The 57,671-nt window shown below is 44.7% G+C and carries 55 protein-coding genes and 1 tRNA gene (2 of these 56 running past the window's edge); 15 read left to right on the top strand and 41 right to left on the bottom strand.

Annotation, left to right across the window (positions count from 1 at the left end):
• The 10 genes from adh to gltB form a co-directional block, all read right to left on the bottom strand.
• A protein-coding gene (adh, locus tag KNQ08_RS06125; RefSeq protein ID WP_055968451.1) for an aldehyde dehydrogenase crosses the window boundary here: on the bottom strand, positions 1 to 1,381 show its 5' portion. Its footprint begins 140 nt before the window's first position; only the first 1,381 of its 1,521 coding nucleotides appear in the window; it begins with the start codon at positions 1,379 to 1,381; its stop codon lies beyond the left edge, outside the window.
• Between the two features lie 196 nt (positions 1,382 to 1,577).
• Positions 1,578 to 2,102 carry a TraR/DksA C4-type zinc finger protein gene (locus tag KNQ08_RS06130; RefSeq protein ID WP_023468557.1) on the bottom strand — a complete coding sequence of 175 codons (525 nt, stop codon included), beginning with the start codon at positions 2,100 to 2,102 and terminating at the stop codon, positions 1,578 to 1,580.
• 68 nt (positions 2,103 to 2,170) lie between these two features.
• Positions 2,171 to 2,968, bottom strand: coding sequence for a hypothetical protein (locus KNQ08_RS06135; RefSeq protein ID WP_214728301.1), 798 nt, complete (start codon positions 2,966 to 2,968; stop codon positions 2,171 to 2,173).
• A 238-nt stretch (positions 2,969 to 3,206) separates the two neighbouring features.
• Complete coding sequence (locus KNQ08_RS06140) at positions 3,207 to 4,349, bottom strand: mannitol-1-phosphate 5-dehydrogenase (RefSeq protein WP_214805110.1); 1,143 nt, start codon at positions 4,347 to 4,349, stop codon at positions 3,207 to 3,209.
• Between the two features lie 2 nt (positions 4,350 to 4,351).
• Positions 4,352 to 4,789: a PTS mannitol transporter subunit IIA gene (locus tag KNQ08_RS06145; protein WP_231884652.1), complete on the bottom strand. Its 438-nt coding sequence runs from the start codon at positions 4,787 to 4,789 to the stop codon at positions 4,352 to 4,354.
• Positions 4,790 to 4,823: 34 nt separating this feature from the next.
• Positions 4,824 to 6,254, bottom strand: coding sequence for a PTS mannitol transporter subunit IIBC (locus KNQ08_RS06150; RefSeq protein WP_050678286.1), 1,431 nt, complete (start codon positions 6,252 to 6,254; stop codon positions 4,824 to 4,826).
• Positions 6,255 to 6,446: 192 nt separating this feature from the next.
• Positions 6,447 to 8,459, bottom strand: coding sequence for a BglG family transcription antiterminator (locus KNQ08_RS06155; RefSeq protein ID WP_064299707.1), 2,013 nt, complete (start codon positions 8,457 to 8,459; stop codon positions 6,447 to 6,449).
• A complete protein-coding gene (locus KNQ08_RS06160) occupies positions 8,452 to 8,745 on the bottom strand; it encodes a PTS sugar transporter subunit IIB (RefSeq protein WP_023468563.1) in 294 nt (97 codons plus the stop codon). The genes KNQ08_RS06155 and KNQ08_RS06160 overlap by 8 nt, the downstream gene beginning before the upstream one ends.
• A gap of 158 nt (positions 8,746 to 8,903) precedes the next feature.
• A complete protein-coding gene (locus tag KNQ08_RS06165) occupies positions 8,904 to 10,370 on the bottom strand; it encodes a glutamate synthase subunit beta (RefSeq protein WP_149427551.1) in 1,467 nt (488 codons plus the stop codon).
• Complete coding sequence (gene gltB / locus KNQ08_RS06170) at positions 10,367 to 14,839, bottom strand: glutamate synthase large subunit (protein ID WP_214805111.1); 4,473 nt, start codon at positions 14,837 to 14,839, stop codon at positions 10,367 to 10,369. Before gltB ends, KNQ08_RS06165 begins: the two co-directional genes overlap by 4 nt.
• A gap of 294 nt (positions 14,840 to 15,133) precedes the next feature.
• On the opposite strand from gltB, the gene KNQ08_RS06175 reads away from it, so the two are divergent.
• Complete coding sequence (locus tag KNQ08_RS06175; RefSeq protein WP_058705360.1) at positions 15,134 to 15,976, top strand: transporter substrate-binding domain-containing protein; 843 nt, start codon at positions 15,134 to 15,136, stop codon at positions 15,974 to 15,976.
• 2 nt (positions 15,977 to 15,978) lie between these two features.
• A complete protein-coding gene (locus KNQ08_RS06180) occupies positions 15,979 to 16,656 on the top strand; it encodes an amino acid ABC transporter permease (RefSeq protein ID WP_064299703.1) in 678 nt (225 codons plus the stop codon).
• 81 nt (positions 16,657 to 16,737) lie between these two features.
• Here the strand turns inward: KNQ08_RS06180 and KNQ08_RS06185 are convergent, their stop codons facing one another.
• A complete protein-coding gene (locus KNQ08_RS06185; protein WP_423784442.1) occupies positions 16,738 to 18,579 on the bottom strand; it encodes a putative bifunctional diguanylate cyclase/phosphodiesterase in 1,842 nt (613 codons plus the stop codon).
• A gap of 145 nt (positions 18,580 to 18,724) precedes the next feature.
• Between KNQ08_RS06185 and KNQ08_RS06190 the strand changes: the two genes are divergently transcribed.
• Entirely contained in the window at positions 18,725 to 19,354 is a 630-nt protein-coding gene (locus tag KNQ08_RS06190; RefSeq protein ID WP_214770599.1) for an FMN-dependent NADH-azoreductase, read from the top strand.
• On the opposite strand, the gene KNQ08_RS06195 is transcribed toward KNQ08_RS06190, so the two are convergent.
• The 6 genes from KNQ08_RS06195 to KNQ08_RS06220 form a co-directional block, all read right to left on the bottom strand.
• Positions 19,351 to 20,226 carry a helix-turn-helix domain-containing protein gene (locus KNQ08_RS06195; RefSeq protein WP_214805113.1) on the bottom strand — a complete coding sequence of 292 codons (876 nt, stop codon included), beginning with the start codon at positions 20,224 to 20,226 and terminating at the stop codon, positions 19,351 to 19,353. The genes KNQ08_RS06190 and KNQ08_RS06195 overlap by 4 nt on opposite strands.
• 28 nt (positions 20,227 to 20,254) lie before the next feature.
• Positions 20,255 to 21,121 carry a helix-turn-helix domain-containing protein gene (locus KNQ08_RS06200; RefSeq protein ID WP_214723509.1) on the bottom strand — a complete coding sequence of 289 codons (867 nt, stop codon included), beginning with the start codon at positions 21,119 to 21,121 and terminating at the stop codon, positions 20,255 to 20,257.
• Between the two features lie 38 nt (positions 21,122 to 21,159).
• A complete protein-coding gene (locus tag KNQ08_RS06205) occupies positions 21,160 to 22,041 on the bottom strand; it encodes a helix-turn-helix domain-containing protein (RefSeq protein WP_214805114.1) in 882 nt (293 codons plus the stop codon).
• 83 nt (positions 22,042 to 22,124) lie between these two features.
• Entirely contained in the window at positions 22,125 to 23,009 is an 885-nt protein-coding gene (locus KNQ08_RS06210; protein ID WP_214770602.1) for a helix-turn-helix domain-containing protein, read from the bottom strand.
• A gap of 13 nt (positions 23,010 to 23,022) precedes the next feature.
• The gene (locus tag KNQ08_RS06215; protein ID WP_214723516.1) at positions 23,023 to 23,910 is read right to left on the bottom strand and encodes a helix-turn-helix domain-containing protein; all 888 of its coding nucleotides are present in this window, start codon (positions 23,908 to 23,910) and stop codon (positions 23,023 to 23,025) included.
• 89 nt (positions 23,911 to 23,999) lie between these two features.
• A tRNA-Thr gene (locus KNQ08_RS06220) sits at positions 24,000 to 24,070 on the bottom strand.
• A 437-nt stretch (positions 24,071 to 24,507) separates the two neighbouring features.
• On the opposite strand from KNQ08_RS06220, the gene KNQ08_RS06225 reads away from it, so the two are divergent.
• Complete coding sequence (locus KNQ08_RS06225) at positions 24,508 to 25,683, top strand: MalY/PatB family protein (RefSeq protein WP_214805115.1); 1,176 nt, start codon at positions 24,508 to 24,510, stop codon at positions 25,681 to 25,683.
• A 260-nt stretch (positions 25,684 to 25,943) separates the two neighbouring features.
• Complete coding sequence (putP, locus tag KNQ08_RS06230; RefSeq protein ID WP_214723520.1) at positions 25,944 to 27,416, top strand: sodium/proline symporter PutP; 1,473 nt, start codon at positions 25,944 to 25,946, stop codon at positions 27,414 to 27,416.
• A gap of 56 nt (positions 27,417 to 27,472) precedes the next feature.
• Here putP and KNQ08_RS06235 read toward each other — a convergent pair whose 3' ends face one another.
• Both KNQ08_RS06235 and KNQ08_RS06240 read right to left on the bottom strand, forming a co-directional pair.
• Positions 27,473 to 28,264: a class I SAM-dependent methyltransferase gene (locus KNQ08_RS06235; RefSeq protein ID WP_214723522.1), complete on the bottom strand. Its 792-nt coding sequence runs from the start codon at positions 28,262 to 28,264 to the stop codon at positions 27,473 to 27,475.
• Positions 28,265 to 28,305: 41 nt separating this feature from the next.
• Positions 28,306 to 28,620, bottom strand: coding sequence for a hypothetical protein (locus KNQ08_RS06240; protein ID WP_023468579.1), 315 nt, complete (start codon positions 28,618 to 28,620; stop codon positions 28,306 to 28,308).
• A 204-nt stretch (positions 28,621 to 28,824) separates the two neighbouring features.
• On the opposite strand from KNQ08_RS06240, the gene KNQ08_RS06245 reads away from it, so the two are divergent.
• The 3 genes from KNQ08_RS06245 to KNQ08_RS06255 all read left to right on the top strand — a co-directional run bounded on the left by KNQ08_RS06245 (position 28,825) and on the right by KNQ08_RS06255 (position 30,547).
• A complete protein-coding gene (locus tag KNQ08_RS06245; protein ID WP_064299696.1) occupies positions 28,825 to 29,307 on the top strand; it encodes a GNAT family N-acetyltransferase in 483 nt (160 codons plus the stop codon).
• Positions 29,308 to 29,433: 126 nt separating this feature from the next.
• The gene (locus tag KNQ08_RS06250; RefSeq protein ID WP_029341956.1) at positions 29,434 to 30,132 is read left to right on the top strand and encodes a queuosine precursor transporter; all 699 of its coding nucleotides are present in this window, start codon (positions 29,434 to 29,436) and stop codon (positions 30,130 to 30,132) included.
• A 58-nt stretch (positions 30,133 to 30,190) separates the two neighbouring features.
• Complete coding sequence (locus tag KNQ08_RS06255; protein ID WP_195864839.1) at positions 30,191 to 30,547, top strand: PilZ domain-containing protein; 357 nt, start codon at positions 30,191 to 30,193, stop codon at positions 30,545 to 30,547.
• Between the two features lie 236 nt (positions 30,548 to 30,783).
• On the opposite strand, the gene KNQ08_RS06260 is transcribed toward KNQ08_RS06255, so the two are convergent.
• Positions 30,784 to 32,454, bottom strand: coding sequence for a glycoside hydrolase family 13 protein (locus tag KNQ08_RS06260; RefSeq protein ID WP_214805116.1), 1,671 nt, complete (start codon positions 32,452 to 32,454; stop codon positions 30,784 to 30,786).
• Between the two features lie 224 nt (positions 32,455 to 32,678).
• Here KNQ08_RS06260 and KNQ08_RS06265 point away from each other — a divergent pair, with 224 nt between their 5' ends.
• Genes KNQ08_RS06265 through KNQ08_RS06275 form a run of 3 tightly spaced genes read left to right on the top strand, consistent with a single transcriptional unit; the run spans position 32,679 to position 34,612 of the window.
• Positions 32,679 to 33,296: a hypothetical protein gene (locus tag KNQ08_RS06265; RefSeq protein WP_064299693.1), complete on the top strand. Its 618-nt coding sequence runs from the start codon at positions 32,679 to 32,681 to the stop codon at positions 33,294 to 33,296.
• A 48-nt stretch (positions 33,297 to 33,344) separates the two neighbouring features.
• Complete coding sequence (locus KNQ08_RS06270) at positions 33,345 to 34,139, top strand: thymidylate synthase (RefSeq protein ID WP_214723526.1); 795 nt, start codon at positions 33,345 to 33,347, stop codon at positions 34,137 to 34,139.
• Positions 34,136 to 34,612, top strand: a complete 477-nt coding sequence (locus KNQ08_RS06275; RefSeq protein WP_064299692.1) for a dihydrofolate reductase — start codon at positions 34,136 to 34,138, stop codon at positions 34,610 to 34,612. Before KNQ08_RS06270 ends, KNQ08_RS06275 begins: the two co-directional genes overlap by 4 nt.
• A gap of 50 nt (positions 34,613 to 34,662) precedes the next feature.
• On the opposite strand, the gene KNQ08_RS06280 is transcribed toward KNQ08_RS06275, so the two are convergent.
• Positions 34,663 to 36,180 carry a GGDEF domain-containing protein gene (locus KNQ08_RS06280; RefSeq protein ID WP_214723528.1) on the bottom strand — a complete coding sequence of 506 codons (1,518 nt, stop codon included), beginning with the start codon at positions 36,178 to 36,180 and terminating at the stop codon, positions 34,663 to 34,665.
• A gap of 80 nt (positions 36,181 to 36,260) precedes the next feature.
• Positions 36,261 to 37,655, bottom strand: coding sequence for a class II fumarate hydratase (fumC, locus tag KNQ08_RS06285; RefSeq protein WP_214805117.1), 1,395 nt, complete (start codon positions 37,653 to 37,655; stop codon positions 36,261 to 36,263).
• Positions 37,656 to 37,772: 117 nt separating this feature from the next.
• Between fumC and KNQ08_RS06290 the strand changes: the two genes are divergently transcribed.
• On the top strand, positions 37,773 to 39,077 hold the full coding sequence (locus KNQ08_RS06290; protein WP_133207471.1) for a hemolysin family protein: 1,305 nt from the start codon (positions 37,773 to 37,775) through the stop codon (positions 39,075 to 39,077).
• 22 nt (positions 39,078 to 39,099) lie between these two features.
• On the opposite strand, the gene KNQ08_RS06295 is transcribed toward KNQ08_RS06290, so the two are convergent.
• From KNQ08_RS06295 to KNQ08_RS17025, 3 genes are read right to left on the bottom strand one after another with little or no spacing between them, the layout of a single operon-like run.
• Positions 39,100 to 39,501, bottom strand: coding sequence for a reverse transcriptase-like protein (locus KNQ08_RS06295; protein ID WP_214805119.1), 402 nt, complete (start codon positions 39,499 to 39,501; stop codon positions 39,100 to 39,102).
• A complete protein-coding gene (locus KNQ08_RS06300) occupies positions 39,494 to 40,453 on the bottom strand; it encodes a CobW family GTP-binding protein (protein ID WP_023468590.1) in 960 nt (319 codons plus the stop codon). Before KNQ08_RS06300 ends, KNQ08_RS06295 begins: the two co-directional genes overlap by 8 nt.
• Positions 40,454 to 40,464: 11 nt before the next feature.
• Positions 40,465 to 41,655: an HD domain-containing protein gene (locus KNQ08_RS17025; RefSeq protein WP_214805121.1), complete on the bottom strand. Its 1,191-nt coding sequence runs from the start codon at positions 41,653 to 41,655 to the stop codon at positions 40,465 to 40,467.
• 140 nt (positions 41,656 to 41,795) lie between these two features.
• On the opposite strand from KNQ08_RS17025, the gene KNQ08_RS06310 reads away from it, so the two are divergent.
• On the top strand, positions 41,796 to 42,281 hold the full coding sequence (locus tag KNQ08_RS06310) for a hypothetical protein (RefSeq protein ID WP_064299688.1): 486 nt from the start codon (positions 41,796 to 41,798) through the stop codon (positions 42,279 to 42,281).
• Between the two features lie 269 nt (positions 42,282 to 42,550).
• Here the strand turns inward: KNQ08_RS06310 and KNQ08_RS06315 are convergent, their stop codons facing one another.
• The 11 genes from KNQ08_RS06315 to yvfG all read right to left on the bottom strand — a co-directional run bounded on the left by KNQ08_RS06315 (position 42,551) and on the right by yvfG (position 52,587).
• Positions 42,551 to 43,117 carry a deoxycytidylate deaminase gene (locus tag KNQ08_RS06315; protein WP_064299687.1) on the bottom strand — a complete coding sequence of 189 codons (567 nt, stop codon included), beginning with the start codon at positions 43,115 to 43,117 and terminating at the stop codon, positions 42,551 to 42,553.
• A 47-nt stretch (positions 43,118 to 43,164) separates the two neighbouring features.
• Positions 43,165 to 44,373 carry a toxic anion resistance protein gene (locus KNQ08_RS06320; protein WP_149427564.1) on the bottom strand — a complete coding sequence of 403 codons (1,209 nt, stop codon included), beginning with the start codon at positions 44,371 to 44,373 and terminating at the stop codon, positions 43,165 to 43,167.
• Positions 44,360 to 45,103: a 5-bromo-4-chloroindolyl phosphate hydrolysis family protein gene (locus tag KNQ08_RS06325; RefSeq protein ID WP_050677413.1), complete on the bottom strand. Its 744-nt coding sequence runs from the start codon at positions 45,101 to 45,103 to the stop codon at positions 44,360 to 44,362. The genes KNQ08_RS06320 and KNQ08_RS06325 overlap by 14 nt, the downstream gene beginning before the upstream one ends.
• A gap of 251 nt (positions 45,104 to 45,354) precedes the next feature.
• Positions 45,355 to 46,698, bottom strand: coding sequence for a sodium-dependent transporter (locus tag KNQ08_RS06330; RefSeq protein ID WP_214805123.1), 1,344 nt, complete (start codon positions 46,696 to 46,698; stop codon positions 45,355 to 45,357).
• Between the two features lie 170 nt (positions 46,699 to 46,868).
• Positions 46,869 to 47,741 carry a diacylglycerol/lipid kinase family protein gene (locus KNQ08_RS06335; protein ID WP_035396868.1) on the bottom strand — a complete coding sequence of 291 codons (873 nt, stop codon included), beginning with the start codon at positions 47,739 to 47,741 and terminating at the stop codon, positions 46,869 to 46,871.
• Complete coding sequence (locus KNQ08_RS06340) at positions 47,738 to 49,255, bottom strand: ABC transporter permease/substrate-binding protein (RefSeq protein WP_214723536.1); 1,518 nt, start codon at positions 49,253 to 49,255, stop codon at positions 47,738 to 47,740. Before KNQ08_RS06340 ends, KNQ08_RS06335 begins: the two co-directional genes overlap by 4 nt.
• Positions 49,252 to 49,983: an ABC transporter ATP-binding protein gene (locus KNQ08_RS06345; RefSeq protein WP_214805125.1), complete on the bottom strand. Its 732-nt coding sequence runs from the start codon at positions 49,981 to 49,983 to the stop codon at positions 49,252 to 49,254. The genes KNQ08_RS06340 and KNQ08_RS06345 overlap by 4 nt, the downstream gene beginning before the upstream one ends.
• 183 nt (positions 49,984 to 50,166) lie before the next feature.
• Complete coding sequence (locus KNQ08_RS06350) at positions 50,167 to 50,802, bottom strand: 3D domain-containing protein (RefSeq protein WP_214770634.1); 636 nt, start codon at positions 50,800 to 50,802, stop codon at positions 50,167 to 50,169.
• A gap of 685 nt (positions 50,803 to 51,487) precedes the next feature.
• On the bottom strand, positions 51,488 to 51,697 hold the full coding sequence (locus KNQ08_RS06355) for a hypothetical protein (protein WP_023468601.1): 210 nt from the start codon (positions 51,695 to 51,697) through the stop codon (positions 51,488 to 51,490).
• A gap of 60 nt (positions 51,698 to 51,757) precedes the next feature.
• Positions 51,758 to 52,369: an NUDIX hydrolase gene (locus KNQ08_RS06360; protein WP_133207477.1), complete on the bottom strand. Its 612-nt coding sequence runs from the start codon at positions 52,367 to 52,369 to the stop codon at positions 51,758 to 51,760.
• Positions 52,366 to 52,587 (bottom strand): protein YvfG, encoded by a 222-nt coding sequence (gene yvfG, locus KNQ08_RS06365; RefSeq protein ID WP_214805127.1) that lies wholly within the window; start codon positions 52,585 to 52,587, stop codon positions 52,366 to 52,368. Before yvfG ends, KNQ08_RS06360 begins: the two co-directional genes overlap by 4 nt.
• 88 nt (positions 52,588 to 52,675) lie before the next feature.
• Here yvfG and KNQ08_RS06370 point away from each other — a divergent pair, with 88 nt between their 5' ends.
• On the top strand, positions 52,676 to 54,250 hold the full coding sequence (locus KNQ08_RS06370) for an FAD-dependent monooxygenase (RefSeq protein ID WP_214805129.1): 1,575 nt from the start codon (positions 52,676 to 52,678) through the stop codon (positions 54,248 to 54,250).
• Between the two features lie 33 nt (positions 54,251 to 54,283).
• Complete coding sequence (locus KNQ08_RS06375; RefSeq protein ID WP_023468605.1) at positions 54,284 to 54,601, top strand: hypothetical protein; 318 nt, start codon at positions 54,284 to 54,286, stop codon at positions 54,599 to 54,601.
• 44 nt (positions 54,602 to 54,645) lie between these two features.
• Here KNQ08_RS06375 and KNQ08_RS06380 read toward each other — a convergent pair whose 3' ends face one another.
• From KNQ08_RS06380 to KNQ08_RS06400, 5 genes are all read right to left on the bottom strand, one after another.
• Positions 54,646 to 55,200 (bottom strand): hypothetical protein, encoded by a 555-nt coding sequence (locus KNQ08_RS06380; protein ID WP_214805131.1) that lies wholly within the window; start codon positions 55,198 to 55,200, stop codon positions 54,646 to 54,648.
• Between the two features lie 130 nt (positions 55,201 to 55,330).
• On the bottom strand, positions 55,331 to 55,645 hold the full coding sequence (gene gpsB / locus KNQ08_RS06385; RefSeq protein WP_023468607.1) for a cell division regulator GpsB: 315 nt from the start codon (positions 55,643 to 55,645) through the stop codon (positions 55,331 to 55,333).
• A 5-nt stretch (positions 55,646 to 55,650) separates the two neighbouring features.
• Entirely contained in the window at positions 55,651 to 56,211 is a 561-nt protein-coding gene (locus KNQ08_RS06390; RefSeq protein WP_023468608.1) for an SLOG family protein, read from the bottom strand.
• The gene (locus tag KNQ08_RS06395) at positions 56,208 to 57,392 is read right to left on the bottom strand and encodes a ribonuclease H-like domain-containing protein (RefSeq protein WP_251133630.1); all 1,185 of its coding nucleotides are present in this window, start codon (positions 57,390 to 57,392) and stop codon (positions 56,208 to 56,210) included. The genes KNQ08_RS06390 and KNQ08_RS06395 overlap by 4 nt, the downstream gene beginning before the upstream one ends.
• Positions 57,393 to 57,409: 17 nt before the next feature.
• On the bottom strand, positions 57,410 to 57,671 hold the 3' portion of the coding sequence (locus KNQ08_RS06400; protein WP_050677424.1) for a DEAD/DEAH box helicase. It continues 2,003 nt past the right edge of the window; only the last 262 of its 2,265 coding nucleotides appear in the window; its start codon lies off the right edge, out of view — the gene reads right to left on this strand; its stop codon occupies positions 57,410 to 57,412.

A 57,671-nucleotide genomic window follows, 5' to 3' on the forward strand; every position in this document is an offset into this window, starting at 1 on the left:
GGTGATAACAGTTCGTCCAGACGCGTCCTGCTTCGATCGCACGTCCAAATCGATAAGCACGGTTCATGTCACGTGTCCAGACGCCGGCACCAAGACCATATAACGTATCATTCGCGATTTCGAGTGCTTCTTCTTCCGTCTTGAATGTCGTGACCGATAGGACCGGTCCGAAAATTTCTTCTTGGAAGATTCGCATCTTATTGTGTCCTTTGAAGATCGTTGGTTGGATGTAATATCCTTCTGCGAGATCCCCCTCGAGCATATTACGCTCTCCACCGATGAGACATTCTGCGCCTTCCGACTTACCGATTTCCAGATACGAAAGGATTTTCTCCATCTGTTCGTTCGAAGCTTGAGCCCCCATCATGACGTCCGAATCAAGGGGATTTCCGATCTTGATGGCTTTGACGCGCTCAAGAACACGTTCCATGAACGGTTCGTAAATCGATTCTTGAATCAAGGCACGCGACGGACACGTACAGACTTCCCCTTGGTTCAACGCGAACATCAGTAATCCTTCGATTGCTTTATCGAAGAAAGCATCGTCTGCCTGCATGATATCTTCAAAGAAAATATTCGGTGATTTCCCACCGAGTTCGAGTGTGACTGGAATCAAATTTTGTGATGCGTACTGCATGATCAAACGTCCTGTCGTCGTCTCTCCCGTAAAGGCGATTTTTGCGATTCGTTTGCTTGAAGCGAGCGGTTTTCCTGCCTCGAGACCAAATCCATTGACGATGTTCACGACACCAGGCGGCAATAGATCTTCAACAAGTTCCATGAGCACCATGATGCTCGCTGGTGTTTGTTCTGCTGGTTTTAAGACGACACAGTTTCCTGCTGCAAGAGCCGGTGCCAGCTTCCAGACAGCCATCAGGAGTGGGAAGTTCCATGGAATGATTTGACCAACGACGCCAAGTGGCTCATGGAAGTGGTACGCTACCGTGTCTTGATCAAGTTCGCCGACCGAACCTTCTTGGGCACGGATGACACCGGCGAAATAACGGAAGTGATCGATTGCGAGCGGTAGATCGGCGTTGAGTGTCTCACGGACCGCTTTCCCATTCTCAAGTGTCTCTGCATAAGCGAGCATCTCGAGGTTTTCTTCCATCCGGTTGGCGATTTTATTTAAAATGTTTGAGCGTTCCGTTACAGACGTTTTCCCCCATGCTTCTTTTGCCGCGTGTGCTGCATCAAGAGCCAGTTCGATATCTTCCTTACCGGAACGAGCGACTTGGCACAATACTTTACCAGTGACAGGTGTGACATTATCAAAATATTCTCCCCCGACAGGTGCCGTCCACTTTCCGTTGATGTAATTTTCATACCGTTCCTTGTACTGTACTTTTGACCCTTGCTTGTTCGGAATGTCATAAATCATGCGTTATTTCCTCCCTCAACTAAAATGGTCAAGCAGTGAGACGGATGCTTGTATGCGCTTACATTTTAATATAGGCTAAAACAGCCCCCTCGATACCATCGTACCAAAATTATATGAAAAGTCAAAAAATTCCGGTAACTATTTGTGATTTTTTTCGAGAAAAAAACATCTCCATTTTCGGGAGATGTTTTGCCGGTCAAGACCGTGTCGGGTCAATTCCGTCTTCTTGGTCAGACGGTGTATCGGAACTACCGAAATCACTTACTTTCGAGAATCCATCCGTATCACCGTCGATGTCTTTCCCGCGGGCAGTGACAGATGGATCCAGTACATCTTCTTCACTTGGTCGCGAATTCGGATCGTTCTCATTTTGTTCTGCTTCTTCTTTTGCATGCTCGATACATAATAGCGTTTCCGGAATGATATCAAGACGTTCAATCTCAATCTCTTTTCCACAGACCTTACAAATGCCATACGTTCCGTCCTCGATCGCTTTTAGGGCACGATCCACATCAGAGAGCATATCCTCTTGCATGTCCGTGATCGCTTGATCGCGTTCCCGCAAGAACAATTCATCGCCGGAATCGGCAGGATGATTATCGTAACTCGACAATTCACCTTCATCGTAATCCGTATCGCGTTGTTCGATGTTTGATGTCGTCTTTTCTTTTTCCTTTAATAACCGTTGCTTGAATTCTTCCGTCTGTTGTTTAGATAACATGATTGCTCGACTCCCCTTCGTTAGAACCTCTGTTAAGAATGTAGCCTATTCGAAGAAGAGTTAAACCATCACGAACACTTATAAGAACGAATTGATCCATGAAGATCACAGATGACCGTCATGCATTCATTCCCATCGTTAAAACAAATCTGATGTGATCGTCCGTTCTTAGATGTCGTGATGTCATCAATCCACAGTTGCGAAGCATCTGCCGAAGACAGCATCGCGATTTTGTCACGAATCATGAATAAATCAAACGGTAACAGATTCAAGGATTGAATCGTCAACCCATGTTTACGGAAAAGTGGATCAAGCTGGTATTGCGAAAGACTATACAAACACTTCTCGGCCCCACCGATCAATAACTGTATCGAATGGGAAGGTTCATGACTATCGATGCGCTCTTTATGCAGGATGATTCGCCCTCGAACTCCAGACTCATTGAAAATTCGTTGCGTATCCTCTTGTGACAGGCGTGGTCCGCCTTCCTTGACCTTTAAGACGATGTGAGCGAATTCCGCGAAATCCGGTTTTCCGATTTCAAGCGCTGGGATATGACGGACTTCTTCACGTTCAATGATTTCAATCAAGTCACGCTCGACTTGTACACTGACCGTATCTGTTGAAAAGACACGGACGTCGATCACGAATTGATCAAGTACCGCATTTACTTCGATCGTATACGTCAAATCAAGATTTTTTTCTTGTTCAACCAACAAACGATTCAAGATGAGTTGATGCAATAAATGGACTGGTGTACGTGAAGAAAACTGACTCGAATAAATCAAATGTTTTGGTCCGGTTCCTTTTGTTGCTTTTGGTCGTGCTCCGTTTAATCTATATACGTTCACTTTATAATTCAACATATGATCACCTTCTCTTACCTGAAAAATCGGAATAGAGATGTTCCGTTCATATAGCGTACAATGTATTTTAATCGCTAAATATTCGTTTTCGAATATTCCAAATTTAATATACAAATTGTAATCAAATTGTGATAGAAGAATTTCAAAAACTGGTTATTTCGATGACGATGCGCTACATGTTATTTGAAATACAAAACCACCCTTCACGTGACGTGAAGGGTGGTGCGCACACTTATTCTCAAGCAATCGAATTGACTTGTTGTTGCATCGCTTCATAATGTTCAATGATTCGAGATCCAAGTGAATCCGTTGCTGACAGTTTTAGGTATGCGTTTAACGCATCTTCAATTCCATGTTTCGTGATATACGCATTTAATTCAGAAGATTCTGAATCATTTGGATCGAAATAGGTCAGGGCTGCTGCGATCCCGCGTGCTAATCCATCTGCTTCGATCCCACGCTCCATCAATTCCTTTGCTGGTTTGACGAGTCGGTCACTTGGACTCAGTTTACGAATCGGTGAACGAGCGACACGAATGATTTCATCATGAATTCGCGGGTTTTCAAAGCGTTTCATATTCTTTTGGATATACGCACTATGATCGACCGGATTAAAGCCGTACTTTTCAAGTAACAACCACCCTGTTTCGTAAAGTGCTGTCTGGACACCACGACGGATGCGTGGATCCGTTAAACTTTCAGCGATTGTCTCTTTATGGAATAGTGCTCCGAGATAAGAAGCGATCGCATGTCCCGTGTTGACGGTGAACAGCTTCCGCTCGATGAACGGTTCGATGTTCTCGACATAGGTGACACCTTCGATCCGTGGATAGGCTTCCGGTAGTCCAGTCGTCTCAATCACCCATTCGAAGAATTCTTCCACTTCGACGTACAACGGGTCTTCATGATGCTGAAGCGGCACGATCCGGTCAACCGCTGCATTCGGGAAATACCAATTCTCCGCTACCGGCTGATGTTTCGCCACCTCTGTTTGCAAGTGTTTTGACCCACCAATCATGTTCTCACACGCAATGACATAGACAGGTGTCTGTTGATCACGTTGACGTAACCCTTCCGCGATCAAAGGAGCCACTTTCGACAACAAGCTCGGGCCGACAGCTGTTGTAATCACATCTGCATCGCGAATCGCTGCAATGACTTGATCCGGTTCAGATAAACTGTTGAGTGCTGTCACGCCGTTGACCCGTTCACGTCCTCCTTGTTCAGAGGCATAACCTACTTCGTAGGTTTGTCTCGTTTTTAATGCATCGACGACCGTCGTATTGACATCTACGAAACAGACTTCGTAACCCGTCTTGACGAGTTGTAAGCCGATGAACCCACGTCCGATATTACCGGCACCAAAATGGATGGCTTTCATGCTTACACCTCCGCTGTCAATAAGGCGATGATTTCTTCTTTTGATGTCGCTGCCACGATACGCTCGACGTTCTCCTCATCGGAGCAAATGACCGCGATATTCGAGAGCAACTCGAGATGTTCGTCCCCGACGCCAGCGATACCGATGACGAGTCGTGCTTGTTCCGTTCCGAACGTTACGCCTTGCGGTACTTGTAGAATCGATAGTCCTGTTTTCTTGACCTGCGATTTAGCCGACTCTGTTCCGTGGGGAATCGCGACATGGTTGCCGATGTAGACCGTCGATAAAGCATGACGCTCCTGCATTGAATCGATATAACCCGCTTCGACATACCCGTGATCGACGAGGAGTTGACCGGCAGCCGTAATGGCTGCCGTCTCGTCTGCGAATTGTTGGTCCAATAATACAAGTTCCGGTGAAAGGTTCATTGTCGTTGTCATGTTTATTCCTCCTTGAGTGTCTCTCTCTTTATTTTTAAGAAATCTTATTCCGTGCTGTTTCGATCTCATGGACGAGTTGATCATAATACCCGGCATTTAAGAAATTATCGACTGATCGGTGTTCTGCCGTTGGGACTTGTTCCATTGCTCGCTCCGTCAAATCACGATGCGTGATGATCAGTTCGGCGTTTTGCGGCAGTTGACTGATCGACGTATTCGTCACTTTGATCGGTAAGCCCGCTTTATTGATTTTATTGCGAAGGACAGATGCCCCCATCGCACTCGATCCCATACCAGCGTCACAAGCGAAGATGATATGTTCGACTTCCGCAAGTGGTTTGGCATCAGCTGAAACGAGTGTCGAGGCAATCGATTGTTTGCCTTTCATCGCACTGACGTTCGCGCTTGCTTCTTCAAGGGATGTCTCTTTTGCTTTGCTTGTCTTCAGCAGAACAGTTGAGACAACGAAGGTCACAGATGCTGAAACAAGGACACCGGCGATCAATCCGACGTAAGAACCGCGGGATGCCATTGCAAGAACCGCAATGATACTACCTGGTGAAGCAGGTGCGACTAAACCGACATCAAATAGGACGAATGTGAGGATCCCACTCATACCGCCTGCGATCATCGCAAGCAATAAGACCGGCTTCATCAAGACATACGGGAAGTAAATTTCGTGAATCCCACCGATGAATTGAATGAACGCAGCACCCGGTGCTGTTTTCTTTGCTGCACCAGAACCGAAGAACGAGTAAGCGAGTAACAATCCGAGACCTGGACCTGGGTTGGCTTCGAGTAAGAACAGTACCGATTTTCCTGCTTCATTCACTTGATCGAGACCAAGAGGGCTTAAGATACCGTGGTTGATTGCATTGTTCAAGAATAAAATTTTCGCTGGTTCGATGAACAAACTGGCAAGCGGTAATAAGTGTGCACTGACAATCGCACCAACTGCTGCAGCCATGATGTCGTCAAGACCTGTCATGAGTGGTCCGAACACTTTGAATCCACCGAGCATCAACAAACCACCGATGATTCCGACCGAGAAATTGTTGACGAGCATCTCGAGACCTGGTTTGATTTTTCCTTCGATCAACTGATCGAACTTTTTGATGACGTATCCGCCAAGTGGTCCCATGATCATGGCACCGAGGAACATCGGAATCTCTGTTCCGACGATGACCCCCATCGTCGCGAGCGTCCCGACGACGCCTCCTCTGACGTCATGCATTAATTTCCCGCCCGTGTATCCGATCAGCAACGGTAAAAGATAGGTGATTGTCGGACCGACGAGTTCACCGAGTTCCTTATTTGGTGCCCATCCAGTTGGGATGAACAGTGCCGTGATGATACCCCAGGCGATGAATGCACCGATGTTCGGCATGACCATACCGCTTAAAAAGCTTCCGAACCGTTGAACTTGTACACGGATGCCCCGTGCTCCATTTTGAGCTGTCGCCATTGCGTTAGCCTCCATTTCGTGTATGAGTTGATAAGATGATTGCTTTGCTATAACCTTATTGTAAGAGTACTGCAAGCGCTTACTCAATCTTTCCTAGTTCAGTCTTTGTCCAAGAAGTTGGACAGACTGAAAAGAAGCCTGCTTGATGTGAAAAAATCCCTGTCACTTCAGGAATGGAGTGACAGGGATTTTTCAAGTGTGACCTAGGAATTGATCAATGACCGTTCGAAACGTTCGATTCAAAAGCAGACGAATCGTCTGTTCCTCCCCGAACTCGAATTGATCCATTTGTTCGGGACTCTCGATGATCGCAGCACTGATCGAACTGAGTAATTCAAGCAGTTCGTTCGAGGTCTCTTCCGGTGCGACCAAGACGAGGAGCCGTTCGACGGATTGTAACTGTTGATCCATTCCGAGCAAGTCGATCGGTTCAGGCAATTCAAAGATGAGGAATCCCCCTCGTTGAATCGTCGCATCGCGTCCGTGAAACAGCGCAAGCCGCGTTCCCGGAATACCAAGACCTGACATCTCATGACGACGTAGCAATTGTCCAGAGAGCGAAACAGCTGACTTCGCCAATCCTTGCTCGACCATGCGTGTACTGATCTCAAACAAGAGCGATTCAATCCCATCGCCCACGCGCTCTAACCGTTCCATTCGGAATCCGTCCGATACTTGAATGGACGATGCAACGAGCCGATGCAATTGCTCAAGATCGAGCCATTCCGTTTTTGTCTTTCGCGGTGCCGGTTGAAAGGATTTAGGCAAGGCGAGAATTAATTTCCGAATCCGTTCGACCTCATCCTGAGGAAGCAACGGGTTGACGAGAAGATGTGGTGGACGAATGTCAGGCAACGGTACAGTCGACAATACAAAGTCGTACGAATCGATTGGTAACCGTTCGATGCCAAACAAGGACGAGTTATCGATGTGCTCGAGTTCAGCGAATTCTTGCCGTAGCCGATTCATCAACAACTTAGAGGAACCGAGTCCAGCAGAGCAGACGACTAGAACACGATATGGGAGTTTTGGTGTCGGTTTGCTGAGAACGGCACCGAAATGCATGACCCAAAATGCTAAATCTACGTCTTCAAATGTCGCATCGGTGAAGATCGACAGTGCTGCTTGTTTGACCGCATCAAACAAGCGCGGATATTCCCGTTCGATTTGTTTGATGACATAGGACGGATTGACGCTATTTTGACGTGTGTACGATTGAATATGCGAGACGAGTCCGCGTTCTAGCGCATGATCCTTCGTAAAGTTCGTTCCATATAATAAGGAGACATGCTCAATCAATCGTTTTACACGAAGGCGCGTGACGAGTTCTTCCGTATCTCCTGCGTCCGATTGAAAGAAAGCACGCAATTCTTCTGATAACCATTGGCGTTCGGCAATCGACAACGTGTCAGGTAATCGCTCTTCGACGCGTTCCACCCATTTGAGGATTTCGACCGGATACGCTTTTAACTCGTAACGCATCGGAAACTGATCTTTGCGTAACGCTTGTAAAGCTAAGCTGAGTGTCGCACGCATGATTTGTCGGTCATTGAGACGCCCTTCTTTCGTCAATGGCGCTATGACCGCGTACGCTTGATTGATCATCTCAAGCCAGGATGTTCGATTCATGCGTAACAGATGAGGTAATTGCCCGGCGTCGCCTTGTAACAAGCGATAGAAAGCGAGAACATCCCATTGCGTAAAGATCAATGAAATCAGTAAACGGCGTTTGTTGATTTCTTCGCCGATGACTTCGGCACCAATACCTTTTTTGCGCTTGATTTCAAGGTCATATTGTAGAAACCACTCATCAATCCGCTCTAAATCCTGGCTAACCGTGCTCGGAGCCACATACATCGCATGGGCGATCGCCTGTAATTTGACCATCCCTTCTTCTTGTAGTAGCCGATACGCTAACTCGACTTGGCGATCTTCAGCGTTCGGTAATTGTTTATGTGACAACAAGAGTTGGTCCCGTAATGCATGTTTGGCTTCGTCCGTTCCCTCAATTAAGAGACCTCTGCCGCGAACATATGTCAAACGCAAATCATGATCTTCTAAAGACTGGGCAAGACGATCGCGTTCACGTTGAATCGTTCGTTCCGATGTCTCGAGCGTTTCCGCAATCTCTTGTATTTGAACAGGTTCCTCACGTGATAAGAGGAAAAATAAGATATCATGTTCCCGTGGTGTAAATTCAGTCATGCAGCCTCACTCTTTTCTGCCAAGATTCGAGGATGACGTCATATGCAGTCGGATCAAGAATCCGATCGACTGGATGAACCGAACAATGTGTTTTCCATACGTGTCGATGGACGAGTTGCGTTTCTCCGACGATAAAAGCTGCTTGATCAGGTAGTTCTGCGATCCGACATGTCTTGACGTCTGTCGTAATACCGCATTCAAGTAAGCGCTTTCTTAAAATCGTAGCCCCCATGATACTACTCGCCATTCCACTCTCGCATACGAAATAGATGATTTCTGAATTCATCTGTCATACCTCCTCTTCATTTTATAAGAATAGCAGAAATATTTTCGGTGTTTCACCTTGAAACAAAATCAATAGTTATTTTTGAACTGACAGATTTCTTTGCCAAACACAAAAAAGCCTGGATTTCCGATGTTGCCAGAAAATCCAGACGATGTGATTTAGCCTGTTTGTTGCATTGCTTTTAAATATTGTCCGACGGCTTCCGCTACTTCACGACCTTCGCGAATCGCCCAGACGATCAGTGATTGACCACGTCTTGCGTCACCTGCGGCAAATACGCCTGGTCGGTTCGTTGCGTAACGCGTCGTCTTGATTTTCCCTCGTTCCGAGGCGACTGCTAAATGTTCGAGTACGTTCTCTTCGACACCACTGAATCCAATGGCAATCCAGACTTGATCGACTGGGAAGTAACGATCGCTCCCTTCGATCTCCTCAAAGATCACTGTACCCGATTCATTTTTTGTTTTCGTCGTCTGAATCGTCCAGACACCGGTGACTTGACCCGATTCACTTGTTGTGAAACGCTTGATCGCGATCAAGTATTCACGAGGATCCCGACCGAATTGTTGAAACGCTTCTGCGTACCCATAATCGATGGAGTAGAGTGACGGTGTATCCGGCCACATGTTTCCTGCTGCACGCGTCGTACCCGGTTGTTCATGTTTACCGAATTGGACGACGGAGCGACAACGTTGACGGAGTGCTGTTGCCACACAGTCCGCTCCGGTGTCGCCTCCACCGATGACGAGAATATCTTTATCTTTTGCGTCATGATCAGCAGACAACGGTTCTTGCGAGAGCACGTGACGTGTCACCCCTGTCAAATAATCCATCGCATAACCAACTCCACGCGTTGGCGCATCCGTTAATTTGCGTGGTTCCGTCGCGCCGACACATAAGATGACGGCGTCATACTCCGCTTCAAGTGTCTCGAGAGTGATATCTGCACCGATCGTGACGTTCGTCCGGAAGTGGATCCCTTCTGCTTCAAGCAAATCAACACGGCGCTGTACGACCTCTTTATCAAGTTTCATGGCTGGTATACCGTACGTGAGTAATCCGCCAATCCGATCTTCCCGCTCGTAGACCGTCACTTGGTGACCGGCTTGATTCAGCTGATCGGCAGCCGCAAGACCGGCAGGACCAGATCCAACGATGGCAATCGAACGTGTTGATCGTATTGCTGGAATTCGGGGCACGACCCATCCTTTTTCAAAGCCAATGTCGATGATCGTCCGTTCGATATCTTTGATTGCGACCGCAGGTTCATGAATCGACAACGTACACGACCCTTCACATGGCGCCGGGCAGACGCGACCCGTGAATTCCGGGAAATTGTTCGTCTCAAGAAGGCGATCGAGTGCCTCTTGAAAACGTCCTTCTTCTACGAGCAAGTTCCATTCTGGAATCAAGTTATAGACTGGACAACCAATCTTCACTTGATCAAATACTTCCCCTACATGGCAAAACGGGGTGCCACAATCCATACATCGACTTGCTTGTTGACTCGCTTCTGCTTCCGTCAAAGCCGTCTTATATTCCTTAAAATCACCCACTCGTTCGCTTGGATGTCGTTCCGTTCCACCCGAACGAGCAACTGTCATGAATTGATCGCGTCGTTTCATCGTACCCCTCCTGTTCTGCGCCCTAGATGTGTCTCAAATGCGAGCAACATCGCTTCTTCGGTGTTGTGTCCTTGTTTAGCGAAATCAGCCATCAACGTTGTCACTTTCTCATACGTCGAAGGAATGACGCGGATGAACGAATGAATGACATGATCCCAGTTCGCTAGAATCGCATCTCCCTGCTCACTTCCGGTCCGTGCGACGTGACGTTCGATGAACGTCTTCAGTCGCGCAATCTCTTCGACATGCGTGACAGGTCCCGTCGAAACGAGTTCGCGGTTGACACGTTGTAAAAATTGTTCAGGATTACGCGGCAAGACATAGGCGACACCACCTGACATACCGGCAGCAAAGTTTTTTCCGACATCGCCAAGGACGACGACGGATCCACCGGTCATATACTCGAGTCCATGGTTACCGATTCCTTCGACGACAGCGACTGCTCCACTGTTTCGAACCGCAAATCGCTCACCTGCCTGACCGTTGACATAGAGTTCTCCACTCGTCGCCCCGTAAAGTGCGACGTTACCAATGATCGACTGATCGGACGAGACGAACGAAATCGAACGTGGAGGATGAACGGCGATGATACCTCCGGACAATCCTTTCCCGACGTAATCATTCGCTTCTCCCGTGACATCAAGCGTTACTCCGCGTGGTAAATACGCACCTAAACTTTGTCCGGCAGATCCATTCAGTTCGAGTTTCAATCGATCCGTTGGCAGACCAAGGGCCCCAAACCGTCTTGTTAGCATGGCACCGGTCTGCGTTCCGATCGCACGGTCTGTATTTTGAATCGTTAAACGTAGTGTCTGAGGCTGACTGAAATCTGCCGCCTCCAAATACGGCGAGATTTCACGCGCGTCAAAGGAACGCTCGACATGATGCTGTTGTTGTTCAGCCGGACCGTGTGTCACGTGAACGAGGAGACGCGAAAAATCAAGACTCTTCGCCTTCCAATGCGTCCGTTGTCGCTCCGATGGTTCGAGTAGGTCCGTCCGCCCTACGAGATCTTGTAGTCGGCTAACACCGAGCTTCGCTAAATGTTCTCGTACTTCCTCTGCGATGAACGTCATGAAATGGACGACGTCATCGGCAGATCCCGTGAATTTCTTACGGAGCTCTGGATCTTGCGTCGCGACACCAACAGGACACGTATCGAGATGACAAGCACGCATCATGATACATCCGACGGCGATGAGCGGAGCTGTCGCAAACCCATACTCATTCGCTCCGAGCATCGCGGCGAGGATGACGTCGCGACCAGTCAATAGCTTTCCGTCGGTTTCAAGGACGACACGCTCGCGCAACCCGTTTAATGTCAACGTTTGGTGCGTCTCAGCAAGACCAAGCTCCCATGGCAGTCCGGCATGTTGAATACTCGTCTTCGGCGAGGCACCCGTGCCGCCGTCATGACCACTGATGACAATGACGTCCGCAAGCCCCTTCGCAACTCCAGCCGCGATCGTCCCAACGCCACCTTTTGCGACAAGTTTGACGCTAATCCGGGCTTGATCATTGGCACGTTTTAAGTCATGAATTAACTGGGCCAAATCTTCAATCGAATAGATATCGTGATGTGGTGGTGGGGAAATCAATCCAACACCCGGTGTCGATGCACGCACCCGTGCGATCCACGGATAGACTTTTTCACCAGGCAATTGACCACCTTCTCCGGGCTTCGCACCTTGTGCCACCTTGATTTGTAATTCGTCCGCGTGAACGAGGTAATGACTTGTCACCCCAAAACGACCAGAGGCGATCTGCTTGATTCGGCTCATCCGGAAGTCACCATTTTCATCCCGTTCGTATCGTTCCTCCTCTTCACCGCCTTCACCACTATTACTCTTTCCGCCTAAGCGGTTCATTGCGATCGCAAGCGTCTCGTGCGCTTCTTTTGATAACGAGCCGTATGACATCGCACCCGTCTTGAAGTATTTGACGATTTCGCTGACAGGCTCAACTTCTTCAATTGGGATCGCCTTCGTCTCCTTGAACGTCAACAGATGTCGTAGCACCGTTGCCGGTTCCTCCTGAATGCGTTGAGCGTACTTTTGATAAAGCCGGTAATCATTCGTACGGCATGCGTGTTGCAACAAATGAATCGTTGCTGGGTTAAAGGCATGATGTTCTCCTGCTTGACGGTACCGGAAGACACTACCGGACTCTAAATAAATCCGTTCATCTGCAACCTGTTGTGCTCGTCGGACTTCTTCTTCCATCAGTTCAAGCGTCATCCCGCTCAATTGAGAGACCGTACCAGTGAAATGCTGGTCGATGACGGAGCGATCGATTCCGACTGCTTCAAAGATTTGCGCACCACGGTAGCTGAAGACCGTCGAAATGCCCATCTTCGACATGACTTTGACGACGCCTTCCGTGACTGCTTTTTGGTAACGTTTGTCTACATCCGTAAAACGATCCCCTATCGCTTCTTCAAGCGTCGCATATGCCAGGTACGGATAAATCGCATCCGCACCATATCCGAGCAACGTCGCGACATGGTGGACTTCACGAATCTCTCCACCTTCAACGATCAAGCTGAGATTTGTACGTAATCCCTTGCGGATCAGCGCATGATGAATCGCACTCGTCACTAAGAGGATTGGCATCGGCAATGTGCCGGGGCGTACGAGACGATCCGATAATGTCAATAATTCATACCCGTTTCGTGCAGCGGTCACAGCCTCATCAACGATCATGTCGAGCGCTTCTGCAAGCGAGTCGGTGAACGTCGTCGAAATCGTTTTTTGCTTAAGTCCACTTTGTTTAAGCGCATGGGCTTCGTCTGGTCGCAGAATCGGGGTCTCTAAGCGAACACGACGACAGTTCGCGCGGTTCGGCGTCAGCAGTTCCCCTTGTCGACCAAGCCATGTCAGCGTCGAGGTGACGATCTCTTCGCGTAACGCGTCAATTGGTGGATTCGTGACTTGTGCGAACAGTTGCTTGAAATATCGGAACAAGGATTGAGGGCGTTCACTTAAGACCGCTAGCGGTATATCCGTCCCCATCGCACCTAACGGATCCTTTTGTTCTTCGACGAGCGGGATCAAGTATTGATCGATATCTTCACGCGTATATCCGAAGTGTCGTTGTTTCGTTCCAAGTTCAACGAGTGTTTCCTTGAAGTCGTTACTTGAAAGGGAAACGACTTCTTGCGCGAGCCACTCCGCGTAGGGATGACGTGTCGCTAGCTCCCGTTTAATCTCTTCGTCTGCGATCAACTGACCGGACGCAAAGTCGAGTAAAAGCAGTTCACCCGGTGCTAATCGTTTTTTGTACAGGATGTCTTGTTCACGAAGAGGGAGTACTCCTGCTTCTGACGACAACATGAAGTGACCATCGCGTAACAATACATATCGCGCTGGACGTAAACCGTTTCGGTCAAGCGTCGCACCGATCTGTTTTCCGTTCGTAAAGACGATTGCAGACGGACCATCCCATGGCTCCATCATGCTACTGTGGTACTCATAATACGCGCGCTTCGCTGGTCTGATCTCAGCATGTTCGAATGGTTCCGGTACGAGCATCAGTGCTGTCTCAGCGAGTGAGAGTCCGGACAGATGAAGAAACTCAAACGCATTATCAAGCATCGACGAGTCGCTACCTGTCTCATCTAGAATCGGTAACACTTCCTCTGCCCGATTACCATATGTCGTCTCAGCAAGTCGACGTTCTCGACCGCGCATCGCCCGAATATTTCCTTGCAACGTATTGATTTCGCCGTTGTGAATCAAATAACGGTTCGGATGGGCACGTTTCCAACTTGGGAACGTATTCGTACTAAAACGCGAATGCACGATACCAAATCCAGACTGATAGCGCTCGTCTTGTAAGTCATCGAAGTACGCACGCAATTGATCCGTCGTCACGAGTCCCTTATAAACGATTGTTTCACTCGAGCTACTCAGGACGTATTGTTCAAGACCGAGTTGCTCCGATTCACGTTCAAATGCGCGACGAATCAAAAAGAGTGTTCGTTCAAATGTCAATCCTTCCATCGCCTTTGCACCAATGAAACATTGACGAATGACTGGCTCAGTGCGGCGGGCACCCGACCCAAGCACTTCGGACTGGACGGGTACGGTACGCCATCCTAAGACGTCTTGTCCTTCCGTCAAAATGATTGACTCTAACGTTCGTTCGAGTCGCACCCGTTCTCGTTCCTCACGTGGTAAGAACATCATGAAAACGCCATAATCCCCTTTTTTAGGAAAGGAAATGTGACGAACCGTTTCACGAAACAAACGATCTGGTAATTGCGTTAAAATACCCGCCCCGTCTCCCGTCTTCGCATCGCTTCCTTGTCCACCACGGTGTTCCATTTGACAAAGCATGGCCAATGCATGTTCAACGATTTCATGACTCGCTCGTCCTGTTTGATGTGCGTAAACCCCGATCCCGCACGCATCATGTTCCATACGAGGGTCGTATAATCCCTGCTGTTCAGGGTATTGATGAAATGTCATAGTAGCACTCTCCTTGCCTTCTTAATTTTCTGTATATTCAGTTAAATTATACTTTACACCCTTTTATGTTTATTCGCTACTATGCATAATCACCATTTTGTTCAACCTCTAGAGATAGAATTACCATATATCAACATTGATAACGCTTACACAAACTTGGATATTCATTCAATATTTTTTTTGGTTGAATTCTACACTTTGTGCGCGTATTACTTTGCCCGAACATATGATTCCGTGGTATTTTTAACTATGAAAAGAGTTATTGATCATGGAAATAAAGAGAGGAATAATACGATGAAAAAAACAATGCAATTTACGGGTCTCTTGATCGCAGGAAGCTCGATCTTATTAAGCGCATGTGGTCAGCAAGAGGAGAAGGCAACCGCATATGACAAGATTCAAAAAGAAGGAACGATTGTCGTCGCTACGGCTGGTACACTTTATCCGACATCTTATCATGAAGAGAAAAACAATAAGTTGACTGGATTCGACGTTGAAGTCGTCAAAGAAGTAGCAAAACGTCTTGATTTGAAAGTGAAATTCAAAGAGATGTCATTTGACGGTATGTTGACAAGCGTCAATACAGGTCAAGTCGATCTTGCCGCCAACGACATTACGATCACCGATGATCGTAAAGAAAAATTCGCGTTCTCAAAACCATATAAATATACGTATGGTACGGCAATCGTTCGTAAAAGTGATTTGTCAGGCATCAAGTCTCTCGAAGATCTAAAAGGAAAAAAAGCTGCCGGAGAAGCCACAACGACGTATATGCAGATTGCTAAAAAATATGGTGCAAAAGAAGTCACGTACGATAACGCGACGAACGATCAATATCTACGAGATGTCTCAAATGGTCGAACAGACGTCATCTTGAATGATTACTACTTGCAAACACTCGCTGTCGATTTCTTCAAAGACTTCGATATTACGATTCATCCTGATATCGCTTATAATCCAAGTCAGGTTGGTTTAATCATGGATTTAGATAACAAGGAACTTCAATCCAACATTAACGAACAACTCGATAAAATGAAGGAAGACGGCACATTAAAGGAAATTTCGAAGCAATTCTATGCTGGAAAAGATGTCTCCCAAATGCCTGACGTCAAAACGACGATCGTCGATGTGAACTGACGATGTCTTCGATTGATTGGCGGTCCGTCTTCAATCCGGAATTGGCGGTCGAATCGTTTCCTTATATTTTGAGTGGACTGGGACAGACGCTATGGATTTCCTTGCTCAGCATGGCCATTGGTCTCGGAATCGGGTTAATCCTTGCCCTTTGCCGTCTGTCTCACCTTCGACTTTTACGCATCGGGGCTAGCGCTTATATCTCGTTCATGCGTGGTGTTCCGATTCTCGTGTTGCTGTTCATGTTGTATTTCGGACTGCCGGTCATCAATATTCAACTTGACGCGTTAACAGCAGCAATCACCGGTTTTAGTTTGAATAGTGCTGCGTACATGGCAGAGATCATTCGTTCTTCCTTATTATCGATTGATCGTGGGCAAGAAGAGGCGGCAGCGTCACTCGGTTTATCCAGGTATCGGACGTTTGTTGGCATCATTTTGCCACAAGCGATCCGGATTGCCATCCCACCACTCTCAAACGTCTTGCTTGATCTGGTCAAAGCTTCATCGCTTGCTGCTATGATTACAGTTCCTGAGATTTTTCAAAAAGCAAAAATCGTCGGTGGGCGCGAATTCGATTATATGACCGTTTATTTTGTTGTTGCGTTCATCTACTGGGGAATCTGTTCTTGTATCGCAGTCATTCAAGAGGTTCTCGAACGTCGTTTTGCGCGGTATCTGTGATTCATTGATAAATAGCTATACGAACAGGCGATGGACCATGTCCATCGCCTGTTTACTTTCTTTCTTTGATATATCATATCGTCAGCCTTCTCGATACATCGTTAAAAAGTGTTCTAATTGTCTTGGTTGTAACGGGCGATGGAAGAGATATCCTTGCAACGTATGACATCCCAATCGCTCGAGCAATGTCGCCTCTTCTTCTAATTCAATCCCTTCAGCTACGATTGTCATATCTAATCGCTTTCCTAACTGAATGATCGTCTCGATCATCGCTCGTTTTTTCTCTGAATGAATGGCTTCTTGAACGATTTCTTTTGGAATCTTCAATTGATCGAACGGTAACTCCACTAACGATTGCATCGATGAAAATCCCGTTCCGAAGTCATCGAGCGCAATCCGAATCCCGTATAAATGGAGTGCATTTAATGTCTCGATGATTTGCTCAGTTCCTTCGATGAAGATGTGTTCTGTCATTTCGATTTCGAGTAATGATGGAGGAAAGCCTGACTGTTTTAAGATTGCTAATACACGCTCCGTAAAATCGGGTTGGCGCAGTTCCCACGGCGAGACATTCACGGAAATCGTTAAAGGTTCCTTCCCCTCTTCCAACCATGCTTTTCCTTGGAAACAGGCTTGACGCATGACCCAACCTCCGAGAGTCTCAATGAAACGTGTCCTTTCCGCAAGTGGAATGAACTCAATTGGCGGAACAAGACCATATTCCGGATGATTCCAACGAATCAATGCTTCGACTCCTGTAATTTGACGCGTTTTTGCATTGACTTGAGGTTGAAATAAAATAAAAAAGTCGCGATCCAACTCTGCATCGTATAAGTCGCGTGTTAACTGAAGCGCCCGTTTTCGTTCATTTTGTGTCGCCAAATCTGTAATCGCATACGTATTTTTACGATTGGATTTAGCAGTGAACAAGGCAATCTCCGCATCATTGATGACATGGTCCGTCGTTTCGTCATTCATATAGGAAACACCAATACTTGCAGTGACGTTAATCTGTTTAAAGTCGATTTGGACGCGTTCTGATACACTCGATAAAATATCGTCACAAAGGCTTCGTGCGTCGTAATGGCTTGGTGCATGCAGTAAAAAGGCACTTCCGCTTGCTTTCGCAATCGTACAATCCGGAAAGCGATTCATCAATCGACGACCAATGATGTGCAAAGTGCGATCACCTGTCCGGTAACCAAAAGCATCATTGACGGTTTTAAAATCATCCAGATCAACCAGACAAATCATATCGCCTTCTCGCTTTTTCTTATCCACTTCAATGACAAAAGAAGAACGGTTCGACAAACCTGTCACGGGATCCGTAAATGCTTGTTCCTGTAGACGGGCTAAGTAGTCAATATTGCGTTCAAGACGAGTAACATATTGATTATGAATCAGTAAACTAATGATCGTCGCAATCAAGATGAGTCCGATGCGCGCGATGTGATCGGATGCAAACATCGAAGTATTTTCAAGTGACGGGGTTTGATACCAAATATAAAGAAGAGAAACCGTCGTGATGCTTGTTGCATACAGTAGCATCGTCCGGTTGATGACGACTAAGGACGCTAAAATGAAAAGAAGGGCACATGCCCAAACCGTCTGGACTCCCCGATCGATGAATGGATAATAAATATAAGGAATCAATAAAAAAATGCTCGACATCATATGAGGTTTTAAACGATCTGACAACGAACTTTTACCGATGAAATATTGCACGATTCCAGCACTTGCAATGACAAGTGCACGTGTCCAATCCTCCCCGTTCAGACCAGAACGACTAAATACGTTGGCAACGATATATAAAACGGCACCACAACTCGTCAATACAAAAATTATCATCCCGAACAATTGATAATTTGCTCGAATCTCTCGATGATATTGCAGACTATTGGAAGAACGTCGCTGTGTATTCACCGCCATCCCCTCTTTCTAGTTCCTGTCGTTTATTTTCCTTATCAGAACCGAAATAAAACCTGAATTTTCTAAAAATAATAAAATATTGGGAAGTCATGATTTTAAGTAGAATGGGAATAGAGAGGTATAGAAAGGAGTAATGATTATGTCACATTTACTATTCATTGAAGCGAACGATAGCACACATCAAAAAAAAGGCATTAGCTCTGAATTGAACGATGCCTTTTTGAACGCGTATCGTGAAACACATCCGGATGATACAGTTACGGTTTTAAATTTATTTGAAGAACGTCTTCCCTTCTTCGATTTGAAACTGGCGAGCGCGGCAGGTCGCCTCTTTAAAGGCGAGGAATTAACTGGAGAGGATGCGACACATGCACAGCGACTTCAGGAGTATTTAAACGGTTTCTTAGATGCCGATAAGGTCGTCTTCTCATTTCCGATGTGGAACTTGACGGTTCCGGCACCGCTGCACAATTATATGGATTACCTTGCTCAAGCTGGTCAAACATTTCGTTATACGGCCGAAGGTTCGATTGGACTTGTTGAAGACAAACAAGTCCTGTTGATTCATTCACGCGGTGGTGATTACTCGACGAAAGAGAAAGCACCGAGTGAACACGCTGTTCGCTACATGCTCGATCTATTGGCGTTTTTCGGCATTGAGGATGTATCGACTGTCATTCTCGAGGGACATCAGCAATATCCGAAACGTGCCTCTGAATTAATCGAACAAGCACTTCAAGAATGCCGACAATTCGGTCGTTCGTTCTAAGTTGGGAAGAGAACGTACTCTGCATGTTCTTCCAGAAGCAGTTTTTCATGAAGTGGCATATCAAATGCACGAAATACGGAATAGGCCATCGTAAAATCACGTTGGATAGCTGAAAGATCTCCATTTAGTTGTTGAGTGAAATATCCTCGCTGATAATAAAAGTGACCTAAGAAATGAGCATCTTCTATTTGAAGACTCTCTTGAATACCTTGTTCGGTGATTTTTAGACCGGCAAGGTATTTTTTTTGCATTAATAATTGTTGTCCATAATTATATAAAATCTTGATGCGAACTTTTTTCAATTCAACGGATGGATAATTCGAATGAATCAATGTCTGGAAGATCCCCTCCGCTAAATCGAAGTCACCGTGTTCAACATACAAATTTGCTATCGCCATCTGAATTCTTACATACAGAGTAGCTGATTCAAACCAAAGGTGTTCTTTTTTGAGTAATCGTCCGAGCGATTGAATGGCTTTTAGGTAGTGAAGTTGACCACTTTTTTCCTGAACGATGACTTGATAATATGCTACTAAATCACGAACTTCCTCAAAATCAACCGTTGAAAGAACATGTTCGATCATCTTTAAAGCATCAACGTATTGATTAGTCCGCAATAGTTCTGCTAATTGCTCGTCATACGTTTGAAAAACATCACTTCGTAAATGATCTTGAAACAACATCGACAATGGTACCTTTAATCGTTTTGCGACTTGTTGTAGCAAATCGATGGTGGGTGAATTTTTACCATTTTCGATTTTACTGATTTCAGCTTGGCTACAAATGCCCTCACACAATTCTGCTTGTGTAATCTTTTTTTCTTTTCGAAGCCGCTTGATTTCATAACCAATCGAGACGGGTAAGTGATCCATTATATCATCCTTTCTTTCACTTCCGTCCTCACATTTGAAAGTGGAGAAATTGTTTTTTACCTTTTAAGACTAACGCGGCATGATTCTCATTGCCGAAGGCAGTAAAAAGTGAATAGGCATGAGTAAACGCATCATGGATATCACACTTTGGATAATTCAATTCTTCATAGAAACATCCTCTTTGATAAAAGAAATGTCCTAACATCGCTGTATCTTTTCGTTCGACGGATAAACGAATTCCTTGTTCAGTAACCTGTAATCCTGTTTTAAAGTCATTTTGAAAATACAACTGTTGCGCATGATTATATATGATTTTACACTGTAATTTTTTAAGTGCATATGTCGAATAATCATACGATAATAATCCTTCATAGATTTTTCGCGCATATGGATATTGACCGTTCAAGTAATAATAGTTCGCAACCGACATTCGAATACGTAAATAAAGAACAGGATACTCTATTTCCATTTGGTGTTCATCCGATAAGCGAAGCAATTGGGAGATACATGTCCGGTAATCAATATCTTTTTTACCTTCGCGAGCGACCCATTCAAAATAATGAATCAATAATTGAACGGAAGGAGGAAGACTAGGTGGTAAACGTTTCATAAATTCTAGCATTTCATCATAACGACGTTGCCTAGAAAAGTCCGACAGTTGTACGTCATAGTCATGAAATAGCTTTACTTCATTTGAATCGATGAAGATTTGTCCCATTGAAATATGTAACTTTTGAGACAAACGTTGAACAAGATCGATTGTTGGCATTATTTTTCCATTTTCAATCTTACTTAATTCCGCTTGACTACATACATCCTTTGCCAATTCTTTTTGTGTTAAATTTTTCTCGATTCGTAGTTGTTTTATCTGTTTACCAAATGACTCGATACGCAACCTTTCCTCCTCCTTTCTTGTATTTTTTAGTCATGATCTTAGTCCAGTACAGATTGTAAATATGAACCTTTCGTTTTTAGAACGATAGTAGCGTATTGTTTCATCTGAAAAGCAGAGAATAATTCATACGCCATCGTATAATCATGTTTCATCTGCATAAAATTCGTATCCATCCGTTCATGAAACTCGCCACGTTGATAATACAAGTGTGCTAAGTAGGAAGTCTGTCTCAATTGTCGACTGAGCTGTATGCCTTCCTCGATGATACGAAGACCCTTTTGAGGCTGATCCATTTTATATAATAATTTTGCATAGTTATAAAGAATCTTTAGTCGTTCACTCTTTAGACCGCTGATTTCTGTAGTAATGCGTAATACTTCATCATATATTTTTTCTGCTTGTTGGTACTGTCCGCATTCCGCATATAAAATGGATAATGCCATCTTGATTCGAAAGTAAAGCACCGGATCTTTCACCCATAAATCCTCTTGATCCATCCATCGCGTAAATAAAACGGAGGTCGTTCGATAATCAACTTGTTTTTTTCGATATGCAATCACAATTTCATAGTAGGTCATTAATCGTCTTATTTCATCAGAAGATTCACTTACTGAGATTTTTTTCATTTCATGAAAACATTCATCGAAAGCATTTTCGCGTAGTAAGGTACTAAGTTTTTGATCAAGGATATTTACCTGCTCCAATTGATGTTCAGAATCGCTCTTTAATAATTCTGATACAGGAACACGAAGTACTGTTGCGAGTTGTTGTAATAATTCCACAGTCGGCATCGTCTTCCCGTTCTCAATCTTACTAATTTCAGCTTGACTACAAATCCCTGCACTCAGATCTTTTTGCGATAAACCCTTCAATTGTCGAAAAAATTTTAGTTTTTTACCAATTGGATGTTCGTCCTTCATCTCATCACCTCTTTAAAATAAACGAGTTGCACTTTTCATGAAAAAACCTTCTTGTTTACCAAGAAGGTTACGTATCCTTTTTATTAATTCTCAAAAGTGAACAACATATACGACTCCTTCATGCGAAGAATCATTTTCTTTCGAACGTCGTGCTCAAATGCATGAAATAGTGCATAGGCGACTGAATATTGTTTTTGGAGTGACTTCTCATCCTCACCTAAGTATTCATCATAGTGAGCGAGTTGATAATAAAAATGACCGAATAGAAATGTATGATTATGCAACAAGCATAACTCATATCCTTTTTTGGCGATGACGATACTTTCCTCAGACTTCCCTTGGTACTCAAGGATCTGACAATGATTGAAGTAAATTTTCAATAGCGCATTTAGATGGGTATTGGACTGAAGAACTTCGATTTCATTTTCTAATTCCTGATACACGGATTCCGTTAAATGAAATAAATCCTGCTCTGAATACATATTCGCAATTGCCATTTTGATTCGAATGTACAATTGAATGGACTGAGACCAGACTTCTTTTTCAATCAACAAGTTGCTGAGTAGGCTTGCTGCTGCCCGAAAATCGATTCGATTTTGCTTTAATTCAATGATCGTCTTGATGTAGCTTTTTAAAATGTCGATTTCGACGATGCTATCCTTTTCTTGCTGGTGAATTCGCTCTAACGCCTCTTTGTATTTCTCTTCTCGAAGCAAATCGGATAAGAAGCGATCTAGTTGAAAGAACTTTTCCTCATCGGTATGTTCTTGAAACAACAAAGAGATGGGAACTTGCAACCTTACAGCAAGTTGTTTTAATAATTCCACAGTCGGAGAATTTAACCCGTTTTCAATTTTACTAATTTCAGCTTGACTACATAAATCAACACATAGTTCTTTTTGAGTCATTTGCTTTTCGATACGAAATTGTTTGATTTTTGTACCAATCGATGAAGTTAAAGTATTCATCTCCATCGTTTATTCACTCACTTTCATTAATCGGAAATAAGAGGTGTTCAGAAAAATAGGTTTCAAGGATTTTTAGATAAGAGTGACTCTGAGTAGCAATGAAAAAAGAATAAGCGGTCGTATACGCTTCCTTTGTTTCTGATTCAGATCCTTTTAACGCCTCTAATAAAATTCCTTTTTGAAAATAAAACTGTCCAAGATACGTTAAATCCTGCAATTGTTTTGTCTCTTCGATGACCTTTTCAACTTCCTGCAGCCCTTCTTCGAATCGTTCAAACTCTACTAAATTACGTATGAAATTATACATGATCTTCATTCGAATTTTTTTATATTCTCTTGTTTGATAAGGTAAGCCTAATAGTTCCTTATAAATTTGATGGGCACGACTATATTCTTCGTGGTTCGTATACAGAACAGCAATCACCATCTGAATTCGTGTATAAAGAAGAAAGGATTTGTCTTTGACCTGTTCCTGTCTGACAACTTGTAATAAGGAGGCGATACATGTCCGAAAATCAATATTTCCTCTTTCATAGTCTAGTAATTCTTGGTGGTAGCGAATTAAAATTTGAGTTTCAACCGCATTATTAACGTTCTCATATTTTGCTAAGTCTTTTGCCATATCTGAATACGTTTTTTCACGCAAATGCCGAATCATTCGTTGGTCTATCTCATTTAACTTTTGTGATACGATTTCATCTTCAAAAAACAATGAAATCGGGATGCGTAATCTTCGACAAATCAGCTGTAACAAATCAATCGTTGGGGAATTTCGACCATTTTCGATTTTACTGATTTCAGCCTGACTACAAATTCCTTCACAAAGTGCTTTTTGTGTCATTCCTTGTTTTTTTCGTTCTTGCTTGATCTTATCACCAACAGAATGAATGACTGGATGCATAGAGGTCACTCCTCAAATCAAAAATATCGAACTCATGAAAAAAGTCTTCCGTTTCAAGTATATATCACTTGAGACGGAAGACGTGTCTATGCTTCCGGCGAGAATCGAACTCGCACTGCAGCATTACCATTGCTGAGGTCTGCCATTAACCTACGGAAGCTTGTAAAACCTAATTCTAGTATAACTTATAGAAAAAGACAAAACAAGAAGTCGATGCTTTTCAGCTCAACTTCTTGTCACTAATTTACAGTGTAGTTTTCGTTAGCGAGTTATCATAGACGACTAAAACTGAATAATGTTCATCCGCTTTAGACGCAACAAATGTTGAAAATTTTAATGTAATGATGGCGTTTGATCCGACCCCATTATTTTCAAAAAATTCATTTAGTCTCTCCTCTAATTCCTCAGGCGATCGCCCGACGACTACTTTAGAATGCAACATGATCATCACTCCGTTTCATTATGGTAGGTTCGAGTTTAGTAATTGCCTGATCATATAAATGTTAAACCTTTATTTTTTCGACTTGCCCCACTCTCTCTCTATCCGCTATGGTGAAATGGAGTCATTCAACTATTGAAGAACAGGAGTGAAGTCTGATGGAACAAATCAATTTTGATGAAACGATCGAGAAACGAAATACAGGATCCGTCAAGTGGGACGGGCTCCCTTCGCTATATGGATCAGATGAGCTGATTCCAATGTGGGTCGCCGACATGGACGTCCGTCCACCCCACCATTTGACAGAACGATTGACTAGACGTGCTGCTACAGGTCATTTCGGTTACTCGATGTTTGAAGACGAAGCCAAACGAGCAATTCAACAATGGTTTCAAAAGCGATATGACGTCACAATCACTACTGATTCCATTCTCTACTCAAGTGGTGTTGTTCCAGGACTTGCACATACGGTCCTCGCACTGACGGAACCGAGTGATGAAATCATCATCCAGACACCTGTCTATCCTCCATTTCATCAAATCATTCAGTCTAATCAACGACAACTCATTGAAAATCCGCTTCTTTTAGACGGTGAGACGTACCAGACTGACTTTTCACTTCTCGAACGACAAATGCGAACAGCACGTATGATGATTCTTTGTAGCCCGCATAATCCAAGCGGTAAAGTCTATCCGAGAGAAGAATTACAACAAATCGTCGAACTCGCGAAGCAACATGATGTTTATCTTGTATCCGATGAGATTCATGCGGACCTCGTCTATACAGGTTCCGTGCACACGCCCATTCTCGGTTTGGATTATGAAAAACTCATTTTAGTGAGTGCACCATCCAAAACGTTCAATATTCCGGGTCTCTATGCGTCTTATCTAATCGTACCTGACATCTCGATTCGTCAACAGATCGAACGTGTCCAACAACGTCATTTCGTTCACCCGAATGCATTGGCTTCGACTGCGATTTCAGCAGCGTATGGTGATGCTATGAGTGAGCAATGGCTGTCACAATTACTTGTGTATTTAGAAGGAAATCGTGACCATGCCATCCGTCGGATTCGCCAAGAGATGCCAAAATTAGACGTTGTCATTCCAGAAGCAACTTTCCTGTTGTGGATCAACTTCAAAGCACTCGAACTAGATAGTAAAACACGAGCAGATTGGCTCGTCAAGGAGGCAAAAATCGCTCTAACGCACGGTTCTTCGTTCGGATCTGGTGGAGAAACATTTGAACGTTTAAATATCGGGTGTCCTCGTGCACAATTAGATCAGGCATTAGACCGTTTAAGCGCCGCATACCAACGGTTTTGGACCAATTAACATCACATAAATGATCCTAATTTATTAGGATCATTTATGTTTTATTAAATTATTCAGAACATTTCGAGTAGTAGAACTTTAACAGGGACTAAAACCGTCCCGACCCCTTAAGGCACTAGGCGTGGCGGCACTTTTCATGAAAATGAAGTGACTTGCAAAGTCGTTTTATCCCCTGTAAGGTGGGGAACATATCATTTGGCGAACAAGTCAATACATGCTTGATCGCTGAAAAAACTATTGCATTTGGAGGATTTAACTTTATGACGCAAGAATGGATTTCGATCATCCTGTATCTTGTTCTCATGTTGGCAATCGGTTATTTTGCCTACAAGCGAACGACGAATACAGAAGATTACATGTTAGGCGGACGCGATCTCGGTCCAGGTGTCACAGCACTCTCTGCTGGTGCATCGGATATGAGTGGATGGATGCTCATGGGACTTCCCGGCGCCATGTATGCAACAGGTGTATCAGCCCTTTGGCTCGCACTCGGTTTATTGATTGGATGTTACGTAAACTATATCGTACTCGCACCACGTTTCCGTCTCTATACGGAAATGGCAAACGACTCAATTACGATCCCTGATTTCTTAGAGAATCGCTTTGAAGACAAATCACGCGTGCTTCGTACCGTATCGGCACTCGTTATCATCATTTTCTTCACGTTCTACACATCAGCTGGAATCGTATCTGGCGGAAAATTGTTCGTCAGCTCATTTGGATTTGATTACCACTATGGTATGCTCTTGACGATTGCGGTCGTAATCGCCTACACACTTTTCGGCGGTTTTCTCGCAGTTAGTTGGACCGATTTCGTCCAGGGCTGTATCATGTTCATCGCACTCGTTCTCGTACCAATCGTCGCATTGACAGACGTTGGTGGAATCGATGGTGCCTACAATTACGCTGAAAAATTAGACCCTTCGTTGTTTGATCCACTTAAAGGAACAACGATTCTTGGAATCATCGGTTTCCTAGCTTGGGGACTTGGTTACTTCGGTCAACCCCATATCATCGTCCGCTTTATGGCGATTCGTTCTGTTAAAGATTTAAAAAGTGCCCGTCGCATCGGGATCGGTTGGATGTTCGTCTCTATCATCGGTGCGATGATGACTGGTCTTGTCGGGATCGCTTATTTCGAAGGACAAGGCAATGGACTCGGTGATCCGGAAACAGTCTTCATCCGTTTCTCGGATGTCCTATTCCACCCGTATATCACAGGATTCTTGATGGCTGCGATTCTTGCAGCGATCATGTCGACGATTTCATCACAATTGCTCGTTACTTCGAGTGCGTTGACAGAAGATTTTTATAAGACGTTCTTGAAAAAAGACGCATCGGATAAAGAACTCGTCCTGACAGGTCGAATTGCCGTTCTTGTCGTTGCCGTCATCGCAAGTATTCTCGCGTGGAACCCATCAGCGACGATTCTTGCACTTGTCGGTTATGCATGGGCTGGATTCGGTTCTGCCTTTGGTCCAATCATCTTGCTTTCTCTTTACTGGAAACGGATGACGAAACAAGGCGCACTAGCTGGTATTATCTCAGGTGCCTTGACTGTCATCATCTGGGTTCAACTCGGACTCAGTACGACGCTTTATGAAATGGTACCTGGATTCTTCACAAGCTTGATCTTTACGGTCGTTGTCAGCTTGATGACGAAACAACCGGTCAATGCCGTTCAGGAAACGTTTGAAGAGATGGAAGACGAATTAAAAGACGCAGTTCAATAATCAGCGAATTACAAAAAAGACCTCTGCCGAAACATCGGCAGAGGTCTTTTTTTGACTTACAATTCAATTACGCCATAATGCAACTTCGACGTCTTCCGCTTTGTTCGTTCGAACCCAAACCGTTCAAACAAGGGACTTTCATAATGTGCTTTTAAAACGATGCGCTGACGTGCCACACGCTTCGCCTCCACCATCGCTTCCTCGGATAAGGCTTCATAATTCGCAAGCGTTCGTAAAGCGTCGAGATGCGTCGATTCTTCGACGGTCTGTTCGAACATAGGATCAAAGTAGATGACATCAAAGGAATTATCCGGACATTCTTTCAAATAGGCGAGATGGTGTTTGACTCTCACTTCAATTCGTCGCATCGCTTGATTGATCGGTTCGTAGGATTCTTCCCACCGTTTTAATCCGTTCTTGACGACAAATGCTGTCTCAACCCGACTTTCTAACCCGATGATCCGCCCCCGCTCTCCGATGGCATGACTCATGACGATGGCATCTGCTCCAAGACCAAGTGTGCAGTCAAGCACACGCATCCCTTCCGATAAGCGTCCGATCGCAATGAGAGGGTCGCCTCCACCTGCATCAATTTGTTTGATGCGAAACACCGCACTCGAAGGATGGAAAAAGAACGATGTCGTCTCGCCTAATGGATATAAATCAAGCCGTTGTTTATCGACGACAAGCACCGGTAATCCTGTCTCCTGTTGCAAGTGTTCTATGCTTTTTTTCTGACGCACGACGTAGATAAAATGTATCGTCTCATCCGCTAACAACTGCTTCACACGATGATGCACGTCGTCAGTCGGACGAAGACATGTCGTCAGTCCAATGGTTGGTTTCATAATGTGTTCCTCCACAAAAAAATAAGCTAGCCGGAGCTAGCTCATTTCTTTTTCTTCAATAATCCTTCGATATCTTCAATCAATGCTTTTTTCGAAATCAGGTCTTCTTGCTTTTCCTGTTCGACTTTTGCATCGACCGTCGTCCGCTTCATGAGTGCCTGAAGCGTCTCATCAATGCTTGACTTCAAATGATCGCGGTCTTCTTTATTAAGGGAAAGATCATGTTGAACTTCATCCCCTTGTTCATCTAATTGGCGTAAGCGTTCCGTCAATTGTTTCGCTTCACGATTCAAGTCCGAATACAATCGTTCGATTTGCTCTAGACGCAATTTGATTCCGTCACGTTCTGTGAACACGTTTTCCAGCCCCTTCCAGTATGCAGTTGTCTACATCATTACTTTACCATATTCCGAGGTAATTAAAACAATCACAAGATGATTACAGAATGACTTTTTTTAGATTTCTTCCTGCGGATCGATTCCAGTTAATTTTTGCAATTGCACGGAGGGTATCGCTATAATGTAAACGAAGCATCAATTGGGATGAGGGAGGATTTTGTGATGGAATTGAGACGTCGAACATTACGTCATGTCGATCAAGCTGAGTATGATCATTTCTTGAAGTATGGCGAGCAAGCATATGGACTGACTCCGCAAGAAATCAAAGGGTATGACCATGAGCTTGGAGAAGAGCGGGCTTTTGATTCCGTCGAGCACAGTTATCCTGAAGATTATTACTTTGATATCGTTGAAGCAGATACGATCGTGGGGCGGGTTCTGCTCTTAAAAATGGGTCACTACTTCCAACTCGACTTCATGGTGTTTGATCCCTATACGCGTCGGGGTCTAGCTACTCAAGCAGTTGCTGAAGCATTGACGTATTCCGGGGTACTAGATCGTCACGAAGTACGCGCGCGTGTCCTTGAACAATCTCCACACGCTTCGTTTGCAAAACGCATTTTGGAAGCGAATGATTTTACGTCGACAGAGAACTATTACGTCAAAGGAAGACGTCGTCGGTACTCTCTGCAACGAATGGGCTAAAGACCGTCCGAAAGACCATGAAACTTATGGTCTTTTTTTAATGCCCCTCATCTCTTCATCACCTTTGACAGTTGATGAATTTCAGCGTACAATTTTCATCTGTATGAACAGAAAGGAGTACATCTCATGAACGAATGGTTATGGATCCCTTCCATTTTTTTAACGATGGGATTATTGATTTTCAGTTATTATTTATTTGGTAAGACAGGATTGTTGATGTGGATTGCCATCGCAACAATCATTGCAAACATCCAAGTTACACAAACCGTTGATATTTTCGGTTTCGTCTTTACGTTAGGGAACGTCGTGTATGGCAGTTGTTATCTAGCGACAGATATCCTCAATGAAAAATACGGAAAACAGGTCGCTCGTAAAGGCGTCTATATGGGGTTCTTCTCCCTGATCACGACGACCGTTCTCATGCAGTTCAGTCTCTTATATACACCACTTGCTGATAAGGCTGCACTCGAAACATCCGATTCCTTGCATTTATTGTTTGGACTTTTACCATGGATTGCTGTCGGTAGTCTTGCCGCTTATCTTGTCTCGCAACTATTCGATGTCTTTATTTATTCAAAAATCCGTCAGAAGACAGGCGAACGTAAGCTTTGGTTACGGACGACAGGGTCAACTGTATTAAGTCAATTGCTTGATACGTTGACGTTTTGTGCGATTGCCTTTCACGATATGCCCTTCTCCATCTGGTGGCAAATCTTCATTACGACGTATCTCGCGAAATTCGTTGTCGCTTGGTTCGCGACACCATTCATGTATTTAGCAAAACGTATCCATCCGACGAAACAATCGACAGACGCTGCTGCATGACCAAAAAAAACTAGAAGACTTGACGAAATTGTCGGATAATGGGATTGGAGGTGCCTACATGAAAATCAAACGGAATGAACCCTTTCGATATACGCTGAAAAAACCAATAACAGGTGAATTTCATTTATTGAAAAATGATCAGCGTACTCCTAATGGACTGATGAAAATTCATAATATCTCACCGAACGGACTAGCAATCAGCACAGAACTAAAACTTCCACTCCTCAAATCAATGAAAATCGTTGTTGAGTTCTCATTGATCGAGGGTCAAGAACCTTTGTGCATCGAAGGTCAGTTATTGCATGAGAAGCCAGTGGGGCCCGAAAGACTGTATGGCATCCGCCTCAATCCGTCAACGACTGATCGTGATACGATCATCGCTCAGGTTAAACAAGTCGCTCAATTGGAGCGATAATTTATAAGGAAAAGGTGGCAGATCATCATTCTGCCACCCTTTCCTTGTAAAAAAATGACGCGTCACACGCAACTTCTATAGGAACAGCGCATTTATGCGCTTCAAAGACAAACAAGACCCGCTTTCCTGCTTGAATGAAGCAGGAAAGCGGGTCTTGGTGTCTCGCCTGAGAAAGGGGCGTGAAAAGACGCGTCATTCTTTTTTTGAGTCAGCCCTCTGTTTTATGCCTAGATGAATCAACCTTCAAACGTACGGAAGACGATGGCCTCATAAGGTCGAAGTGTGAGTTCGTCGGTAACAACGGCCCCATCATAGTTTCCGATGACGCGGTCTGACGTATCATGCGTAGACGGAATATTCACATCATGATCCGCAAACGAACAGTAGACATACCATGTCTCCCCTTCAAGCGTTCGTGAGTAGGCGTATACTTCTGGATGATCTTCGAGTAAGAGTTCATAGCGACCATAGACGACGAGCTCATGGTCATGTCGTAGACGAATCAACTGTTGATAGTAATAAAAGATGGATTGCTCATCTGCAAGCGCCTGTTCGACGTTGATTTCCGGATAGTTCGGATTGACCTTCAACCATGGTGTTCCCGTTGAGAAACCAGCGTTCTCCGACGCATCCCACTGCATCGGTGTCCGCGCATTGTCGCGTCCTTTGATATGGATGGAACGTAGTAGTTCAGCCGGTGATGCCCCTTGTTCCGTACGTTCTTTCCACATGTTCCGAATTTCGATATCTTCATAGTCCGCGATGTCTTCAAAAGCGACGTTCGTCATGCCGATTTCCTCGCCTTGATAGATATATGGCGTCCCTTTTAACAAATGCAACAATGTAGCAAGCATTTTAGCTGACTCGACGCGGTACGTCGTGTCATTTCCGAATCGACTGACGACGCGGGGTTGATCGTGGTTGTTCCAATAGAGCGAGTTCCAACCCGTCTCATGTAAGGCCGTCTGCCATTTTGTGAAGTTTTGCTTGAGTTTAAGTAAATCAAACGGAATGACGTCCCATTTCCCATTCGGACCTGAATCGAGATCCATATGTTCGAACGTAAAGACCATGTTGACCTCTTTACGTGCCGGATCCGTGTAAAGAATGGCATCATCCGTCGTCGCTCCTGGCATCTCACCGACTGTCAGGACATCGTATTTACCGAAGGAAGCTTCGTTCATCTCGTGTAAAAACTCATGGACACGTGGTCCATTGATATAATGTTCTCCACCATCTCCATACAGTGCTCCTGGATGGACCGTCGCATCTGGTAAGCCGGGTGTCTTCGAAATCAAGTTGATGACATCCATTCGGAAACCATCAATCCCTCGATCCAACCAACGACGAATCATCCCGTACACATCGTGACGCATCTGCTCATTTTCCCAGTTCAAGTCAGGCTGCTTCTTCGAGAATAAGTGTAAGTAATACTCATTCGTTGTTTCATCATATTCCCAGGCAGGTCCAGAGAAAATCGATCCCCAGTTGTTTGGTAGCGAACCGTCTGGATTTGCCGGGCGCCACATATAATAATCCCGATATGGATTGTCCTTGCTTTGACGCGACTCCGCGAACCACTGATGTTCATCTGACGAATGATTGATGACGAGGTCCATGACGATTTTGATATCTCGTGCATGTGCCTCATCTAGAAGACGATCAAAATCATCCATCGTCCCGAATTCCTTCATGATGGCTTCATAATCACGAATATCATAGCCATTATCGTCATTCGGTGAATCATAGACAGGACTTAGCCAAATGACGTCGATACCAAGTGTCTTCAAATAATCCAACTTTTCGATGATTCCGTTCAAGTCACCGATTCCATCCCCATTCGAATCATTATAACTACGTGGGTAAATTTGATAAACGACACTATCATGCCACCATTTACGTTCCATCCTCAACACTCTCCTCTTTTATGTACGTAACGTGCTACATATTGAGCAAACGATTGCATCAATTTGTAAAAGCGCTTTCAATTATCACAACGTCATCTTAACATGTCCATGAGAGGTGCTCAAGCAAGAACCTTAACATATTTGATATCATGAAATATGAAATACAAGTGTTTACTACATCCAAGATGATGGGAAAGGAAGGTATGAGAAAGGAGTGTGGACAAATGTATCGTCGATATTTGCTCTTCCTTGTCTGGGCGATTGCTATTGTCTTCATCTTATTATTTGGAAATAATCGTGTCTTTCCAGAAGGTTTCTTGATTTCGTTTTTACGTTTCGACCAAAGTCAATTTGATACATCCGCGTTAAGTTTATTTGCTTTACTCGGTATTTATCCGTTCGCTTTCTTTTTACTATTTCTAGATGAGAAACGATTCATGCGCCCCGGACCGCTCGTCGCAAGTATTGGATCGTTCTTCTTAGGTGCCTTCGTGTTGATGCCTTATGTCGCCCTCGCTATTCCAAGGAAAACGTTTCTTCCTTTTCGTCGTCGCGGGTGGATTCCTACCGTCGTCGCCTTACTTAGCGTCGTGACGACATTATTGCTTTGGATTGCTCTTGCTCGATCTGATTGGAGTATATTCCGCATCTACTTTGAGACCAATCAATTCGTTCGAACGATGACCGTCGATTTGTTATTATTCTACATTCTGCAAGTCTATCTGCTCCGGCGCATTCGTGTTCGGAATGCACAATCATTAGAGTGGCAAGACGTGATTCCGCTCTTTGGCTTATTTCGTTATCTATTCGCAAGACACTTACCGACATCCTCAAAATCTTAATTTATGGTACAATGAAATTTGGATTTTTCGAAAAGGAGATGTCATCCGATGGAACAATATCATGCACTTTGCGAACACATTTTGGAACACGGAACAAAAAAGGAAGACCGGACGGGAACGGGAACACTCAGCGTGTTTGGTCACCAAATGCGCTTCTCCCTTCAAGATGGCTTTCCTCTCATTACGACGAAAAAGTTACATATGAAGTCGATCATCCATGAGTTGATTTGGTTCATCTCGGGTGATACGAATATTCGTTATCTACAGGAAAATGGTGTGCGGATTTGGAACGAATGGGCAGATGAGAACGGAGATCTAGGTCCTGTTTACGGAGCACAATGGCGCTCTTTTCCACGTCCAAATGGCACGACGGTCGATCAGCTGGCACAAGTCATTGAACAGATCAAAACGAATCCGGATTCTCGTCGTTTGATCGTCAGTGCTTGGAATCCTGGACAAGTTGATGAGATGGCGTTACCACCTTGTCATCTCTTGTTCCAATTTTATGTCGCTGACGGAAAACTATCATGCCAATTGTATCAACGTTCAGCTGATGTTTTCCTAGGCGTACCATTTAATATTGCATCTTATGCGTTACTGACACATATGATTGCTCATGTGTGTGGACTTGAGGTTGGTGACTTCGTTCATACGCTCGGTGACGCTCATATCTATTCAAATCATATTGAACAAGTTAATCTTCAGTTGACGCGTACCCCGAAAAAATTACCGACGCTGCGCTTCGCTCGAACAGTCGATCGTATCGAAGACTTCCGCTTCGAAGACATCATCATTGAAGGCTATGATCCTGATCCGCACATTAAAGGTGTGGTAGCCGTATGATCACACATATCGTAGCGTATACAAAAAATCATGTCATCGGTCGTGACAATGCGATGCCTTGGCACCTTCCAGCTGATTTAGCTCACTTCAAACGTACGACGATTGGCAAACCGATCATCATGGGACGAAAGACGTTCGAATCCATCGGACGACCGTTGCCCGGTCGAGAGAACATCGTCATTACGCGCGATCAGACGTTTGCAGCCGAAGGTGTAACGGTATGGCATGATCTATCTGCTTTACAACCATACGTCGATTCAGAAGAAGAAGTCTTTTTGATTGGTGGTGGAGAGTTGTTTGCTCAAACGCTTCCTCTTGCTCGCCGCCTGTATGTCACTGAAATTGATACGGTTCTTTCTGGAGATGTACATTATCCCGAAATCCCATCTTCATTTCAGATTACTTCCGAAACACATTATGATGCGGTCGAGGGAAACGATTATCCGTTCATCATTCGTCGATATGATCAGTAACTAAAAAACAGCCACATTGCTCCGTATGACGGACAAATGTGGCTGTTTTTTTAAGGAATTTGCATGATCCATTCAGCAATCCATTCCTCCATATCAGAATCGATCTGTGAGGTCATGATATAGTCTGTCGCACCGCATGATAACGCCTTGGCTAAACGATCGTCTTCTTGATCTGTCACGACCAAAGCATCAATGATCGATTCCCGTTGTTGTCTCCACTCCTCTAATCGTACAAAGTTCTCGCTTGCTAACTGATCGAGTGAAAGAATCGCCAATTGTATTGGCGACGTCCGTTGATCATCTAGCGGAATCACCTCAATATGGTATTTCGGATGATCCGGCATATCAAGCGTATGTACCTGTTTAAGGAATCCTTCCTCGACACGGATATAGACTGGTATTTTTTCGATCGATATCGCTGTCGAATAGGACACCACTTGATTACGACCATTACGTTTCGCTTGATATAGAGCTTCATCTGCCTCTGCTGTTGCTTGCGCCAGGGATGTGTGGAGATCAAAAGCAAAGGAGAGACCAATCGAAACTGTTACTTTTAATCCGTTCGCAAAAATATGGCGCTCGACACGCTCGCGAATTTTATTCATACTCGCAACTGCTTGCGGTACTGTTTCTGCTGAAAACAATAAGATGAATTCCTCACCACCGAAACGAATGAATTCATCATCGAGACGAGCGGCTTGTTGAACGACGGTAGCTAGTTCGGAGAGGACCAAATCCCCCGTTGGATGTCCATGTAAATCATTGATCCGCTTAAAATGATCGATATCAAAAATCGCTAACCCAAATGTCCGCTGTTCACGTTCGAGACGTGCTACGCGACGATCATAGGCACTTTGGAGGTATTTCCGGTTATAAGCTCCCGTCAGTTCATCGACCAAGATCGTCGAAGATACGACCCTTAATTTTCGTAATAGTCTCGCTAGACGAACATGTCGTTCTTCATTCGTCACTGTCTCATCCCAGTAGTCATCAGCTCCCATCTCATAGCTGACTTGACGAATGTCAGACCGGTTCGGACCTACGATGATGACGGGAACGAATGCTGACTCCATTTGTTTGATCAGTTTTTGAGTCAACTCTAAGGATTCCGCGATAGATGCATGGTCGATGATGACAGCATCCATAGCAATATCATGTGATATCGACAACGTGTCTTCCACCGAACTGAAGAATCGTGACATATAGCGCTCCTGTTCGAGCGATTTCTTCCATTTGATATTCTCAAGAAAACGTCTTGTCACAGTGACGACCAATTCTTTTCGAATCCGATTGGCGCGTGAGCGTTCAGACAACTGATCGACGATTGGCCGCAGTAATTCTTTAACGATCGGCTGAGTGATGACCGCATTCATTTGTTCCCACGTCGCTTTTTCCCGACTCACTTGATCGGCAAGTCCTTTAAACAGTTCCTCTCTCCCGAGCCCTTCAAGCCAGCTTGCTAATGCGAGCAATTCTGTCCGTGGCACGGTCGGCATCCGAAGTAACGTCTCCACCATGATGATCGTCTGTTGCAGTTGTTTTTCTATCCGTTTTCGACTCCGTTCCATCCAATCCCCTCTCTTTCCATACATCCGAAGAACCGTCCTCGGATAAAGAGAAAGCGAGGGAATTCCCCCGCTTTTTCAACTCACGCTTTTAAGTTCGGACGGACCATATCTGCTGGTACGATCCATTGTTCATATTGTTCTTCTGTTAGTAGACCAGTCGCAAGTGCTGCTTCTTTTAAGGTTGACCCGGATTGATGGGCTGCCTTTGCAATTTTCGCCGCATTCTCATATCCAATGTGCGGGTTGAGTGCAGTGACGAGCATCAACGAACGTTCGACGTTCTCAGCGATGACGGACTGTTCTGGTTCGATTCCGATCGCACAGTGGTCATTGAACGAATGCAAGGCGTCTGTCAGTAAGCGAACGGATTGTATGAAGTTATACATGATGACCGGCTTGAAGACGTTTAGTTCGAAGTTTCCTTGACTTGCAGCAAAACCAATCGTCGCATCGTTTCCAAGGACTTGCGCAGCGACCATCGTCAACGCTTCACTTTGAGTCGGATTGACTTTCCCAGGCATGATTGAGCTTCCCGGCTCATTTTCTGGAATCGTGATTTCGCCGATCCCTGCTCGTGGACCTGATGCGAGCCAGCGAACGTCGTTTGCGATCTTCATCGCGTCCATCGCTAACGCTTTGACCGCACCATGCGTAAAGACGAGTTGATCGTGGCTTGTTAGGGCGTGGAATTTGTTTTCCGCACTCGTGAATTCATATCCCGTTTCTTCACTCATCTTTTGCGCAGCCAAATCACCGAACTCAGGATGTGCGTTGATGCCCGTTCCAACAGCCGTACCGCCGATTGCTAATTCCGTTAACGGATCAAGCGTCCGTTCGATCATTTGCTTCGAAAGTGCAAGCATCCGGACCCAACCGCTGATTTCTTGACCGAGTGTGATGGGTGTAGCATCTTGCAAGTGTGTCCGTCCGATCTTGACGATATCTGCAAACGCGTTCGCTTTTTCGTCAAGTGTCGCATGCAAAGCATCGATTGCTGGGAATAGTGATTCCAACAAGACTGTCTTCGCCGCTAAATGCATCGCTGTCGGATATGTATCATTTGAACTTTGTGATTTGTTGACGTCATCATTCGGATGAATCGTCGTCTCACTGCCTTGTTCTTTCAACTTGCGTGTCGCGACCCGAGCGATCACTTCGTTGACGTTCATATTTGACTGTGTACCTGAACCCGTTTGCCAAACGACAAGCGGAAACTCATCATCGAATTTCCCCGCGATGATCTCGTCACATACTTCAGCGATGACACCCGCTTTTTCTGCCTCGAGCACGCCTAAGTCGCGGTTCGCAAGCGCTGCTCCTTTTTTCAGGACTGCAAAGGCACGAATGACTTCAATCGGCATTTTTTCCGTTCCGATCTTAAAGTTTTCTAGACTACGTTGTGTTTGTGCGCCCCATTCCTGCGCTTCTGGTACACGAATTTCCCCCATCGTGTCACGTTCTACACGGTATTCCATAAACAAATTCCCCCTTTTGATTATTTCTCTTTTAGTTTAACGCAAAAGTAGACAGAATGGGAATGAGAGAGACAGTTTTGGGGAATAGTTTATTATCGAAAAAGGAGTGAAGATTTCATGTGGTTGATTAACTTAACGATTGTACTGCTTTTGATTCTAGCAAACGGAATTTTTGCGATGACCGAACTCGCTTTGCTTTCCTCCAAACGGTCGAAATTAGAGAAAGCAGCGAATGATGGTAAAAAGTCAGCCCATGTTGCGTTAGAGTTACTCGATCGACCAACCGATCTGTTATCGACCGTTCAAGTCGGCATCACGTTAATCGGAATCGTCAATGGTGCCTTTGGTGGTGCTGCTCTCTCAGGACCAGTCATCAATTGGCTTGCTCAATTCGCGTTGCTCGCCCCTTATGCCAGTACGATTGGCTATATTCTCGTCGTGACGATCATTACCTATATTTCGCTCGTCATCGGTGAACTCGTTCCTAAGCGTGTCGCCCTTGTCAGTCCAGAACGGGTCACGATGTGGCTTGCCCCACCGATGCGTTTTTTCTCGATCGTGCTTCGACCATTCATTTGGGTCCTTAGTAAGTCGACGAGTTCCATCTTCCGTTTGATTGGTCTGGATCGCCTGCAAACAGAAGACGAGACAGAAGACGAAGTTCGGCAATTACTGATTCGTGGTACGCAAGAAGGAACCTTCAATCGGTCTGAAGCGGAGCAAGTCTCTCGTGTGTTTGATTTTCATGATTTGTACGCTTACGAACTGATGGAGCCGCGTACCGTTACCGAATGGATTGACTTAGCGGATGACTCCGACACGATTTTACAAGAGCTCCGGCAAGCGCGACATCGAAACTTACCGGTTGGTCATGGTGACTTGGATCACTTCGTCGGTTTCATCGATGCGAAAGAGGTGCTATCAACGGAACGACCTGTCCAGGAACTTGAACGACTGATTCAGTCACCACTGATCGTTCCCCGTCAATTAAAAGCAACCGTCTTGCTTGAACGGATGCGCAAAGAGACAGTATCAATCGCCTTTGTTCTTGATGAATACGGTGGTTTCCTCGGCATGATCACCTTATTCGACATCCTCGAAGCATTCGTTGGCGAAATTTCAAGCGTCGAGGAAGAACCGGAACTCGTCATGCGAAAGGATGGCTCCTTCCTAGCGGATGGTCTATTGCACATCGATGATTTAAAGCGGACGCTCGGTTATACAGAAGACTTACCCGGTGAACAGTTGAACGCCTATCATACGGTTGCTGGTTTAATTCTATATACGTTAGGTGATGTACCCTCCCGTGGGAGTACTGTCGAAATTGGACCGTACCGGTTTGAAGTCGTTGATTTAGACGGACGACGCGTCGACCAAATTTTGATTGAGCGCATCGAACATGAACAAACACCCCTACCATGAGGATAGGGGTGTTTGTTGTGAATCATGCTTCGTATAATCGTAACGCCTCTCGTGCGACACGATCTGCTTTATTCTCCGACCGTGGAATCCACTTTACGAAGGCAAGTGGTAAGAGTTGATAACGCGTGAAGGCTGGATCAAAGATCGTCTGCGTTCGTTTGTTCTTGACGAATTCACGTTCGACCGCGAGTGCAACTGCTTCTGAATCCGTCCGAAACGAAATGACGCTCTCGCCTTGTGCGATCAGTTCATGCGCCCACTCGACGGCTTTCGCAAAAGCAATAAATTCTGCTTCATGATTATTGATCGCTTGAATTTGATACATTTTTTCCGTGACTTCGCCCTCGGAATTTTTACTGAAAAGCCCAACCGCTGCTTCATCATTTGAAGGACGGACCGTACCGTCAAAATAAAGTTCAACCATGTTCAATTGCCGCCTCGATTCCTTTTCGTATCGCTTGTTCATCTAGCCCTTTCCCAATGAAGACGAGCGTCGTCTTTGGTTGTTCACTAAATGGTTCTCTGATCGCTGTTCCATAAATCATGCCAGTACCTTGTAGAATGACCTTTCGATCCGTATCTGCAAAATGAATGATCCCTTTATAGCGATAAAGATCTTCCGCATACGCTTCTAACACCTCACGTAGGACCATTCCGAATCGATTCCGGTTCAAGGGTCGTTCCTCGACGATCGTCAATGCCGTGAAATCCTCAACCGACTGATGAATCTGATCCGTTTGTTGACTGAGTCGTACTTGCTCTTCTTTTGGAAAATGGAACGTTTCAAACAGTCGATCCGATTCAAGTTGAGCCTGTTCCGTTTCAATGATAGCTGCAGAAGGATTTCGTTCGCGCAGTAAAGCGGACAACGTTTCGCGCTTTGACTCGTCAATCAAATCCATTTTGTTCAAGATCAGGACGTCAGCAAAGCCGATTTGTTTCACATTTTCTTGGAACGTCAGTTGACGTTCCAAGTGATACGCATCGATGACCGTAACGACACTGGAAATCTGATAGGACTGTTCAACAGCTGGCTCAAAATAGAATGTCTGTAGAATCGGTCCTGGATCAGCGACACCTGTCGTCTCAATCAATAATCGATCAAACGATAGCTCCCCATCTCGACGGCGTTTTGCGATCCGTAGCAACGCATCCCGTAAATCGCCGCGAATCGAACAACAAATGCAGCCATTCGTCAATTCGATCATCTCTTCGTCACTTCGTTCAATCAATGCTTCATCAATATGAACAGAACCTACTTCATTGACGAGCAAGGCAAACTTTTCTGTCGGTTGAGAAACGAGATGATTGAGTAGCGTAGTTTTACCGGCACCTAAAAAACCAGTAATGACGGTCGTACGTATTTTGTCTTGCATGATTTCACTCCTTAGCGTCCTTGTTGCTGACGCCATTTTTCTTTTCGTGCATCGAGTAGATCAATCGCATGAAGATACCAAGCATCTGTCGTTTGCGGCGTAACACTTGATCCCCACTCGCGTTTACCATGGTGTGATAATACCATATGCATGAGACGGTGATAAACAGCACGCGGTAATCGGATATCTTCTTCTCGAAGTGCTTGTTCGAGAACAAAACAACCATATGGCATATGACCCATCAATACACCGTCCGGATCAAGCGCAATACCTGCCAGTTCTTCCTCTTCTTCTGTTACGTGCAACAGTCTTGAAAAACGATCTGTCGATGCACCCGCATGCGTATACTCCCATAGCTTTCCGATGTCGTGCAATAAAATACCGAGCAACAACTCATTCGGATTCGGTCGTTGATCTAACAGAGCAATCCCTTTTGCCGCTTGATAGAGGGCATCAAAACTGTCATCCCAAGAAAATTGACGTATCTCTCGTTCAGCTGCTTGGAAGAGTTCATTTTTATGATCGGCTTCTGCTTCTTGAATACATTTGAGTAGCATCAAGTATGGTTGTTCACTATCACAAATTCCTCGACCAATCGTCATCATACAAGCAGTATGTTTCAGCAAACCACCGATATAGGCATGGTGATGAAACAGCGCAGCCGGTCGTGTTGAAAAATCCGCCCAGTACTGTCGCAGAATCGAGAGCGCGATTTCTTGGTAAGGAGAATCAAGTTGACCGACTAGTCCAAGCAACTGATCACGATACGTTTCAAGCGATTCATCTGCTGGTAATTGTGGTAGGAACTGCGTCGGTGAGGCGTCATGAATCGGAGTGACGCGCTGAACGGTCAATGACTTGTTTCCGGATTGCGGCGGATATTCCTCTACCTTTGCCTCGACCCGAACGATTCGTGTTTCGAGATATGGACGAAGTCCTTCTTCTGCCGTTCCTTGATTGATCCACTGTTTCCCCTTACAAGATCCAGCGGGCGAATTGAACGTGAACTGCAGCCATTCTCGTCCGGTTTGACCTGTGCGGATTTCACCCGAGGCAACGAGTAAAACTTCTTCGATTCGTTCACCCGAAACAAGCGTCTCTATCGAAAGTCCAATCGGTTGATTCGATTGATGGATGGAAAAAGTATCATTTTCATAAGAAGGCATCGTCACTTCCGGAAGTGCTTTGAATAATTGAATCACGTCATCTCACTCCTTTTTCTTCACTCATATCATAGCAGACACGATTTCATCACGACTACTAGTAAACAGATATTGTAAGCGTTTTCTAAATGAATTATGATGAAACTGGAAGTCCATTTTATGCTTAAGGAGGAGAAACGATGATTCGACCACTTACTCAACTATACAGTGAAGCTGTTGGCACACTCGATCAATGGACGGTATCCGAAATCGTGACCCGCGATCAAATTCGGCAAGCTGTCCAGTTGTACGATCCATATCAAATGCATACGTCATATGCTTTGGAACATTTGTTGATTCATGAATTGCGTGAAGCTTGTCATTATGTCCAAGAACAAGGGCTAACGTTGGCTGATGCGCAAACAGAGCTTCTCATCCTCTCTGCTTTCCAAAGTGATGCCGGCTATCAAGCAGAAGAAATTCAAGATATGTCTCCCACTGCAATCAAACGGCACTTGTCTTCGCTAGACGCCGCATTCAACCGACTATTACATCAACTATTCTTACATCAATCGCAACCAGACATCCTCTGTCAGCGATTCATGACGATCCTTTCAGGTGCGGTCGCCACAAAATGTGCTATCCGTGCTAAACGCCTCAAGGAAGCGACACTTGTTCATCCATAAAAAAAATCCTGACTCATGTGAGTCAGGATTTTTCATTCAACGACCTGGCATTCCAGCTCCTTGATTGGTTTTGTATGAAAATGCGGCGTTCCGCTTCGTCATATTCTATAGTCATCATGCCAAACTATTCAAGGTCTGTCAATTCTTTTCTAAAAAAAAGTGGACCGATTTTCGATTGAAAATCAGTCCGAATGGAAGAGTGAATAATTACCATGGCAATGCTTGATTTCATCATACAATGCAATGGAAGCGTTTACAACCCTTTTTCGTTAAATTTTTTCAAGAAAATATTCGTTTGCGAGTGGCAAGTGGATGACTTCGATTCCACTTTGTCGCATGAGATTCAATCCGTCCCCATATTCATAACCTGTCGAATAAACGACACGATCGATTTTAGAAGCGATGAGCGCTAAACTACACGCATGACACGGACTATGTGTGACATAAGCTGTTGCATGACGAGCGCTCGTCGAATCAGCTGCTAGCTTACCGAGCGCGTTGATTTCAGCATGAATCTCATGTTGCTTCGACCATTCATGGTGTTCTTCCTGATTTTCGCACCGATAAAAGAGAATCCCGTTTCGTTCAATCAATTCTTCAACAATCGGGTGGTCAGGACGCGATGTATAGAGAATACCATCTTGCTTTAAGTAAATTTCGTTGCAATTCACATGCTGACTAGGTGTTCCGTTTATTCCGATTGAAATCGGCTTTTCATCTTTGACGATGACACAGGCAACGGATTTTGAGGCACATTTTGAATGACGGTCTGCCATCATCCGTGCGAATAATAACCATGTCGTATCCCATTTCAACTGCTTCTCTTCATTATTCATTCAAACTCTCCTTTCATGAAGGAAAGGAACACGAAATGTCGTGTTCCTTAGTATGGTCGATTCGGTAATTCTCTGCTTTTTGAGGCGACTTCGATGACTTTTTGTTTCAATTCATTCTCCATTCGCTCTAGTTCATGCTCTGCGTCGCGGCGCTTTTGTTTTCCTTCTTGTTGGATGCGTAATGTCTCATCCAGTGTCTCGATCAAGTTTTGGTGCGCCACTTTTAACGATTCAACGGATACGATACCTTTTTCGTTTTCTTCCGCAATTTCAATCGACGATTCCTTCAGCAACTTCGAATTTTGCTCAAGTAACTGGTTCGTCGTATTGGTGACATCCTTCTGCATTTCAAGCGCTGCTTTTTGACGCGACAGACTCAAAGATAGGACAACTTGGTTCTTCCAAAGTGGAATCGTATTGACGACTGCTGATTCAATTTTTTCCGCTAGAATTTGGTTATTTTGTTGAATGACACGAATTTGCGGTGCCATCTGCAAGCTAATCGTTCGGGATAATTTTAAATCATGGATTTTCTTTTCAAAACGATCCGTCAATTGAATCAAGTCATTCAATTCCTGTAACTTCGTTTGATCCCGCGATACTTCAACTTCTGTTCGTAACGGTTCGATTTCATGTTGGCGAACGTGAGCGATTTTCGTCTCACCAGCCGCAATATAGACGTTTAATTCTTCAAAATAGCGCTTGTTCTTTTGATACATTTGATCGAGTAACGTGATGTCCTTCATCAATCCAAATTTTGATCGATCAAGATTGTGTACGACTTCTTCTAGATACGCACTCATCTTCTCGTATTGTAAGAAGTACGTCTCCGCTTTTTTCTTCGCCCGACCAATGACCGGTACGTTCGACCAGAAGCTCTTTTTTTCTTGGAGTGTATCTGGGTCCATTTGGCGGACACGTTGCATTAAGTCACTCAGCAATTTTCCTGCTTCCCCGCCGTCCTTCATCTTCACTTCACTTAAGACTTGATCAGAGAATTGGGATAGTTCACGCTGGACGGGCGCCCCGAATTGCATGACGGCATCCGTTTTTTGAAGATCAATCACCTGCAGTAGACGTTCAATCTTTTGTCGTTGTTCTGACGGAACATCTGAAGGAATCATCTCTTCTACTGGTTGCACAGGCATTTTCGGTGGTGTCTCTGCTACATTCAGATCGACCGACGGATCAGAAATCGTCGGTTGATCTTGCTCATCAGGCCATTGTTGCCATGTATCTTTATCAGAATGGGTCATGTCGGTAACTCTCCTCCTGTTTTCGTTGTTCAGTCTCTTGCGTCAACACCTTTTCAATCGTCAAGAGTTCCCGTTCTAAATCAACGGTATCCCCTTCAAGCAACAAGGTTTGTTGTTGCTTTAATTTTTGTCCGATCATTTTCAAGTTCGAAATCAATTGATTTTTCGTATCCAATTGAACTTGAGCACCACGGCGTTCCAAATCGGCATATTTTTCTGAAATCGACAATAAGGAATCCAGGTAGAACGTAAAGAAGTCCCGAACTTTTTTGACGTCGCGCGGACTTTCATATAACTCTTCGAACAAGACATGTGCTTCACGCGAAACGATTCGCATCTCACTTCTGATTTCACCATCTCGAATGGAGGGAACAATTTGATCGTACGTCTGGATTTTTGTGAATCCTTCTTCGATCGTCCGTTGCAATACTTGAAGTTCTAAATCATCCGTCTCTTCAAATCGGCGTGTCGCCCGTTCCGGTTTTAAAATGACACTTCCGACGAACTCGTCTTCGTCATCAAGTAGTAATTTCTTTTTCACATTTTTTCGCTTAATTTCGGTCGATTTCCGTTCTGTCCGATATCGTCGACCTGGTTTTGTTCGATAACCGCTCCAAATGAACCACAAACCAAGAGCGATGAAGATTCCCGAGAAGTTGAACGTATCGGCCAATTGTAGAAATACGAACATCATACCGATGGAACCAAATATCCACCATGAAGACTTCATGTCATCCCCTCTTCCTTCGTACTGATTCTTCTATCAGGTTTACGTGTCTTTATTTTAACATTACGTAACGTCTAACAAAAAGTTTCCCGTTTTTCCGAAATGTTACGCCTCGTGTATTTATATTTCAACATACTTTTAAAAATATCGCATCAGACCGAAGAATGAACTATCCGTTCTTTCTTTCGCATGATTCTTTTGACAACAAATAAGGTAGTCGACAAAATTGTCGACTACCTTAAAAAAGTGATCAATTATCCGAATAATGGCCATACAAGGATGATCAAAATCGCGATTGGACTCAAGTAACAAACACTCACACGCCACACAGGTACGATTTTTTTCATGAATGGACTCGTCACGAGTTCCTGTTCGACAAGAGTACGATCGAGCTTGTACCCAGCAAAAATCGAAATCAGTAAAGCACCAATCGGCATTAAAATATTCGAGACAAGGAAATCAACGCTGTCAAAGAACGTTTTCCCCATGAATTGAGCATCACTCAACATACCGAACGAGAGTGCGGACGGAATTCCGACGATCGCAATCGCAAGTGTCGCGAACCATGTCGTCCGCTTTTTATCACGCGATGTCGCATTCTCCTTACGATCCGTTAATGAAGCAACAACGACCTCAAGCATAGCGATCGATGACGTGATCGATGCGAAAGCAAATAGAAGGAAGAACAGTGTTAAGAACAACGAGCCAAACTGGATCTGACTGAAAACAGTCGGCAATACGATGAAAAGCAATGCCGGTCCTTCTGCAGGGTCAAGACCCGAAGCAAAAACAGCTGGGAAAATCGCGAATCCAGCTAATAATGAGACCGCGACATTCATCGCGACGATCCATGCGGCGGAACGATTAATCTCGCCACGTTCCTTCATGTAGGAAGCATACGTCAGCATCGCCGATACACCGAGCGATAAGGAGAAGAACGCTTGGCCAAGCGCACTCAGGACAGAAGTTCGGTTGAGGACCGAAAAATCAGGCTGTATGAAGAATTTAACACCTTCCATTGCACCATCAAGTGTCAATGATCGAACGACAAGGATGATGAAGCACACGAATAATAATGGCATCATGATTTTACTCATTTTTTCAATACCGGATTGAACACCACGTAAGACGATCCAACATGTCAAAGCGAGGAAAATCAATTGCCCTGAAATGACATATAACGGTGAGGCGGAAATCGTTCCGAACAATTCACCAAGCGCACCACTGTCCATCGTCGTCAGGCGACCTGTGAAACCAAGAATGGTATAAATCAAGACCCATCCTCCGATGACGCTGTAGAAAGAGAGCAACAAGAAACAGGCGATGACACCAAGTACACCAATGAATGTGAACTTCTTATGACCAAGTGCCGAGAACGCTTGAAGTGCTGTTTTTCCACTCGTACGACCGATTAAAAACTCGGCAATTAAAACAGGCAGTCCAAGTAATAAGGTAAACACGAGGAACAAGAGTAAAAACGCGCCTCCTCCGTTCGTTCCAGTCGTGTACGGGAATTTCCAGATGGCCCCCAGACCAATGGCGGATCCCGCTGCTGCTAAAATAAATCCAACTTTTGAAGCCCATGCGTTTCCTTTCATGGTGCTCCACCTCCTTTTCAAAATACTTTTTCATTGTACAGAAAGAATCTGTGAAAGTCATCCTTTATCAAATATTTTCTTTAAAGCGTCAAAGCATAACCGCATATATGTACTGAAATATAAAAAAGAAGGTCGTTTTTTATGACGACCTTCTCTTCATTCGTACTTTATTATTGTGTGCCTCCATACATGCGCAGGTACTCCGGCAACACTTTAACTGTAACCGGCGTATGGATGGCTTTCTCACCATCTGTATCAATGACTTTTGCGTCTTTTGTTTTCAACTGAAAACCACTCGTCAAGATATGTGTAAAGGAAGGATCATTGGCAAGACCAATTTTTTGAAGAATCACATCTCGAATGGTTGTCAAGTTTACTTCATCGACGATCACTAAATCAAGTTTCCCGTCATTATAGGCTCCATCTGATAAGTTCGTCTCGATTCCACCGAGTGATTCTCCGTTTGCCGCCAGAATGAGAACTGCTTCGCCGGTCATGTGACGACCTTCATCTAAAATCAGTTCATATTCGAAGGGTTGTGCTTCTAGACTTGAGCGAATCGTCGATAGATAATATCCCATCTTCCCGAGACGCGCTTTTTCTTCTGTATCGATGCCAATCGATGCCTCTGCGACAAGACCGACACCAAGGAAATTCAAGAAATAGCTATTTTCGACTTGTCCGAGATCGACCTGAACAACGTGTTGCATCGCGATCGCTTCCGCAGCAAGCCGAGGAGCCATCGGTAAACCAAGCGTTCGAGCGAAGTCGTTACAGGTCCCTCCAGGAATGATGCCAAGTATCGGGCGATCATCCAGTTTTGCGACCCCGTTGATTGTCTCGAACACCGTCCCATCTCCGCCGATGACGACGACCGCATCAAATGCGGACGAATCTTCCGCAAATTGCATCGCATCTCCAGCTTGCTTCGTATTCTTGATGACGATTTCATCGAATAATGTACTTAATGGTTCGATGACTTCTCCAAGTAACCCCGTGCCGTTTGTCCCAGCTGTCGGGTTACTGATCAGTAAAAGTTTCATTGAATGACGCCTTCCTTCTTCAGGTAATCACGAGCGACCTCATTCGCCGTCTTCCCGCCGTATGCGACAGCTTCATTCATTTTTGACATCTCTTCATCTGAAATTTTACCTGACAATTGCTCAAGTGCTTGTTTTACTTCTGGATACTCCTCGATCGTCTCTTGTCGCAGAAGAGGAGCTCCTTCGTATGGAGGGAATAGTTGCTGATCATCTTTTAAGACGACCATGTCGTATTTCGCAATCTCCGGATCTGTCGAATAGGCATCAATGACATCGATTTCCCCTGATTCGATTGCTTTATAACGCAATTTCGGCTCCATCGTGACGACCTTCTGGAAATTGACATCATATTTATCTTGAATCCCTTTATACCCATCCTGTCGATCCTTAAATTCTAACGTGAATCCAGCCGTCAACTGATTCGCGACCTGTTTTAAATCAGAGATCGTCTTCAAATCGTAGCGTTCTGCTAATTTCTTTGGAACAGCTACAGCATAGGTATTGTTATAGTTCATCGGTGGTAGCAAGGCTAAATCTTGTTTTTCAAGACCGGCTTTTGCTTGTTCGTACACTTCTTTTGCATCATTCGACTTCGGTTTTTCATTCGTCAAACTAGCGAGCACCGTTCCTGTGAACTCTGGATACGCATCGATATCACCTGACTCGAGTGCCTTGTAGACAAACGTCGTCTTCCCGAAGTTTGGTTTGACTTGTACCGTCAAATCCGTTTCATCTTCGATGACAATCTTATACATATTCATTAAAATTTCCGGTTCTACACCTAGTTTTCCGGCGACGACGAGATCTGGTCGTTCACTACGCCCGAACGCAAATGGTGCGGCGACGATCGCGACCATCAAGACGACTGCCGTCACGAGACGTGCTGTTTGTCGTTTACGTGTCGCTACTTCCGTTTGACGTAACAATCCATCAAATAAAAGTGCGAGGAGTGCTGCTGGAATCGCACCCAGCAATAATAGATAGTTATCATTGCGGTCAATCCCGAGGAGAATGATCGAGCCTAATCCCCCAGCACCAATCAAGGCAGCAATCGTTGCTGTACCAATGATCAGTACCATTGCTGTTCGAATCCCAGCCATCATGACAGGCAAAGCCAACGGGAGTTCGACTTTCCAAAGACTTTGCATCGGGGTCATCCCACACGCTCGTGCTGCTTCCTTGATCGAAGGATCGACTTCGGCAAGACCCGTGTAGGTATTACGAACGATTGGTAATAAGGAATATAAGACAAGTGCAATAATGGACGGAACTGTACCGATCCCGACAAGTGGTATCATCAGACCGAGTAACGCGAGTGATGGAATCGTCTGGATGACAGAGGTTACACCAATCGACCACTCACTCAGACGTTTGTTACGTGATAAGTAAATCCCAAGCGGAATAGCGATTACACAGGCAATGAGCAAGGAGATGACCGATAATTGAATATGCTCGATTAGCGCTTGAAGCAATTCAGTCTTCCGGTCTTGATACGTTTCGATCAATCCATTCATTCGACACTCCCCCTGACTTGACGCATGAACTCTTGAACGAATGGATCGTTACTGGCTAGTACCTCTTCCTTCGTACCGATGAAAGCGATCTCTCCAGCGTTCATCAGACAGATGCGACTGCCTAGTTTCAACGCTTCGTTCATATCGTGCGTGACAAATAAAATTGTTTTACCAAGCTCTTCGTTTAGATGCAACAAATCATTTTGTAATTGCTCACGTGAAATGGGATCAAGAGCAGAAAATGGTTCGTCCATCAAGATGACGTCTTGTTCTGCTGCGAGTGCCCGCATGACACCGACACGTTGTTGCTGTCCACCAGAGAGTTCACTTGGATATTTTTTCTTAAGTGATGTGTTTAACCCAGTCAACCGAAATAATTCATCGACTCGTTGTACTACTTTCTCCTTTTTCCACTTCAATAACTCAGGCACGACGCTGACGTTTTCCTCAATCGTCATGTGTGGAAAGAGAGCGATCTGTTGTAAGACATAGCCAATTCGCCGTCGAAGTTCATGCTCATTGATCGACATGATCGGTTCACCATCGATCCAAATTTGTCCTTCCGTATGATCAATCAATCGATTGACCATTTTCATCGTCGTTGTTTTACCGCATCCTGAAGGACCGATCAAACAAAAAATCTCGCCTTGTTCAACCGTAAAATTCACGTGTTGCACTGCCTTTGTTCCGTCTGCATACGTTTTGCCGACATCCTTGAATTTAATCACGAACCATCCCTCGTTTCCCGGTTTATTATCTTTGTAAAATTCCCCTTTCTTGGACATTCTAAAACCTATTCCGTCTACTCTTTCCCCTGTTTTCTAAATCCATCATCGAACAGATCGTTATTTTATTCTTCATCAAAACAAAAAGACGATGGAAACTATCCACCGCCTAACCGTAAACTTCTCTTATTCGAACGTCACCGTGACTTGACGGCGACCCCATTCTAAAGCTTCTTGTTTTGAACCGACAAGAAGATCCATGATTTTCCCGCGAATCGCACCACCTGTATCGAGCGCAATCGCATCGCCGAAACCTTCTACATGTACCTTAGTTCCAAGCGGTACGACCGATGGATCGACAGCAACGATGCGACGTCCTTCGTATGTAATCGTATTCGTGACGTCATAACCCGATGCCGTTAAGGCGCGACCATTATACAAACGGCTTCCATTGTTTTCTGGATTCGTCGTATACGCTGTCGTCTCAAATGTTTCCGTACGTTTTGTGGAACGGTCAGCGTTTGCTTGCGTTCGACTTTGTTTCTTTACCTGTCGTGCTTCCTTTTTGGCTTCTTGTGCTGCTTTTGCTTTTTGCTCTGCTTCTGCTTTTTGCTTAGCCAAGGCTTTTAGACGCGCTTGTTTTTTCGCCTCTGCTTGTTCACGCTTTTCTTGAGCAGCTTGACGTTTCATCTCTAATGGATTTTGTACGATCGTCTTCTCCGTACCAATCCCGATTTGTGCTGCCGACGCTTCGTGATGCGGCAAAAGAATAAATATGAATCCCGCTAAACAAAGGGATAAAAGGAATGATGTTCGTTTCATGTTGATGCCAACCTTTCTCGCCGTTTTACGACCCGCACAACGTATCACGGTGACAAATAGTTTGAAAAGCGAACACTATGAATTGAAATATATCTGTCAAAAAGTAACGAAATGGTTACACGCTTACAAAAAACGCTCTCAATCGTTGTGTATCAACGTTTTTATATTTTGTAACCGTTCTGTTACGAATTAATCTTTGTTACTCTTTTGTAATAAATGTATCTTTTCGATGTTTTCAGTCATTTTGTCCAATTCTTCAAAAATCAAAAGAATGTAGGATTTCATTATTATTCAGTCCGCTGGATGAACATAAAAAAACACACCAATTATGTGGTGTGCTGAGTTTGCAAACAAGATGGTCCTGCGGAACCAGTTGTTCCAATATGATGGTGGTATGTTTTAATCGATGATGGTGATCTCTTTTACCCATTATGGGAAGTCTTTCTCCTTCTTCGTTTATACTTTTTTATACCGAAAGAAAGAGGCGAGAAGCGTTTTGTTCAATCGAAATCGCTTCCTAGGGGAAAACAAGCAGGAGCGACCCTGCAATGAAGTGAAGCGGCGCAATGCTTGTTCCAGGAAAACGATTCGAGATGAACAAAAAAGCGCAATCTTTCTCGTTAAGAGAAAAATTACGCTTTGTCTTAAGTCTGAGCAAACCAATTATGTGGTGTGCTTTCATGTATTATTTTGTTTTGCGCTCTAGCAATTCAATCTCTGACTTTAATAAAACTTGTTTTTCAAACTCTAAGCCGAGTGCCTCAAAGTTTTTCGTGTGGGATACATCACCAACGACCGTATTTGTCAATACTGCCGTTACTTCCGCCACCCAGCCTTCTTTCGTTTTTACCATATCGCCAACGATATAATCGAATAACTCTTCTGTTTCTTCCATTTTACTCATCTCCTGACACGTTCAATTACAGTTAATCATATAAAATAACGACCGAAAAAGCTAGTCACGCGTCAATTGAGCTAAGAACTGGCGCAAGATTTTAGCAGTTAGTCCCCAAATCAGATAGTCCCCGTGCTCATAAAAATGCTCCGTGACTGTATACGTACGATCCAGATAGGCTTCTCGATTCGCCATTCGTTCGGTCGGCACTTCCTTACCAGGGCGAATCCGCCACTCCATATCTCCTTTAATCGGCTTTGAAGTCATCAATTCCGTTAATGACACAAGAAACACATGATCGACTTCAGCCGGCGAAGGATTAAAGTCTGTCGCATGGAGAATACCAAGATACGGATAAATGATCGACCGGTTCGGTGTCACGAGTGGTTCAAGCGTTCCAATCACTTCGATTTCAGAAGCACTGACATTTAATTCTTCAACCGTTTCGCGGACAGCCGCTGCTTTCGGTAATTCACCGCCATCGATCCGACCACCTGGAAAAGCGATTTCACCTGGTTGCGAACGTAATGTCTTAGCTCGTACTTGAAATAACAAATAGACTTCGCCATTCTGTTCAACTAACGGAACGAGTACAGCTGCCGCATGACGAGGTAAACGTTCTTCAGAATCTACGTAATGCTTTCGGATATCGGCTAAGTTCACCTGTTTCATCGCCCTTCTTGTGCAACGTGTTGGTACGCCTCTTCCAGATGGCGCATACGGACGATGAGATCCGCATTCTTAGCAATCCGGTCCGATAAAATCGATCCTGCTACCGTCTTGTAATAGGCGTTTAACGCATGTCGTTTCGTCAGATGTGCGTCATTCTGACGGATATATTCTTTAAAATTCGCAATCAATCGTTCTGTCGTAAAAAGTTGTTCGTTCACAAGTTTCATCCTTTCACACGTCAAGCGTGTCATCAATAGTTTAATGGTAACGAGTTTTGGCTAAGATGTAAATTAAGGGGGGTTATCCGTGAATAAAAAATTAGATGTCCTCATTATCGGTGCCGGACCAACCGGTTTAACACTCGCACTTGCACTCTCACGCTATGGATTATCCTTTCGCATCGTCGAACGTGCAAGCGGACCATCTGTCGTCTCAAAAGCGATCGGGATTCAAGCGCGTTCTCTGGAGTTGTTCGCAAGGCTTGGTGTTGCAGAAGACTTGATGGAGAATGCAATCAAAATCAATCAAGGAAACCTCTATGTCAATGGTGCATGGCAGGCAAAACTTGATTTTACGGATTTGAATACACCTTTTCCGTTCGTTACGCTGTTGCCTCAAAGTGAGACGGAACGGATTCTTGAAGCGCAACTCGCCCAATATGGACACGTAGTCGAGCGCGAAACAGAATTAACAGGGTTTGCTCAATTTCCAACTTTCGTTACAGCATCCTTACAACATAAAGGAGAAACAGAGACGGTCGACGCTTCCTTCATCATCGGAGCAGATGGTGCAAACAGTTTCGTCCGTCGTGAACTCGGGCTTCCGTTCAGCGGGAAGTCGTTCAAAGAATCGTGGGCACTGGCTGACATCGAGGTCGACTGGCCGCTCTCTTCTGAGGAAGTTCATATCTTTTTCTCTGATCATGGCGTTATCGAGTCGTTCCCTCTCCAGTCGAACTTGTTCCGGATTACCGGCAATCTAACGAGCGGACCTGTTCCGACCGACCATAAAGCGATTGATGACTTTTTACAAAATCGAGCAAAAGTACCGTTTGAGCTCAAAAAAGTCCATTGGTATTCGATGTTTCGTGTCCATAATCGGATCATCGAGAAATTCGGTCACCACCGGATTTATTTGATCGGGGACGCGGCACACATCAATTCACCCGTCGGTGGTCAAGGAATGAATACCGGAATTGCTGATGCGATGAACCTCGCTTGGAAACTATGGTGTGTCCATCAGTTCAAGGCGAGTTTTCCATTACTTGATTCTTACAGCGTCGAACGTCGGGAAGCGGCACAAGGGATCTTACGATCAACCAATCTTGCGACGGAACTTTTGCAAATCAATATTCCTTTTTTATTGCCCTTGCAGGAAAAAGTCATTCGAAATAGTCTAAAGATCGCACCCTTACATCATTTCGTGACGAACCGAATTGCACAGCTCAACAGCCACTACCCAGCGAGTTCGACCTTCGTCACACAAGGACACTTTAGTCCATTGACACCAAAACCAGGCGAACCGATGCCTTACAGTGAAGTCGTTCACCCGCGGACGAAAAAGAACGAACTATTGTTACGTCGTGCCGATCGGAATTTCTTATTACTACTGTTCTTACCAAAAAATGCAACCGATGATCTTCTTGAGCCATTCAAGGAACTCGCCTATACTTATCCCGATCTATTTGAGACAGTACCGATCCATCAATCCCTTAAAGAGGATGGTGTCGTCGATCAAGGCGGTGAACTGGCACGACGCTTTGGCATCAAGCAATCTGGATTATATTTAATTCGCCCTGACGGTTATATCGCGTATCGCCAACAAGGTTTGAAAAGTAAATCGTTCTCCCGCTATGTTGAACGTTTACTTTATGCGCGTTAACTCGGTATGATAGTAGGTGAGGTGAAGGCAAAGATGGATATACAGCTAGTTCGAACGGTTTTAATCATTCTTTTGGTCATTGCATTTCTCGTCATCGTCAGCAGACGAACGAAGGAAAACCTTCGATGGTCACTGATCGGGGAAGCATTTGGTGAAAAAGGAGAAGATTTATTAAAGGACGCTGCGCGACTCGAAGCAGCTGACTTAGAGATTCGAGTCGAACGCGGCGTCAAAACTTCGTTTTTATTCCGACGTTTCAGTAAAGACTTGGATGATCGCGTAGCGGTGTATGTCTTGAAAGAAGACTTGGATCAAGCTGAAGACATTCTTGCGTCTCGACCAAGACGATGAATTCAAACGAAAAGGCAGTGAAGCGAGCGCTTCACTGCCTTTGTTCATTCCTGTTGTTGCGCGAGATAAAACGCAACTTGTTTTCGTTCTTGCTCTTGAACAGGTGAGGATTTCTTTGAGACGATGAACGCCCGCACATCTTTAAAGCTGTGCCCCGTCGGGAATTTAATTCGTTCCGTCCGCATCTGTGGTGCATTCGGAAAAAGTGTAATGCCATGAATCGGAATGATGATCCCTTGTTCTTTTAGCGTTTTTCGAACCGCTTGAACGATTTGTTTCGACCGATGGATGGGATGAGGTGCAAACACTTTTCTTCCATGCTCAGCATCCGTGACATGACAAGATTCCTCCGTCATCCATTCTACGACCGCATCGTTTTGTAACACGAGGAACAATCCTTTTGGTCCGATTAGCGCAAAAGGAATGACTATCGTGTCAGAAAGACGAATCCGATCAAACAACATCCAATCAAAACGACAAACATGACGGATTTCATTACAGAGTGCATCCGTCTCACTCGTCGTCGGACTCACTTGTTTACTTGCAAAAAAACGACGGCGCGGTGGTTCAGGAACAGAAGCAGTCATGACTTGTAACATGGTTCATCATCCTTTGTAGTATGTATTATTAGTTATCTTAACACCGTTTTCATTCAGATGACGATTCTTTCAAAAAGAAGGAAATAAAAAAAGACACTTCTGATCTGACAGAAATGTCTTTTTTGATGCGTCAATCTTGGTGCGGACGTCCGAAAACGGCCTTCTCTAGATTTGAAATACGACGTAACATGTCATAGTTCGATGAACTTGATACTTGTGGCTCCGCTTGCTCGACGCGGCGCTCTTCACGTTTTACCGGTTGTGCTGGTGCTTGTTTTAACGCCTCGTTCTCTTTCTTCAGACGTTCGATCTCACGTTCGAATCCTTCATAATCTTTAATGATTTGATCCAAGTATCCATCGACATCTTCGATGACATAGCCACGGAGGCCGGTTTTGAATTCCTTTTTGTAAATATCGTCCGCTGTCAACAATGGCTTATACATCCTCTTCACTCCCACTGATCATTGTATTGTAATTCTTGTTCGAGCCAAGATAAATCATCTTGTGTAATTAAAAACAACTGATAATCGGATTGTTCCATTTCTATTCTAGCACGCTCTACTAAAAATTTCGCTGATCCTCCATGTTCTTCATCAAAAACCGACAATAATCCTTGGCTTTTTTGAATCATGAACTCGGTTTTATTACGTAACTGCGATGGATCCGTATACGGTTTCTGGCTGATTGCTTCGACGAAGTCAGCTTGTTCAAGAATGGAAAGGTACTGCGCTTGAACTGGCTCTTTCCAGCGTGCTTCCTGTTCCAAGAACGGCAAAAGAATACCGAGACGAATATGGGGATACTCTTCCTTTAATTCAAGTACGACCTCGCATGCCCAGATTTCGCAACCCGGTGAGGCATTCGTGATAAACCATTCTGTGCCTCGATCCTCAATTAAGCGAATCATTCGCTCACGATATGCTGCCTTTAAGACCCGGATACCAGGGTGTTTTTGATCAAAGATACCTAGTTCATTGGGTTTGTATCCTGTGATGGCGACAACTTTCACACGTCACACTTCCTTTTCAACCGACGTCCTCGATGATCCAGCTCTGCCAAGATTCGTTCTTTTTTAGTAATCAACCAATGATGTCGCTCGACGTGTTGTCGTGCTCGTTCCGTATAATCATAAGCAAGCACTGGATCTTTTGCAATGTGCTCTGCCCACTTCGCAAGCTCAACATACCCTAAATAACTGTCGCTCTTCAAGAAACACTCTCGAGCTTGTTCATGGTTCTTCATTTTTTTATGCAAATATCCTTGGCGCAACCATCCTTCTGCTGATAGTTCTTTGACTTGCTGAAAATGAGCGTGTGATCCTTCATGAATTCCGAGATCTGCCAGCCAAATCGCGATATTTTCTTGAATCGGAGAAGGCGCCTCTGCTCGATGTGTGACGAGTCGATTGCACGCATCATAGAGTCCGACAAGCGTCAGACAGTCATCCAGATGATGTTGCAAGACCCCTGTCATGATATCCGGATGCTGGTGTTCGACGTACTGAAAGTAATGCATCGGTGCCAAAAATCCAGGTAAATCCCCTTCCCGTTCAAATCCGATTCGCTCTTCCATCGCTGTCAATCGATAGGAATCATACATTCCTTTAAAGATTCGTCGCGCGACATGAAGTAAATCGAGATGACCGACTTTCGGCAAACGAGGAACACGTTCCCGAACGAAGACATGACGTGTCTTGATTTGCGGCCAATCAAAGCTTTTCCCGTTATAGGTCACAAAGCGGACATCATCTCCGATATCGTGCAGGAAGTGATGGTAAAAGGCAGCTTCAAAGTGCGGATGCGGTAAGAAATATTGTCGCATCAGCAATCCGCCCTGCTCAAAGCGCGCGAACCCGAGTAAAAAGATCGTCGTTCCGGTTCCTCGTAATCCTGTCGTCTCTGTATCAAAGAAAATGACCTGCTCGAGCGGGACATCTAACGCAAGCGGCGGATGCGGCAATTGTAAGGACTCATACACTTCAGCAAAGCTTCGGTCTCCATGTCGATCTGTTAATGCATATCTCTTGTCGATCCTGACAATCCACTCTTCTTCGAACGTCAAAATATCGGCCCCACGATCAATCCAGGCTTGCTGTTCGTCAGTCCATCCGATTGGTGTTTTCAGCGTCTCCACTTCAGGAGCGGAAGACACTTGATCCTCCGTCGCGGCGTCTGATGTAGATTTCAGCATACGTCTAAGACGATTTTTCATGATAGTTCCTTCTCCATTTCTGCTAACAACTGAATCGTTCGTTCTTTCTCGTCTGCTACACCAACCATACCGATACAAGCAGGACAACCGTCCTGACAAGGGCATGTGACGATCGAATCACGGGCGGCACGCAACATGACACCGCGTTGCTTATAAATCGACTCCGCGAGACCGACACCCCCTGGATAACGATCATATAGATAAACAGTTGGCTGTTGCGTGTGTGTCGCCTTGACTTGCGGCACGACGAAGACATCA

This window comes from Exiguobacterium sp. s46 (assembly GCF_018618875.1).
Taxonomy (GTDB): Bacteria; Bacillota; Bacilli; order Exiguobacteriales; family Exiguobacteriaceae; genus Exiguobacterium_A; species Exiguobacterium_A abrahamii.

Bases quoted from the DNA above. Each gene is read 5' to 3' on its own strand.
- KNQ08_RS06190 (WP_214770599.1), top strand. From the start codon at position 18,725: ATGTCACATTTACTATTCATTGAAGCGAACGATAGCACACATCAAAAA.
- gpsB (WP_023468607.1), bottom strand. From the start codon at position 55,645: ATGTATAAGCCATTGTTGACAGCGGACGATATTTACAAAAAGGAATTC.
- KNQ08_RS06330 (WP_214805123.1), bottom strand. From the start codon at position 46,698: ATGAAAGGAAACGCATGGGCTTCAAAAGTTGGATTTATTTTAGCAGCA.
- KNQ08_RS06150 (WP_050678286.1), bottom strand. From the start codon at position 6,254: ATGGCGACAGCTCAAAATGGAGCACGGGGCATCCGTGTACAAGTTCAA.
- KNQ08_RS06205 (WP_214805114.1), bottom strand. From the start codon at position 22,041: ATGAAGGACGAACATCCAATTGGTAAAAAACTAAAATTTTTTCGACAA.
- KNQ08_RS06145 (WP_231884652.1), bottom strand. From the start codon at position 4,789: ATGACAACGACAATGAACCTTTCACCGGAACTTGTATTATTGGACCAA.
- KNQ08_RS06235 (WP_214723522.1), bottom strand. From the start codon at position 28,264: ATGAAACCAACCATTGGACTGACGACATGTCTTCGTCCGACTGACGAC.
- KNQ08_RS06375 (WP_023468605.1), top strand. From the start codon at position 54,284: ATGGATATACAGCTAGTTCGAACGGTTTTAATCATTCTTTTGGTCATT.
- KNQ08_RS06180 (WP_064299703.1), top strand. From the start codon at position 15,979: ATGTCTTCGATTGATTGGCGGTCCGTCTTCAATCCGGAATTGGCGGTC.
- KNQ08_RS06175 (WP_058705360.1), top strand. From the start codon at position 15,134: ATGAAAAAAACAATGCAATTTACGGGTCTCTTGATCGCAGGAAGCTCG.
- KNQ08_RS06225 (WP_214805115.1), top strand. From the start codon at position 24,508: ATGGAACAAATCAATTTTGATGAAACGATCGAGAAACGAAATACAGGA.
- KNQ08_RS06310 (WP_064299688.1), top strand. From the start codon at position 41,796: ATGATTCGACCACTTACTCAACTATACAGTGAAGCTGTTGGCACACTC.
- KNQ08_RS06275 (WP_064299692.1), top strand. From the start codon at position 34,136: ATGATCACACATATCGTAGCGTATACAAAAAATCATGTCATCGGTCGT.
- KNQ08_RS06360 (WP_133207477.1), bottom strand. From the start codon at position 52,369: ATGAAACAGGTGAACTTAGCCGATATCCGAAAGCATTACGTAGATTCT.
- KNQ08_RS06260 (WP_214805116.1), bottom strand. From the start codon at position 32,454: ATGGAACGTAAATGGTGGCATGATAGTGTCGTTTATCAAATTTACCCA.
- KNQ08_RS06135 (WP_214728301.1), bottom strand. From the start codon at position 2,968: ATGTTGAATTATAAAGTGAACGTATATAGATTAAACGGAGCACGACCA.
- gltB (WP_214805111.1), bottom strand. From the start codon at position 14,839: ATGACATTTCATCAATACCCTGAACAGCAGGGATTATACGACCCTCGT.
- KNQ08_RS06255 (WP_195864839.1), top strand. From the start codon at position 30,191: ATGAAAATCAAACGGAATGAACCCTTTCGATATACGCTGAAAAAACCA.
- KNQ08_RS06245 (WP_064299696.1), top strand. From the start codon at position 28,825: ATGGAATTGAGACGTCGAACATTACGTCATGTCGATCAAGCTGAGTAT.
- KNQ08_RS06295 (WP_214805119.1), bottom strand. From the start codon at position 39,501: ATGGTTGAACTTTATTTTGACGGTACGGTCCGTCCTTCAAATGATGAA.
- KNQ08_RS06335 (WP_035396868.1), bottom strand. From the start codon at position 47,741: ATGAAACTTTTACTGATCAGTAACCCGACAGCTGGGACAAACGGCACG.
- KNQ08_RS06265 (WP_064299693.1), top strand. From the start codon at position 32,679: ATGTATCGTCGATATTTGCTCTTCCTTGTCTGGGCGATTGCTATTGTC.
- KNQ08_RS06320 (WP_149427564.1), bottom strand. From the start codon at position 44,373: ATGACCCATTCTGATAAAGATACATGGCAACAATGGCCTGATGAGCAA.
- putP (WP_214723520.1), top strand. From the start codon at position 25,944: ATGACGCAAGAATGGATTTCGATCATCCTGTATCTTGTTCTCATGTTG.
- KNQ08_RS06250 (WP_029341956.1), top strand. From the start codon at position 29,434: ATGAACGAATGGTTATGGATCCCTTCCATTTTTTTAACGATGGGATTA.
- KNQ08_RS06395 (WP_251133630.1), bottom strand. From the start codon at position 57,392: ATGCTGAAATCTACATCAGACGCCGCGACGGAGGATCAAGTGTCTTCC.
- KNQ08_RS06280 (WP_214723528.1), bottom strand. From the start codon at position 36,180: ATGGAACGGAGTCGAAAACGGATAGAAAAACAACTGCAACAGACGATC.
- KNQ08_RS06165 (WP_149427551.1), bottom strand. From the start codon at position 10,370: ATGAAACGACGCGATCAATTCATGACAGTTGCTCGTTCGGGTGGAACG.
- KNQ08_RS06140 (WP_214805110.1), bottom strand. From the start codon at position 4,349: ATGAAAGCCATCCATTTTGGTGCCGGTAATATCGGACGTGGGTTCATC.
- KNQ08_RS06130 (WP_023468557.1), bottom strand. From the start codon at position 2,102: ATGTTATCTAAACAACAGACGGAAGAATTCAAGCAACGGTTATTAAAG.
- KNQ08_RS06355 (WP_023468601.1), bottom strand. From the start codon at position 51,697: ATGGAAGAAACAGAAGAGTTATTCGATTATATCGTTGGCGATATGGTA.
- KNQ08_RS06350 (WP_214770634.1), bottom strand. From the start codon at position 50,802: ATGAAACGAACATCATTCCTTTTATCCCTTTGTTTAGCGGGATTCATA.
- KNQ08_RS06290 (WP_133207471.1), top strand. From the start codon at position 37,773: ATGTGGTTGATTAACTTAACGATTGTACTGCTTTTGATTCTAGCAAAC.
- KNQ08_RS06300 (WP_023468590.1), bottom strand. From the start codon at position 40,453: ATGCAAGACAAAATACGTACGACCGTCATTACTGGTTTTTTAGGTGCC.
- KNQ08_RS06325 (WP_050677413.1), bottom strand. From the start codon at position 45,103: ATGAAGTCTTCATGGTGGATATTTGGTTCCATCGGTATGATGTTCGTA.
- KNQ08_RS06160 (WP_023468563.1), bottom strand. From the start codon at position 8,745: ATGAATTCAGAAATCATCTATTTCGTATGCGAGAGTGGAATGGCGAGT.
- KNQ08_RS06270 (WP_214723526.1), top strand. From the start codon at position 33,345: ATGGAACAATATCATGCACTTTGCGAACACATTTTGGAACACGGAACA.
- KNQ08_RS06315 (WP_064299687.1), bottom strand. From the start codon at position 43,117: ATGAATAATGAAGAGAAGCAGTTGAAATGGGATACGACATGGTTATTA.
- KNQ08_RS06155 (WP_064299707.1), bottom strand. From the start codon at position 8,459: ATGACTGAATTTACACCACGGGAACATGATATCTTATTTTTCCTCTTA.
- KNQ08_RS06340 (WP_214723536.1), bottom strand. From the start codon at position 49,255: ATGAATGGATTGATCGAAACGTATCAAGACCGGAAGACTGAATTGCTT.
- fumC (WP_214805117.1), bottom strand. From the start codon at position 37,655: ATGGAATACCGTGTAGAACGTGACACGATGGGGGAAATTCGTGTACCA.
- KNQ08_RS06380 (WP_214805131.1), bottom strand. From the start codon at position 55,200: ATGTTACAAGTCATGACTGCTTCTGTTCCTGAACCACCGCGCCGTCGT.
- KNQ08_RS06210 (WP_214770602.1), bottom strand. From the start codon at position 23,009: ATGAATACTTTAACTTCATCGATTGGTACAAAAATCAAACAATTTCGT.
- KNQ08_RS06195 (WP_214805113.1), bottom strand. From the start codon at position 20,226: ATGGATCACTTACCCGTCTCGATTGGTTATGAAATCAAGCGGCTTCGA.
- KNQ08_RS06215 (WP_214723516.1), bottom strand. From the start codon at position 23,910: ATGCATCCAGTCATTCATTCTGTTGGTGATAAGATCAAGCAAGAACGA.